Genomic DNA, 57,671 nt, shown 5'->3' on the forward strand with positions numbered 1-57,671 from the left:
AAACGACACAGTTAATAAAATCTGCTTCTCTATTTCCTTGTTGGTTAGAAAAGGGACGATTAACAGCAATCGTAAAGTTGGCTACTGCCACGCCATTTGGTGTATAACGTAAATCAGGATCCCTCGTTAACCTGCCTACTAGTACGACACGATTTAACATCAGAACCACTCCTTATTATTTTTCATCTCGAATTGCAATATGACGAATAATATCATCAGAGAACTTAGCAAGACGGTCAAACTCGTTAACAGCTTCTTCGCCACTGCTGAAGTTAATAAGAACATAATATCCATCACGGTAGTCTTGGATTTCATAAGCAAGACGCTTCTTGCCTTTTTCTTCCACTTTTGCGATCTCCGCGCCATTATCTGTTAAGATCTTGTTGAAACGCTCAACTAAAGCTGTTTGAGCATCCTCTTCAATGTCTGGGCGGATGATGTACATGATTTCGTATTTTCTCATCCGTTACACCTCCTTTTGGTCTTAGCGGCCCCTATCTATCTTAAAACAGTTGTTCAACATAATAGGAGCAAGGAATAATCATAATCTAATTACTCACAATAACGTATTATACCAAATCCTGTTTTGTTTGACAAGTATTCGAGAGATACCTAATTGTACGTTTTTAAATTTTATATTCCTGCTTATACATTAAAGCGGAAGTGAATAACATCGCCATCTTGAACGATATATTCTTTTCCTTCTAATCGAACCTTTCCTTTTTCTCGTGCATGTCCCATCGAACCAGCTTCCACAAGGTCTGTATAGGAAACTGTTTCAGCACGAATAAAACCTCTTTCAAAGTCTGTATGAATAATACCTGCTGCTTGTGGTGCCTTAATCCCTTTGCGGAATGTCCAGGCTCGGACTTCTTGCTCTCCAGCAGTAAAGTAAGTTGCTAATCCTAATAAGCTATAAGAAGCTTTAATCAGCTTGTCTAAACCAGATTCTTCAATTCCTAAATCTTCAAGGAACATACCTTTTTCGTCTTGGTCAAGCTCGGAGATTTCCTCTTCAATTTTTGCACAAATGACAATTACTTCTGCATTTTCGTTTGCAGCATAATCTCTTACCTTTTGTACATTTTCATTTGAATCTGGATCTGCAACCTCATCTTCACTTACATTCGCTACATAGAGGATTGGCTTGCTTGTTAACAAATGCAGCCCTTTTACAATTTTCCATTGTTCATCTGTAAATTCCAATGCTCTTACAGGTCTTTCTGCTTCCAGACCCTCTTTTAGGGTTACAAGGATGTCATGCTCAATAACAGCTTCCTTATCCTTCTGTCTAGCCAGCTTCTCGACACGCTGGAAACGTTTATTTACCGTTTCTAAATCAGCAAGAATTAATTCAAGATTGATGATTTCAATATCATCAATTGGATCTACCTTTCCAGATACGTGTGTAATATTCTCATCAACAAAGCAACGGACGACTTGACAAATTGCATCCACCTGGCGAATGTGAGAGAGAAACTGGTTCCCTAACCCTTCCCCTTTACTCGCACCTTTTACAATCCCGGCAATATCCGTAAACTCAAAGGCAGTTGGGACAGTTTTCTTCGGTTTTACTAATTCTGTTAATTTATTTAAACGTTCGTCAGGTACTTCTACAATTCCCACATTTGGATCGATCGTTGCAAACGGGTAGTTCGCTGCTTCAGCTCCAGCTTGTGTGATTGCATTGAAAAGCGTGGACTTTCCCACGTTCGGAAGACCTACGATTCCTGCTGTTAAAGACATTAAACTTTCACTCCTTAAGGATTCCATTCATAAAACGCGTTTGTACTCCAATTATAGAATAGTGGCTACTAAAAAGACAAGTAAGTAAAAAACAAAAATAGGTACACTAAGTATACCTATTTTTGCACATTTACCCTATTACTTTTGGTTTTTCGTATCTCTTTATAAGAATATAATACTATTTTTAGTAGTGTGTAGTCAATTTTAACTAATTTCAAAAATTAGCTATTTTAGTTATACAATCCCTACTCCATCAAACCCCTAACTCTCCGCTTTTTCCAGTACTCTTTTCAGCTTTTTAACGAATTCCCTTCGCGGAATCATCACACTATGATCGCAGCCAAGGCATTTAATCCGGATGTCCATTCCCATACGAATAATTTTCCAACGGTTTTCTCCACATGGATGGGGCTTTTTCATCTCTACAACATCATTCAAATTAAATTCTTTCTCCATTTTTGGATCTCCTTTTTTACATACATTATATCCAAATTTTAATGGCTCTGCCCTCTATTTTCACGTTTTAAGTCTTCTCTCTCTTCCTTTGAGTATAAAACAACACGTGGTGATGGGAGTTCAATGCCAGATTTATATAATTTATCTTGGAGCTCCTTCCGAATATTTCGCTCACCAGCCCATTGGAAACCTGGTAATGTATCAGCAATAACTCGAATTACAAAATGGGAGACGTCTAAATTTTGTACCCCGATTATTTCTGGTGTTCCGACTAAAAAATCATACTTTTCCGGTAACGTTACAGCAACTTCCTGAATAATCCTTTCCACATCAGCAACATCACTCTCGTATGGAATATTTATATCTACAATCGATAACCCATTATGAACCGAATAATTGGTCACCTGTGTTAAATTTCCGTTCGGGATGATATTCATCTCCCCTGTCCAGCTCAGTACCTTCGTTGTACGAAGACCGATTTCTTCTACCGTGCCTTCTATACCTGCAACGGCTACATAGTCACCGACAGAAAACTGATCTTCAAAGATAATGAAGAACCCTGAAATAATATCTCGCACGAGGTTCTGTGCACCGAAACCAATTGCTAAACCAAGGACACCAGCACCGGCAAGTAGTGGACCAATATCAAACTCAAACACGCCTAAAATCATTACGATGGCCATAAAGTATACTACATATGCTACCACATTTTTAATTAGCTTTTTCAGTGTGTTTTCTCGTCGTTCCGAAATACGGATTGGACCTGTAGTTCGATTGACAAATAACTTATCAACCAGCTTTCTCGTTACCTTAACGATAATCAATGCTAGACAAATAATGATGATAATCTGTAAAGCTGAAGACAACAATATTCTCCATAGTTCTGGACCTGTTATATAATCCCATACATTTGTTACTTGATCGTTAATTTCATCCATAGTAAAACCTCCAAACATTCTATCTAACCTTCTCCATACGTTTCCAAATTGGATATAATAATAGTCTTGTCAATATATACAAATTGAGAATCCCATATAGTGGATAAATCACACGTATTAATGTAGAGAAACCAAAGGTAGTTAGGGGAATCATAATGATTAATGTAAGCATTACAATTAGGAATAACGGTTTTTGGAAATACTGCTGCAGTCGTGTCGCGATTCCAAGCATACCAGCAGCAGCTGTCGTAAAGATCGCAAACCATAGCATAACTGACATAAATACCAGTATCTCCATCGGATAATGCTTTAATATCGCAAATAATGGAATCTCATACAGTAAAATCTCTTCTGCAATTTGAATTAGACTATTATTATAAATAAAGGAAATTACACCTAATATCAAGCCACTGCCTACGCACGCAAAAATAATCTCATTTCTAGACCGCACTTTATTTCCAATTGCTCCAAGCACGGCTACAAGCGGAAGAATATTCAGGGCGGTAAATGGAAAAGCAGCCATCCAATTTCGTTGTTCATGCCAGTGTGAGAATAGCGCTAATTCCTGATCAACCGTAAACATAATCAGAATAGCAAGCATGCCCACAAGCATAATCGGTAAAATAAACTGATTCACTTGCAGCAGCCCATTCACGCCTTTTAAAAATAATAACATGAGTGCAACTACAATAATACCTATACCCCACCAATAGGAGTAATTAAACGCCTGTCCAGTTGCACCACTGCCAGCAATCATAACAATCGTTGTTGTAAATAAGTATAATAAAATCATAACATCAAATACACCCGTTAACCTAGCACCAACTATTTCCTCTAATACAGGCAAATAATGCGATGATTTTAATCGATAGCTAATTTCCATAATCACCATACAGCAAATCGAAAAGAAAACACTAAACAAAACAATCGCCAAACTGCTTTCATGGCCAAAAAACTGCCATAACTCCGCCCCAGATGCATATCCAGCACCAATTGTCGTTCCAATGATTAGAAACATCCATTTCAACCCAGCAAAAATCATCTACTATTCCTCCAATATTTTAAGGCATTTGTATGTATAGAACGGCAAAATAATCCGTATACTATACCAATATGTTTGTGGAGGATAAGCTATGTATTTAAAGAATCGATTTGAGCAGCCAATAGAGACTTTCCGTATGCCTTATACGGATTCCGAGCTTTCCCATTTAATGTGCGAAAAAATACTATCCTGGTTCCCAGATGCCCCGCGGGAATATATCATCTTATGTATTGGAACAGATCGATCGACCGGAGATGCACTTGGTCCATTAACCGGTACATTTCTTAAAGAAACAAAACCAAAGCATTTGCATGTTTATGGGACGGTTCATGATCCTGTGCATGCTGTAAATATGCAAGAAGCGATTACCATTGTAAAAGAGAATCATCGCAACCCTTTTATTATCGCAATAGATGCTTGTCTCGGAAGGAATTCCTCGATTGGTCATATCATTACGGAAAAAGCCCCTTTAAAGCCAGGAGCGGCTTTAAATAAAGCTTTACCTACTATTGGAGATATGAACATTACAGGAGTAGTCAATATTAGTGGATTTATGGAGCATTCTATTTTACAAAACACGAGATTATCCGTTGTTATGGATATGGCAAAAAAAATAACCGGGATTTTAAGCAACATCGATCAGCAGCTTACTTATAATTATTCGCCTACCGTGGTTATTTCAAAGAAACACCCGGTCAAGAAGTGGACCGTATAATTTTCTGCTTATTATTTATGTGCTATATTCACTAGAAAAGTAATAAATCCTACCATGCCCCTTTCAAAACGAAAGGTTACCAAAAAAATACTGGCAAAGGAAGTATGTATGGACACTTCCTTTGCCAGTATTAAATGGATCGATGTATCAATTTATTTTATAAAAGCGAATAGATATAATAAATAATTCCTACCGTCACAATCGCAGGCAATAAATTACCGATGCGAATTTTTGTGATTTTTAATAGATTTAAACCAATTGCTACGATTAATAAACCACCAACAGCTGTAACTTCTACAATCAATCCATTTAAAAATTCTTCAGGTAACAATCTCTCAATTTGTGTTGCAACCAGCGCAATTATACCTTGGTAGAGAACAACCGGTATTACCGATAATATTACACCAAATCCTAATGTTGTTGTTAATACAAGTGCAGTAAAACCATCAATTACCCCTTTTGTAATAAGCACTTCGTGATCGCCTCGTATCCCACTATCCAATGCACCAATAATAGCCATTGCGCCAATACAAAATATCAATGTTGCTGTAATAAAGCCTTGGGCGATGCTTGTATCACTATCTCTATTCGTGAATTTACTGCCTACCCAATAGCCAAGACGATTTAGCCCCTCTTCCAAATGAGTAAATTCACCAATTATTGCCCCAGTAAGAAGACTTAATAGGACAATTATAATTTGGTCGCCTACCAATGCCATTTGCAAACCTATCAATACAACAGCAAGTCCAATACCGTGCATAACCGTTTCTTTGTATCTTTCAGGTATCTTCGTGAAAAACAATCCAAAAATACAACCTATAAGTATGAGTGCTCCATTTACTAATGTACCAAATAAAATCATTTCTATCTCTCCACCATTTTTTTCGTTATATGTAATTTAAGGGCGGTGTATCTTCGAAAATCTAATGCAATATCAACCGGGTATTCCTTATCCGGTTGAAAATAGTACAGGAAAAGGTCTGAGACCGTGGCCCTGGCAAGTATCTCACCGTGAATGTTTCACGTGGAACATCTTCCATTAACCTTCTTTAAATAAAATGAAAGACTGATAGTAGAAACGATCAGTCTTTCTAAATACCCTATTTATTTAAATATTCGATAAGACGATTTAAATCATCATCCGTGTAAAATTCAATTTCGATTTTTCCTTTACGTTTACCTTTTTGGATATTAACCGCCGTACCTAATCGCTCTCTCAATACCGTCTCTTGTTCTTCCAGAAAAACGTCTTTTTTCGGTTTTTCCTTTTTTGCTGGCTGTTTTTCATTCAACTGGATAATTAATTTCTCAACCTGACGGACATTTAGTTTTTCATGACGAATTTTATTTACCAGCGGGAATAACTTATCCTTGTCTTTTAAACCTAAGAGGGCGCGTCCATGCCCCATTGATAACTCTCCGTTATTAATATAGGCAACAACCTGATCTGGCAATGAAAGCAAACGAACCATATTCGCAATATGTGGACGACTCTTTCCTAATCTCCTTGACAGCTCTTCTTGTGTAATTTTTAACTCCGTCATCAAGTTTGCATAGGCATGAGCTTCTTCAATTGGTGTAAGGTCTTCACGCTGTAAGTTTTCTAACAGAGCAATCTCCATCATTTTTTCATCCGTTAGCTCTTTGACAATGACTGGGATTGTTTTTAAACCAGCTTCTTTAGCAGCCCGAAAACGTCTTTCACCTACAACAATTTCATACCCTTTAATACTTTTGCGCGCAACCAAAGGTTGAATAATGCCATACTCTAAGATAGACTCTTTCATTTCCTCGATTGCATCTGCATGAAATGTTTTTCTCGGTTGATAAGGATTTGGCCTACATTCTGTGATAGCAATTTCTTCTATTGAACCAGCTTCTTCTTGCTCGTTTTCATTCAGAAACAAAGCATTAAGTCCTTTACCCAACCCTTTCGCCATTTGCCATCACTTCCCTCGCTAATTCAAGATAAACCTCTGCACCTCGGGATTTTGGATCATAACTGATAATTGGCATTCCATGACTTGGAGCCTCTCCTAATCTTACATTCCTCGGTATAATTGTTTTATAGACTTTATCTTGAAAGTATTTTTTAACCTCTTCAATCACTTGAATACCTAGATTTGTTCTTGCATCAAGCATTGTTAGTAATACACCTTCAATCATCAATTGTTTGTTCAAATGTTTTTGAACAAGACGAATGGTGTTAAGCAATTGACTAAGTCCTTCCAACGCATAATATTCACACTGGACTGGAATCATGACAGAATCAGAGGCAGTCAGTGCATTAATGGTTAATAACCCCAAAGAAGGCGGGCAATCTATAATGATATAATCATAGTTTTCTTTTAAACTTTCAAGTGCCCTTTTTAAACGAATTTCCCTTGAGATAATAGGAACTAATTCAATTTCTGCACCAGCCAATTGAATGGTTGCAGGTATAATATCTAAATTGTCTATATTTGTCGAAACAATTACCTCTTCTGCAGGTAAATCTTCAACAAGCACATTATAAACACAGTTACTAGCGTCTGCTTTATTAACTCCTACCCCACTTGTTGCATTTCCTTGTGGATCTGTATCAACAAGTAATACTTTATTCCCTAAAGAAGCAAGACAAGCACTAAGGTTTACGGACGAAGTTGTCTTTCCAACGCCACCTTTTTGATTTGCGATGGCCAATATTTTTCCCATGTTGACACCTACCTAACTATATACATACTATATTATCACTAAATGAATAGAAGCGACTATCTTTTTTTCTTTTTTTGTGAAATTGTAATGATAAAATGGCAATTTATCAACTAAAAAACGAACTGGTTATGCAAAATACCCACCTTTTCGACAAAGATGGGCTAATGTTAAATAGTATGATAAGTATTATTTCTTTTTAGGTATTTTAATCGTAATTTGATAGTAATCGTCTAACTCTTTTTCATCCGATTCCACTTCTACTCCGGTATCTGACACCATGTTTAAGGATTGTCGAATGGTATTCATTGCTATCCGAATATCCTTATTGACACCTTTTAATTTTGGACGTTTCTTTGTTTGCTCTTTCGGCTCATTCATTTTAGCAATTCGTTCTTCTGTTTGTTTCACATTCAAATCGTTATCCATAATGACCTGCAAAACGTGCAATTGCTGTTCCGGTTCCTTAAGCTTGATTAAAGCTCGTGCATGTCTTTCTGTTATCGTTTTATTTAATAAAGCTGTTTGCACTTCCTCTGGAAGCTTTAAAAGTCTTAGCTTATTTGCAATCGTTGATTGATTTTTACCTAACCGCTGCGCCAATGCCTCTTGAGTCAATGAATGTAGCTCTAATAGCTTCGCATATGCTAATGCTTCTTCTATAACGGTTAATTCCTCCCGTTGTAAGTTTTCAATTAGTGCCACAGAAGCTGTCTCTGCATCAGACATATCCCGAATGATGACAGATACCTTCTCCCAACCTAGGGATTGAACAGCTCTCCACCTTCGTTCACCAGCAATCAGCTCAAATTTTTCTTCATCTAGCTTTCTTACTACAATTGGCTGGATCATTCCATGAGTATGAATGGTTTGAGCCAATTCCTTTATCTTTTCTTCATTAAAAATAGTTCTTGGTTGGAAACGGTTCGCTTGAATTCGATCTACTGGAAGCTGAATCACTTCATCTGGATTAAATTCCTCCGTCTCCTCTAATTCAGGGGTTCCTTTATCCCCTAAACCAAATATCCGATTAAAAGGATGTACCACTTACCTGACACCACCTTCATAATTTAACAAAATAAAATCATCTATGTATAAAAATTGTTTCACGTGAAACAATTGAATGTCTAATTTAAATCAAGTATAGCATAAAGTAAAACTTCATTCAGTGGGGTTCCATACGTCTCCCATTTTCACATTTTTTATCTTTCTCAAGCTGAGAGGGGTTATTATAAACCGTTAATGCGTGATAAAAAGGAATTTACAAGAAAAAACGCGCCAGCATTCTGCTGCTGTGCGAAATATACTTACCTTATATTACATTTATTTTACCACATTTGTCCTCAAAAAAGTAATGAATCTTTCGTGAAAAACGATTTGTTCATTTAAAGAACAAAAGCGCAAGCGCCCGTTTAGCGACGTACGGACTGCGCCCCGAACTTTGGGGTGGTTCGACCTGTCGAACATTCCTACGTAGGAGATAAAGGAAACACGGCGACCGCAGGGAGTCGATGTTGACTTTCACCACAAGGGTATAAGTGCGACTAAGCCTCTGGCACAGCCAGTCGGCAAGTCTTCTTTATCGTACGGAGGTGAGGGAAGTCTCGCTAGTCGCTGGGCGCTGGATCTGGACGTAGCCGTTTAGGTAACTAAGTTATCCACAGCATTCAAATTTTATAGTTTCCTGCAATAAAAAAGGAAATTCGTATAGCAGGTGGTGTCTTTTCTATACGAATTTCAAAATAATAATGCTATTATTCAATTGGTTCTTTGTTTGGAAGACCAGCTTTTCTTGGATATTTTTTTGGTGTCTTTCGTTTTTTGCGAATAACAACAATAGAGCGTTCACTTTCCTCTTGTGGTAGTGCAAAGGTATGAATCGCTTCTACTTCTCCGCCAAGTAGCTCAATAGCTTTCTCTCCTATTTGTAGCTCTTCTTTCGCTTGCGCACCCTTCATCGCAATAAAAGCCCCCGTTTTTTTCACTAATGGCAAACATAACTCACTAAGTACAGACATTCTTGCAACCGCTCTTGCAGTTACGATATCAAAAGATTCTCGAAACGAACTGTTTTTGCCGAAAGTCTCCGCTCGATCATGATAAAAAGCTACATTCGTTAAATTTAACGCTGCTGCCAAATGATTCAAAAATCCAATTCGCTTTTGTAATGAGTCAACTATCGTAACCTTTAAGTGTGGAAAACAGATTTTCAGTGGAATACTTGGAAATCCAGCACCGGCTCCAACATCACAAATATGTAATTCTTCTCTTAAATCATAATGAAATGCAGCTGTAATACAGTCATAGAAATGCTTTAAATAGACACCCTCTTCGTCTGTAATCGCTGTTAAATTTATTTTTTCATTCCATTCTACTAATATTCGAAAGTAAGTTGAAAATTGCTCACGTTGTGCATCTGTTAACTCAATTCCCTGTTCACCTAGTGCAGCTACAAATTGTTCTGGATTCATTAATCAACTAGTCCCTTCTATGTAATGGAAGAATAGCGACGTACCTTATTCATACGTCGCTATCTCCACCTCATTTTAATTTGCAATTCGTGCAATATTTCCCTGTTGAATATATACAAGCAAGATGGATATATCGGCAGGGTTAACACCAGAGATTCGAGAAGCTTGACCTACAGAGAGTGGACGAACTTTTTTCAGTTTCTCTACCGCTTCTGTTGCCAATCCATGGATAGCATCATAGTCAATATCATCTGGAATCTTCTTGTCTTCCATTTTTAACATTCGCTCTACTTGCTCATTTGCTTTTTTAATATAGCCTTCATATTTCACTTGAATTGCTACCTGTTCACGCATTTCAGGACTCAATTCCGTATTCGCTTCTATCATTTGTTCAATATGATCATAGCTTAGCTCTGGGCGCTTTAATAAATCATACGCTTTTACTGGTTCCTTTAATGGAGTAGCTCCCGCACTTTCCATAATCGCATTTACTGCTTCCGTTGGCTTAATTGTAAGTTTTTTAAGTCGCTTTTTCTCCTGTTCTACGAAGCTTTTCTTCTGTTGGAAATTAGCGTAACGTTCTTCTGGGATTAATCCCAGCTCATATCCGATATCTGTCAAACGTAAATCAGCATTATCATGACGGAGCAATAAACGATACTCCGCACGTGACGTTAATAAGCGATACGGCTCATTTGTGCCTTTTGTAACTAAGTCATCAATGAGAACACCGATATATGCTTGAGAACGATCTAAAATAACTGGCTCTTTACCAAGTACTTTCGCTGCCGCGTTAATACCAGCCATAATCCCCTGCCCTGCAGCTTCTTCATAGCCAGAGGTACCATTAATTTGGCCTGCTGTATACAGTCCTGGAATTTTCTTTGTTTCTAATGTTGGCCAAAGCTGGGTAGGTACGACCGCATCGTATTCAATCGCATAGCCAGCACGCATAATAACGGCATTTTCAAGACCTGGTACTGTTTTTAACATCTCTTCCTGAACAGATTCAGGTAATGAAGTAGATAAACCTTGCACATAAACCTCTTCCGTATCTCTGCCTTCTGGCTCTAAGAAGATTTGATGACGCGGTTTATCATTAAAACGAACAATTTTATCCTCAATTGACGGGCAGTAACGTGCACCTGTTCCACGTTTTGCACCGGAATACATCGCGGAGAAACCTAAATTGTCGTTAATTACTTGGTGCGTAAATTCATTGGTATAGGTTAACCAGCATGGAAGCTGATCCGTAATTTGTTCCGTTGTTTCATAGGAGAATGACTGTGGATTGTCATCTCCTGGCTGGATTTCCGTTTTGGAGTAATCAACCGTGTGACTATTAACACGTGGCGGTGTACCTGTTTTAAATCGTGTTAATTCAAAACCAAGCTCCTCTAAGTTTTCAGAAAGCTTCACAGAAACACGTTGATTATTTGGACCACTTTCATATTCCAAATGCCCCATCAATACTTTACCACGCATAAAGGTTCCTGTCGTAACAATGACAGCTTCTGCAGTATACGTTGCCTTTGATTCTGTGACAACGCCTTTACATACACCATCCTCAACAATTAAAGAATCTACCATTCCTTGACGAACAGTCAAATTCTTTTCATTTTCAATAAGTTTTTTCATTTCGCGCATATATATTGGCTTATCAGCTTGTGCACGTAAAGCTTGCACAGCTGGGCCTTTTCCGGTATTTAACATCCGCATTTGGATGTAGCTTTTATCAATCACTTTCCCCATGATTCCACCGAGGGCATCAATTTCTCGAACAACAATCCCTTTAGCAGGTCCACCAATTGATGGATTACATGGCATAAAAGCGATCATATCGATATTCAATGTTAGCATTAACGTTTTGGCACCCATTCTTGCTGCAGCAAAGCCAGCTTCGACCCCTGCATGCCCAGCGCCAATAACAATAACATCATAATGACCAGCATTGTATGTCATCACATTCATCCTTTCTAATTTTTTAATTCCGTATACCTATTCCAATCTATTTTCCTAAACAGAACTGCGAGAATAACTGATCAATTAAACTGTCACTCGCAGTATCTCCAATAATTTCACCTAAAAACTCCCATGTCCGGGTAACATCAATTTGCACGATATCCATTGGCATTCCGAGATCAATACCTTCCATCGCATCTTCTAACGCAAGGCTTGCTTGCTGCAGTAATTGGATATGCCTTGCATTCGAAACATAGGTTAGATCACCTGTCTCAATTTCTCCTGCAAAGAATGTATCAGCAATAGCTTGTTCCAATTCGTCTACCCCTTCTTCTTCAATTAGAGAAGTCGTAACTAGCGGTCTATCTCCTACAAGCTCTTTTACACGGTCCATATCCAGCTTCTGTTCCAGATCTGTTTTATTTATAATGACGATATATTCAAGCCCACTTACTGCTTCAAAGAGCTTGAAATCCTCATCTGTTAAGACATCATTGTTATTTAGTACAAATAAAATTAAATCGGACTCTTTTAATACTTGCCTTGAACGCTCGACACCAATTCGTTCCACAATATCCTCTGTTTCACGAATTCCAGCTGTATCGACCAATCGAAGCGGAACACCACGTACATTGACGTATTCCTCAATTATATCACGAGTTGTACCTGGAACATCTGTAACAATTGCTTTATTTTCCTGTACAAGTGTATTCATTAACGAAGATTTTCCGACATTTGGCCTGCCAATAATTGCTGTAGCAAGACCTTCACGTAAAATCTTCCCTTGTTTTGCGACACTTAATAATTCATCAATCTTCTTATGAACTTCCTTTGTTTTCGTACGCATCATTTCGTGGGACATTTCTTCCACATCATCGTATTCTGGATAATCAATATTTACTTCGACATGTGCAACTGTTTCAATCAATTCCTGACGCAGCTTTCCAATTAACCCGGATAAGCGACCATCCATCTGCTTTAATGCCACAGACATTGCTCGGTCTGTTTTTGCTCGAATGAGATCCATAACAGCCTCTGCCTGCGAAAGGTCAATTCTCCCATTCAAAAATGCACGTTTTGTAAACTCTCCTGGCTCTGCCAAGCGTGCACCAATGCTTAAGATAAGCTCTAGCACCCGGTTTACGGCTACCATACCACCATGACAGTTGATTTCAACAACATCTTCACGAGTAAATGTTTTCGGTGCGCGCATCACAGAAACCATTACTTCCTCAGCAATCTCACTTGTCTTTGGGTCGATAAGCTTCCCATAATGAATCGTATGAGAATCTACCTGGTTTAAATTTTTCCCTTTAAAAATACGTGCTGTCATTGAAACTGCCTCAGGACCGCTCAATCTTACAATCGCTATTGCCCCCTCACCAATCGGGGTTGATATCGCAGTAATTGTATCTGTCTCCATCACGATCACCTCCAACATTTTTTAAAAGCTTTTATCTATATCAATGGACAATAATTTAAATTTACGTCACTAACAAAATAGAATAACATAATTTCATTAAAAAATAAACTTATCCACAATTATTTTTTTCAGTAAGCTTCCAATAAAAAGCGAGAGGTTATCCACATGTGAATAACCTCTCGCTTTTTATTTTATCAAACTACGCTAGCTGTTGATGATATTGATTTTTTAATCTTTATCCAGCTATCAATTCAAATACTCTTTCATAAGCATCATAAATCTTATCTGCCTCTTCTTCTTGATGGAACTCATTCTGATATACATAAACAAACAAATCCATTTCATAAAAGTTAATCAGAATTGCTACAAATGCTTTTGGTAATGCATCCCAGGAGTGAACCTCCTTTAGGCTCGATTCCAGCTCTTGATATATTTTTTCAAATTGTTGCTCATCCAATCCCTTACCACTACGCAATTTTTCAAAAAAATAACCATCTTCATTTATATACCTGACTAATTTTGTAAAAGTCTGGTTCTCTTGAAGTTCTGCTTCTCCTGTTTCTTCCAAGCATTTTTCGATTGCTATTTTTATGTTTTTAGCTGCCTTCAGGATCTGTTCTGATTCTTCACCAGTATAATTAAGCGAAAAGTTATAGAGTTCACCATAAAGCTCAACCATCATTGTAGCTAATTCTTTTGGTATACTACTTACTCCTTTGTATTCCATTTTAAATAAAGTAAGCATTTCAACAACCTTTTCATACGCCTTTTCGTTAAAACCGTCCCCCATTCGAAGATCAACAAGTAAATTTAACGCTGATTCCTCAAAATGATGGATATGCTTATTTATATCACGCACACTTGTCACACTCCTATAAAAGAATCCATCCTTATTCTAGTAATTCAGATGGTCGACCTAATAGCTCAATGGCTGCAGCTGGAATTTCATATTCCACTAATAATTCTTGTGATGCATTGGCATATCTTCTAACCTTCTCCCAAGGTTCACCTTTCGAATTTACGAGATACTTGTCCTGAACTTTTGGATCTGTTAAATCATAATACATATTTGTTACCTTGCTTAAATCAATTTTTACGATTCGAAGATCATGAGCGCTGCCTTTATCCATAATGTTTGATGTTGCGTTTTTTAGTGCTATATCAAAACTTTTCGTTGTTGAAATATATTTTGACCCTTTGAAATTTTTCTTCCCGCCATTATTAACATGTCCAGCAATGGTTATATGCTCGCGTTCTGGAGCCTTTGCAAAAATTCCTTTCGTCGGATCCTCGTCTTCTCGTAATACGCGATAAACGATATTACCATTTGAATCTTCATCAATATCAATATCGTCGATTGTATCTTTTGCTTGATCAATTGTACCATTGACGTCATCTATTGCATCCGTCGCATCATCGTTTCCAGTGAACTCGCCGACAGCATTGTCAACTGTTGTAATTAATTCACTAATATAGCTAACAATGTTATCAAAAACTTCTTTAATATTCTCTAAAGCAGTATCAATCGTTTCTCCTACACCATCAAACCAGTCCGTAACCGTATCCCAATAAGTCTCCTCTATATCTGTTCCGGTCGTTGTGACAGAACTTCCTATGTAGCTATTCTCTAAATTTCCATCCGAATACATAGGAAAACTAAATTCCTCTGCCTTTATCGAGGAGGGCTGAAAAAATTGAAAAGAACATATCGATATAAATATTAAAAGTGCAATAATCCCCGGCAAATGGTATTTTTTCACCTTTTGGTTCCTCCTTAATTCTCTTTTCTTATCCAATAAGAAAATGGCTATGTCATTAGCAACTACTTCTTTATGCCATCTGCTCTTTAATCATGGAGAAATTGTTTTCGCTGTAGTTATATGTTATTTTTTGAATAAACTTACTATTTATCTCGTAGATGTTACATCAAATAAGCTGCTAACTTGATGAAAACCTTTAAATAATAGGATAACAAAATTACTTTATATACTTTTCCACATACTAAAAATACCACAGTGTCCGACACTGTGGTATAGCCGAAAAGAGCTAGTTTAAGTTAATGTTTTAGTAATATTTATGCAGAACCCCGCTAAAGAATGTCTTTAGCGGGGTTGTTTATGGTTTAATGACGATATGCCGATGTGGTTCTACTCCATCTGAATAAGTCGAAACGTCATTAATACCTTGTAATGCACTATGAATGATTTTTCGCTCAAAAGCCGGCATTGGCTCAAGTGCTACTTTTTTATTGAGACGCTTTGCTTTATCCGCCATTTTATGTGCCAAGGACTCGAGCGTTTCTTTTCTTCTGCCGCGATATCCTTCTGCGTCTAATACAACGGTGTAGTAAGCTTTTTTATCCTTATTAATTGCGAGATGCAATAAGTATTGCAATGCGTTTAAGGTTTGTCCACGTTTCCCAATTAAAATTGCAATGTTTGCACCATCCAATTCATAGGTCACCTGGTTGCTCTCAACAGTAGTCTTCACTTCAACCGAAAGATTCATATTGCCTGCTATTTCTTTAATTAATTTCTCAGTTTCTTTTATTGGGTTTTTAGCAATTGTTACTTTGACAACGGCACGTTTCGATCCAAAAATGCCGAGTACACCCTTTTTTCCTTCATCGATTATATCAATCTCTACTTGGTCCTTCGTGGTGTTTAACTGCTCTAATGCCGATTGGACCGCTTCTTCGACTGTTTGTCCACTAGCAGTTATTTCTCTCACTATTTTCTCCTCCATTACTTATTCGTCATCATCGGTTTGTTAATGAGAAGTGTTTGAACAACCATAAAGATGTTACCTGTTACCCAGTATAATGCTAACGCTGCCGGGAAGAAGAATGCCATAACACCAATCATAATTGGCATTACGTAAAGCATAACCTGCATTTGCATTGCCATTTGCGGATTTTGCTTGGATGCAGAATTTGTTGACATCATTAGTTTTTGTTGCAAGAACGTAAATGCCCCCGTTAAAATCGGCAAAATATAATCTGGTGAACCAAGTTCAAACCATAGGAAGTTATGGGTACTAATTTCGGCGGTACGCATAATCGCATGATACATCGCAATCAGGATAGGCATTTGTACAAAAATCGGCAAACAACCAGCAAGTGGATTTACACCGTTTTTCTGGAATAACTGCATCGTCTCTTGCTGCAGCTTTTGCTGTGTAGTCGCATCTTTCGAACTATATTTCTTTTGGAGCTCTTGAAGCTTTGGCTGAATTTCTTGCATTGCTTTAGAGCTTTTTAATTGTTTAATACTTAGTGGTAAAATCAATAAACGAATTAAAATTGTTACAATAACAATCGATAATCCGTAACCTTCATTAAAAATCTCAGCTATTTTAATAATTACCCATGATAATGGATAAACAAAAATCGTATTCCAAATTCCTTCACTTTCGGCCGTAACCGGTTCATTAATCTCCGTACAACCAGAAAGGATTGCCATTAAACCTACAAAGGTTATCAGCAAAAAAATCTTTTTACGCAATTTATTTCCTCCTTCATATGACCCTCATCACGCTCTACCTGTTATTTTATCCTAATTACACGTAAGATTCTATCTTTAAATAGATTTTTCCTATTTATTTAAAAGCCTCTCCTTATACAGTAAATGTGTCAGGCTTTTTTTTACTTCCTCAAGGCCCATATCCTTGGTTGGATTTCTAGCAATAATAACGATATCATAGGAGTTTTCGATATTACCCTCTAGATCCTGGAAGGCTTGTCTTAAGAAGCGTTTAATTCTATTTCGCGTAACCGCGTTCCCGATTTTTTTACCAACAGAAAGACCAATACGAAAATGCTCCTGATCTATCTTCTTTACATAATAGATAACAAGCTGTCGGTTAGCAAAGGATTTCCCATGTTTAAAGAGGTACTGAAATTCTTCATTTTTTTTTATACGAAACGCTTTCTTCATCTTTATCACCTTTATTTATACTCAAACACCATCGCCCGCAATAAATTATGTATAAAAAAAGCAGCTTGAATCACTGCTTTTCCGATCATTCTTCCGCTTCAGTTTACGTTCAAAAAGGAGGATAAAAAGGACCAAGAAGTTCGATGCGTCATTTTTATCGGACTTTTGAACATCCTTTAAAGCAGAAAAAGACCACTGACTTTTCAGTGGCCTATGCAGATAATACTTTTCTTCCTTTACGGCGACGACGAGCTAAAACATTACGTCCATTTTTAGTACTCATACGCGCACGAAAGCCATGTACTTTTTTGCGTTTACGGTTATTTGGTTGAAACGTTCTTTTCATTTATTCTGCACCTCCCCAAGGGATCCCTTTTAAATATCTAAATTAAAAATAATAACTTATCAATAGACAGTCCTTGACATTATACGAAAAACAACCATCATCTGTCAACTTAGATTTAAAAAATCTTTATCCACAGAGCCCGTTTATAATTATTTTAGGTTTTTTTTCTATCCACAACACCTATTTACAAGTTAAGCACAAAATATAGTAGTGTGGATAGTTATTATGCACAAGGTCTTGAATATGTGGATAACTATCCAAAAACCATTGCTTTATTCACTTTTATTTGATATTATATTTATGTTTTAACCTGTGGAAATCAAAAACAGCAATAAAACTTATTCACAATCTGTGGATAATATGTGGATAGTTGTTCACAGGGCATCGAATAACCTTTTCCACATACATGTGGATAACGTTTATAAGCAACTTTCTTCTTTATTATTCATATGGTTTACTATCCACAAGTCTCTCTATCGTAGTTATGCAAAAAAGGAAACTTTTTATTTTCCTGTCTGCCAAAATAGATTTCATATAACTAAATATTTTCTATTCGTATATGTCAAGATATGTTTTAAACATATATATGATATGCCTTTCCATCTTATTCAAGATTGAGAGAGGCTTTTTCTGTCATTTGCAAAAGCGTAAGCACGTGGTTAGCGGCGTACGGACTGCACCCCAACTTTTGGGTGGTTCGACCTGTCGAACATTCGTACAGAGACAATGTTAACTTTCACCACAAGGGTATAAGTGCGACTAATTCTCATGTATTAACAGTCGGCAAGTCTTCTTTAGCGTGTCATGAGGTGATGGAAGTCTCGCTAGTCGCTGGATGCTGGAGCTGGAGGTGGCTGTTTAGGGAACTAAGCTACTTACAAGATTTGAATTTTGTTTCCTAAAATAACATGTGTAAACCAATTTGAAAGGAGTGAGATTGATTTTGGAAAACATCGAAGAATTGTGGGTTGCTACGTTAGAGAAAATTGAAGAAAAAATTAGCAAACCCAGCTTTGATACGTGGTTAAAAAATACAAAGGCTGAAGCTATTGAAAAAAATACATTGATTATATCTGCACCAAATGAATTTGCTAGAGATTGGCTTGAAACACAGTATACAGAACTCATATCCGATATTCTTGGTGAAGTCACTGGTACAAAATTAAATACAAAGTTTATTATTCCTACTTCAAATATGGAAGTAGAAGATACAAAACAAGTGACAAACCAAAAAGCCGAATCCATTACAAATGATATGCCTAAATCTATGTTAAATTCCAAATATACATTTGATACATTCGTAATCGGTGCGGGAAATCGATTTGCTCATGCTGCTTCTTTAGCTGTAGCAGAAGCGCCAGCCAAAGCTTATAACCCACTCTTTATTTATGGTGGTGTTGGTCTTGGTAAGACACATCTTATGCATGCAATTGGACACTATGTTCGTGAGCATAATCCAAAAGCAAAGGTTGTTTATTTAACATCTGAGAAATTTACGAATGAATTCATCAATGCCATTATGGACAACAAATCCAATAGCTTCCGTAATAAATATCGAAATATCGATGTTCTATTAATTGATGATATTCAATTTATTGCTGGAAAAGAATCGACACAGGAAGAATTTTTCCATACATTTAATGCTTTACATGAAGAAAGTAAACAAATTATTATCTCGAGTGATCGTCCACCGAAAGAAATTCCAACATTGGAAGATCGCTTACGATCACGCTTTGAATGGGGACTAATTACCGATATTACACCACCAGATTTGGAAACGAGAATTGCAATTTTAACAAAAAAAGCAAAGGCTGAGGGACTTGATATACCAAATGAGGTCATGCTTTATATTGCAAATCAAATCAATACGAATATCCGCGAATTAGAAGGAGCGCTTATCCGCGTTGTTGCCTACTCCTCACTCGTTAATCAAGATATTGATGCCTCGCTTGCAGCAGATGCATTAAAGGATATTATTCCAAGCAGTAAGCCTAAAGTAATAACCATTGAAGGAATACAGGAAATTATAGCGGAAAGATACAATATTCGTATTGAAGATTTTGCAGCAAAGAAACGTACAAAATCGATTGCCTTTCCTAGACAAATTGCAATGTATCTTTCCAGAGAGCTTACCGATTTCTCTTTACCAAAGATAGGAGAGGAATTTGGTGGACGAGACCATACGACGGTCATTCACGCACACGAAAAAATTTCGAAATTACTCGAAGAAGATTCCGATCTAAATCGTGATATTGAAGATATAAAAGAAACATTAAAAACGATATAAGTCTCTTTTTTTGTTTTTCGACTTAGCTGTCCACATGTGAATAATGTTTATAAGTGTGCAAGCATATAAACAGGTTATACACATGTGGAAAACTTTACTGGTTTTGATGGAAATGCACTTATCCACATAATCACAGCGCCTATTACTATTATTACTGTTTTTTATAAAAATAAATATATATATAAATACATGTTCAAAAAGGAATAAGAAGAGTTAGAAAGTAAATCCGACATTTTTACCTAACTTTTGAACAATCTATAAAAGAACTTCCAAATTAGGAGGATATTTTCATGAAATTTATTATCAAACGTGATCGATTAATTGCAGGTATACAGGATGTCATGAAAGCAATCTCATCGAGGACCGTTATTCCAATTCTTACTGGAATGAAAATTGAAGCAAAACAACACGGAATTACACTAACAGGAAGTGATTCCGATATTTCCATTGAATCTTACATACCAGCAGAAGAAGATGATATGGTATATGTAGAGCAAATTGAGGAAGGATCTATTGTTTTACAAGCAAAATATTTCCCAGATATTATTCGCAAACTACCAGAGAATACAGTTGAAATTGAAGTTGATTCCAATCTGAAAGTTACCATTCGGTCTGGAAAAGCTGAATTTAATCTAAATGGTCAAGATGCAGAGGAATATCCACTATTACCTAAGCTACAAACGGATGATAGCTTTGAAATGCCAATTGATCTGTTGAAAAGTATGATTAAACAAACTGTATTCGCAGTATCCACAATGGAAACTCGACCAATTTTGACAGGCGTTAATTTGAAATTAGTTGACAAAGTTCTATCTTTTACAGCAACAGACAGTCATCGTTTGGCAAAAAGAGAAATCCCTGTAGCAGATGCTAACATTGCATTTCAGCAAGTTGTTGTACCAGGGAAAAGCTTAAACGAATTATATAAAATACTTGATGATACGGAAGAAACGGTTGAAATAAGTGTTACAAACAATCAAATTCTTTTCCGTACAAAGCATTTAAATTTCTTATCTCGTTTGCTTGATGGGAATTATCCAGAAACCTCTCGACTAATTCCAGAGCAAAGTAAAACGAAGATTCAAGTAAAAACAAAAGAATTACTCAATACAATTGATCGTGCATCACTTCTTGCAAAAGAAGAACGTAATAATGTCGTCAGGCTTTTTACACCAAATGATTCTGTCATTGAAATTTCTAGTAACTCACCAGAAGTTGGTAATGTCGTAGAGGAAATCGGCATCCAAGCAATGGAGGGGGAAGAGTTGAAGATATCATTCAGCTCGAAATATATGATTGATGCATTAAAAGCAATTGAATACGATGAGGTGATCATCGAATTCACAGGTGCTATGCGGCCATTTGTTATTCATCCACTGAACGAGGATTCAATATTACAATTAATTTTACCTGTTCGTACCTTCTAAAAAACTTAACACAAAAGCGAAGTGCCCTTCCAGACTACCATCGCAACGTCTTATCGTAGCAGTCTCGCTGGTCATTGGCACTTTGTGAACGTGTCTGTTTCGGCAACTAAGTTATACACAGCACTCAAATTTTAATTGCCTGACTGCGAAAAAAGCTCTAATAAGGGCTTTTTTTCGTTCATAGCAAAATATAAGCCCTTTTGCGCGTTTTTATGACAATTAGAGGTCTTACCTTCCCTTTCACCCAAAACTTTAGTAAAATAGGTATATAAGACAAATAAAAGGATGTTTACAGATGTGGAATCGAAATTTAATTTGTTTCTTTTCTAACATCGTATTTTTATCTCGTATTAAAAAACTGTAATATCCCGCCTCTTAGTCTAAGAACCAAAACCCGTGAAATGAGGATTAACAGTCCGTAACTTCTGATTCTGTTCAAAGGCCTGACTGTCTCCCGAATGATGCATTTCATGGGGGCAAAAGAAAACCTCTGCGGAATGAAGTTTCGCATTATCACATCATCTAAACAGATGTGCTTGTTTTAAAAAATCATAAGAATTTGGTGATGAACATGCAAGAAGAAATTAAAATAAATACAGAATACATCACTTTGGGCCAATTTATTAAGCTGACTAATATTTTGGAGTCCGGTGGAATGGTGAAAGCCTTTCTAGCAGATGTAGGTGTATTAGTAAATGGAGAAATAGAACATCGACGTGGGAGAAAGCTCTATCCAAAAGATGTAGTCGAAATAGAAGATGTTGGCTCGTATATTGTCGTAAGCTGATTGCATCCAACGCTACCCTGTTGATTAGAATTTAATTTTATTGGTCATTCATGCACGTGCAATGTGAATTTTTACCAATAAAACGAAGGAAAAAGAGGATTAATTTGCATGCACATTGAACAGCTTCAATTAACAAATTACCGTAATTACGAAAAATTGGATATCTCTTTTGATGATAAAGTGAACGTCATTATTGGTGAAAATGCACAAGGCAAAACGAACTTGATGGAAGCAATCTATGTAATGGCCTTTACTAAATCACATCGAACCCCACGTGAGAAAGAGCTTATCGGGTGGGACAAAGAATATGCTAAAATAGAAGGTAGAATAACAAAGCGTAATCATTCCATTCCCCTTGAAATCATTATTTCTTCCAAAGGAAAAAAAGCTAAATTAAATCGGCTCGAGCAAAAACGCTTAAGTGATTACATTGGGGCAATGAATGTTGTGATGTTTGCCCCAGAGGATCTAACGCTTGTTAAGGGGCCGCCCCAAATACGCAGACGTTTTATCGATATGGAGCTTGGTCAAATACAGCCGAGATATATTTATCATTTGGGACAGTATCAAAAAATACTGAAACAGCGCAATCATTTATTAAAACAAATGCAGAAAAAACGTACAACTGATTTTACAATGTTAGAGGTATTATCAGAGCAGCTGATTGAACATGCCTCCACATTATTAGAACGACGTTTTGTTTTCATGGATTTATTACGTAAGTGGGCTAAGCCAATCCATCATGGAATAAGCCGAGAGCTGGAAAACCTTGAAATTCGCTACAGTGCTACAATAGAAGTATCAGAAGATGCAAACATGGAAAAAATAGGTACTATCTATCGAGATAAATTTAAAGAAGTACAAGAAAAAGAAGTTGAACGCGGTACAACATTAATTGGACCACATCGAGATGATTTGATTTTTTATGTAAATGGAAAGGATGTTCAGACTTATGGTTCCCAAGGGCAGCAACGGACAACTGCACTATCCATTAAATTAGCTGAAATTGAACTCATTTACGGTGAAATCGGAGAATATCCAATTCTGCTTTTGGATGATGTTTTAAGTGAATTAGATGATTACAGACAATCGCATTTATTAAATACCATTCAAGGGCGTGTTCAAACCTTCGTTTCAACAACAAGTGTGGATGGAGTTCATCATGATACATTAAAACAAGCAGAGCTGTTTCGTGTAATAGACGGAAGTGTGGATAACTAATCTGAAATCAGAGGTGGAGTGTGGTACCGTGTTTATTCATATTGGGGATAGCAATGTAATTCAATCGGAAGATATTGTTGCTATTATTGATTATAATTTGGTGTCATCATCTACGATTATGGATGAGATGATGGCTACAGCACATCAGAAGAAACAGATAATTGGTCCGAAAAAGAACGCTAAATCAGTCATGATTACGAAGAATACAATTTATTACAGTTCTTTATCGGTTTCTACGTTAAAGAAAAGATCGAGCATGATTCGGGCGATAAATAAATTAGACGATTATTCGGATGAAATTGTTCCATAGGCACAAAAAAAGAACCCCCTGTTTTACAATGTATAGAGCAGATGCATATTTTCACTATAAGTATAAATATGCATGTGATTAAGCCTCTTGTGAAGCATGTATCGCTAGTCGCTGCTTCGGTACTTTATTTATCCGCAGCATTCAAATTGTACAGTTTCCTAATAGTAACAACCAACAGTGTATCTAAATTCACTGCTAATTATAGATGATTTTTTACCGTATTACGTGTACTTCAATAGAAATGAGTGTGAGAAAATGTCAATGGAAGACAAAATAACAGATAACCAAGCATATGATGCTGACCAAATACAGGTACTAGAAGGTCTGGAGGCCGTACGCAAACGACCTGGAATGTACATCGGATCTACGAGTGAGAAAGGTTTGCACCATCTTGTATGGGAGATTGTTGATAATAGTATTGATGAAGCACTGGCTGGATATTGTGATCATATTCAGGTCATCGTTGAAAAGGATAATAGTATTACAGTAAAAGATAACGGGCGCGGGATTCCAGTTGATATCCAGAAAAAAACAGGAAGACCAGCATTAGAAGTTATTATGACCGTTTTGCATGCCGGTGGTAAATTTGGTGGCGGAGGCTATAAAGTTTCCGGTGGATTACATGGTGTAGGTGCTTCTGTTGTGAACGCTCTATCTAAAGGTTTAGAGGTGCATGTTCATCGCGATAATAAAATCCACTTTTTAGGCTTTGAAAAAGGTGTCCCAATTGGGGAAATTGAAGTAGTTGGCGAAACCGATATTACTGGTACAATTACGCATTTTACACCAGATCCGGAAATTTTTACTGAAACGACTGAATATAACCTGGAAACATTAGAACAACGTCTCCGCGAGTTGGCATTTTTAAATAAAGGGTTAACGATAACTGTTGAAGACAAGCGAACAGATAGCGAGCCGAAATCGTACTTTTACGAAGGCGGAATCAGCTCTTACGTTGAATTTATTAATAAAAATAAAGAGGTACTTCACGAACCTTTCTATGCTGAAGGAGAAGAAGAAGGAATTGCTATCGAGGTTTCCATTCAGTACAACGATGGGTTTGCGAGCAATTTATATTCCTTTGCGAATAATATTCATACGTATGAAGGCGGGACGCATGAAGTTGGGTTCCGTAGTGGTTTGACTCGTGTGATTAATGATTACGCAAGAAAAAGTAACCTGATAAAAGAAAATGACACAAACCTTTCTGGAGATGATGTCCGTGAAGGGATGACAGCAATTGTTTCTGTAAAACATCCAGACCCTCAATTTGAAGGGCAGACGAAGACAAAGCTAGGAAATAGTGAAGTACGTGCTATTACAGATTCTATATTCAGTGAGTCATTCTCAAAATTCTTATATGAAAACCCGACAATTGCCAAAATAATTGTCGATAAAGGATTAATGGCTTCACGTGCACGTTTAGCAGCAAAAAAGGCGCGTGAATTGACACGAAGAAAAGGTGCTTTGGACGTTTCCAGTTTACCTGGAAAACTAGCAGATTGTTCGTCTAGGGATGCATCAATTAGTGAGCTTTATATTGTTGAGGGAGACTCTGCCGGTGGTTCAGCGAAATCCGGTAGGGATCGTCATTTTCAAGCTATACTTCCATTGCGTGGTAAGATTTTGAATGTCGAGAAAGCTCGACTTGACCGTATTTTATCCAATAATGAAGTACGTGCTATGATTACTGCCCTTGGTACTGGTATCTCCGAAGATTTCGATATTACGAAAGCAAGGTACCATAAAGTAGTCATTATGACAGATGCAGATGTTGACGGAGCACATATACGAACATTATTATTAACGTTTTTCTATCGTTATATGCGTCCATTAATTGAACATGGATATATTTATATTGCACAGCCTCCATTATATCAAGTGAAACAAGGGAAAACACAATACTATGCTTACAATGATAAAGAATTAGACCGTATCTTAGAAGAAATACCAAAGGCACCAAAACCAGGTATTCAGCGGTATAAAGGTCTTGGTGAGATGAATGCAGAGCAACTATGGGATACAACAATGGATCCGGAAAAACGTACACTGCTTCAAGTTGAATTATCCGATGCAATCGACGCAGACCAAGTTTTCGACATGCTTATGGGAGATAAAGTTGAACCAAGAAGGGTCTTTATCGAAGAAAATGCCCAATACGTTAAAAACCTGGATATCTAAACGGAAAGCGAAAGCGACTGTTTAGAAATGAAAGGCTAGCAAGGCCCGAAAAGCACATGGTTTTAGTGCTTGAAGTGTGAATTGCTTATGACCGTAGTTTCCAGGAGCCATAGCTAGACAGCGAAAAGTGAAGCGGGCTTGCCCAGATAATGACAAGCAACGGGACTGGATAAATAAAGTAGAGTAGTTATTTTTCGAAGGTAATCACTATTGATGTTAAATAGTGATAGGAGGTAAAGAAGGAATGGCAGAGGAAAAACGTCCAAATGTTCAAGAGATTAATATTAGTAAGGAAATGCGTACATCTTTTCTTGACTACGCAATGAGTGTTATCGTGTCGCGTGCATTACCAGATGTACGTGATGGAATGAAACCAGTTCATCGGAGAATTTTGTATGCGATGAATGACTTAGGGATGCATTCTGATAAGGCGCATAAGAAATCAGCACGTATTGTTGGTGAAGTTATCGGTAAGTATCATCCACACGGAGACTCAGCAGTTTATGAGACAATGGTTCGGATGGCACAAGATTTCAGCTATCGTTATATGCTTGTAGATGGTCATGGAAACTTTGGATCGGTTGATGGAGACTCAGCAGCTGCAATGCGTTATACTGAAGCGAGAATGTCAAAAATCTCGATGGAGTTATTGCGTGATATCAATAAAGATACAATTGATTATCAGGATAACTACGATGGATCTGAACGGGAGCCTGTTGTATTCCCAGCACGTTTCCCTAATCTACTCGTCAATGGTACATCAGGGATTGCGGTTGGAATGGCAACCAATATTCCGCCACATAACTTGGGAGAAACAATTGATGCTGTACTTGCAGTGAGTAAAGATCCGGATATCACGGTAGATGAATTGATGGAAGACTATATCCATGGTCCAGACTTTCCTACTGCCGGCCAAATATTAGGTCGCAGCGGAATCCGAAAAGCATATGAAACTGGAAAAGGTTCGGTTACAATTCGTGCGAAAGTGAATATCGAAGAAAGTTCAAATGGAAAAGAAACAATTATTGTAACAGAATTACCTTATCAGGTTAATAAAGCAAGACTGATTGAGAAAATTGCAGAACTCGTTCGGGATAAGCGGATTGAAGGAATTACAGATTTACGTGACGAGTCTGACCGAAATGGTATGCGCATTGTGATGGAGCTTCGCCGTGATGCGAATGGCAATGTTGTTTTAAATAATTTGTATAAACATACGTCACTACAGACAACATTTGGAATTAATATGCTTGCATTAGTAGATGGCCAGCCGAAAGTATTAACTATTAAACAGTGCCTAGAGCATTATTTAGAGCATCAAAAAGTAATTATTACACGTCGTACTGCTTTTGAATTAAGAAAAGCAGAAGCGCGTGCACATATTTTAGAAGGTTTACGCATCGCATTAGACCATTTAGACGAAGTAATTTCCTTAATCCGTAACTCTAAAACTGCAGACATTGCAAGAGTTGGTTTAATGGAACGTTTCAAGCTTTCAGAAAAGCAAGCTCAAGCTATTCTTGATATGCGCCTGCAGCGTTTAACAGGTTTAGAGCGTGAGAAGATTGAAGAAGAATACAGTGAATTGCAAAAACTGATTAATGAGTTAAAAGCAATTTTAGCGGATGAAGAAAAAGTACTTGAAATTATTCGCGAAGAGCTTACTGAAATTAAGGAACGTTTTAATGATGATCGTCGTACGGATATTGTAGCTGGTGGAGCTGGATTCTTCGAGGACGAAGACTTAATTCCAGTAGAAAACATTGTTATAACCCTTACACATCAAGGGTATATCAAGCGTTTACCTGCATCTACCTACCGAACACAAAGACGCGGTGGTCGAGGAATTCAAGGAATGGGAACGAATGAGGATGATTTTGTAGAACATCTTGTATCGACATCCACACATGATACGGTGCTTTTCTTTACCAATAAAGGAAAGGTATATCGTGCAAAAGGGTATGAGATTCCAGAGTTCAATCGGACAGCAAAAGGAATTCCAATCATCAATCTGCTTCAGGTTGAAAAAGGGGAATGGGTCAATGCAGTTATCTCTGTAAATAGCTATGAAGAGGATGCGTTCCTATTCTTTACAACGAAACATGGAATTGCTAAACGTACTTCCCTGGCCAAATTTGCAAATATCCGTAAAGGTGGCTTAATTGCAGTTGGACTTCGTGAAGAAGACGAGCTAATCTCCGTTCGATTAACCGATGGCAATAAGGATATGATGATTGCAACGAAAAATGGTTATCTGATCCGATTCGAAGAGACACAAATTCGAGAAATGGGACGAACTGCAGCAGGTGTTAAAGGTATTTCGTTACGAGAAGATGATGAAGTCGTATCCATGGAGATTATTGAGCCTGATTCAAAAATTCTCCATGTCACAAGTAAAGGTTTTGGTAAACAAACACCAGAAGCGGAATATCGTCAAATTAACCGCGGGGGTAAAGGTGTTTTCACATGTAAACTCGATGAGAAGACTGGTCATGTTGTAGCTGTAAAAGATGTGACAGGTGAAGAGGATCTCATGTTGATTACCATAGCAGGCGTATTAATTCGAATTCCAGTAGCAGAGATTTCAACAACTGGACGAAGTACAAAAGGTGTCCATTTAATTCGATTACAGGATGGAGAAGAAGTAGCAACGGTTGCTAAGGTAGATAGGGAAGAAGAGGAAACAGCAGAAGAAGAAGTTGTACAAGATACAACTTCAGAAAAAGAAAGCACAGAGACAGATACGAACGAAGAATAATTGGAATCTATCTATAGATGACTCAGAAAGTAGTGTACATCCTGAGTCATCTTCTTTATACATATGATACGAACTGGAATCCCCTCTATGCTGGGGAAATAAAAAAACTGATTCTTTTAACCTTGTGCTGCTAACAGTCTATGCGAAGGAAGAGAATCTTAATGGAATGAAGTATTACCTTCTATCTGAGAAAATGGGGGAAACCGATATGCGAGTAAAACCTTCAAGTCTAATTCCAGGATGTGTATTACTTAAGGAAGTAAGAGGCAAGACAAATCGTCCAATCATCCTAAAAAACACCATATTAAAAGAAGAACATATTACAATTCTTGAAAAATTCCTTGTTGAGTCGGTAGATGTATCATCTACCTTGTCTAACGGTGATTCATTTTTAGGAAAACCTGTTCAGCCAAAGGAAAAACAGCATATGAAGAAGCAAAATTCAATTGATAACGAAAAAAGTCTTCCATTTGCTGAGAGTTATCTAAATGTGGTGGCTGCATATAAACAACAGTTTCAAAAATGGCAAAATGGGATGCCAATTGATATCTCAGTTGTTCGTAAATTGATCATACCACTATTGGAATGTACAGAAACAATAGAGGCCGAAAAAATATATAGGCTTCATACATATAGTACCCAGGAGGATTATATGTATTTCCATAGTGTTGCAGTTTCCCTTCTTTCAGCATTTATCGGTAGGAAAATGGGGCTTTCGAAAGGTGAATGGCTTCAAAGTGGAATAGCAGGATTACTTAGTAATTGTGGATTGGTAAAAGTGGATGATTCTATCCTGAACAAAAAGGGAACGTTAACAGAAGATGAATGGAAAGCTATTAAAAATCACCCTACGTATTCGTATCGAATGATTGAGCATTTACCAATAATCACAGCGGCGGTAAAATTAGGTGTACTCCAGCATCATGAACGTCTAGATGGAAGTGGTTATCCGCTTGGTATTACGAATGAAAAAATCCATGTATTTGCTAAAATTATCGCAGTAAGTGATACATATTTCGCGATAATAAGTAATCGTATCTATGCAAAGCCACAAAGTTTATTTCATGCAATAAAAACAATCGAAAAGGATAGATATATGAAATTCGATGCGCAGGTAGTAAACGTATTCATCGACAATTTCGTTCATTTTTTGATTGGAAAGAAGATAATCCTCTCGAATGGAAAACATGGGGAAATTGTTTTTATAGAAACGACAAAACCGACAAAGCCAATGATTCGTATCGAACCAGATGAAGCGATTATCTCATTGGATCAAATGCCCGAACTTTATATTGAAGAAATAATAGGGAGCTAGCTATAGCTCCCTATTCGTATATGTAGGCTATGTTAGGCTGTCAAACGTCGTTTTCATTGCTAGCATCTCACTACCAATTTGCCTTGGGATTTTTTGTGCAGTAACTTGTAGAAAATGGTGGATTAAAGGGTAATCCATATCCGCCTTGGATACAAATAAGTCACCCCACCATTCTGACTCGTAGCGACAGAGCATACTAAGATTAAAAAGCAACAAATAATGAATCATTACTTCTGAAATAGGAAGAAAGGAATCCCGATTTGCTGGAAAATAAAGCTGATTATTATCCATATGCTTGAAAAAAGGACCATTCGAAAAATCAACGTAATCTTCAAGTTCTATATCAAGCATTAATTTTCCAGATTTAATCTCCTTAATAGCTGGAAGATAGTTTTGTATGCGTGCTATAAATGCCTTTTCTGTTAAATGATAGTTATCAAATAATTTGGTTGGGAATTGTAGATGAACCGAGTTTGCTGAGCCAATGACAGTTAGTTTCTCCTGCTTCTGTAAAGCGAAAAAATTACTCATTTCGGGTAGTAAGCTAAAAAGCGTTTCCATGCGAATTTTTTCAAAAGGGATTCTTTTAGTGGCGTACAAATGCTCCGAGAAATAAGGGAACATGCCATGCTGTTGTACTTTTACTTCATCATCTGTAAATGTATAGAACTTTTTCTTTCGTTTCCTTGCAGTTACGCCATGAGCGAGCAGCGAGGTTGATTCTGGATAGTCCGGACGTTTCGTTAGAAGATATGCTTTTAATAAATGCACCATACCGTAAAAATATAAAACAGGCTGAACAAGTTCATCGGATTTTTTACCATTTTCATAAAAACGCTGGCTATGATCGAGCAAATACATGAAAGTGCTGTAATTTTGATAGCTTTTTGCTTCTGCATCCTCCATTCCTAAATAGCATTGATATAAAAAGCTTTGGGCATGTTGTTGTGCGTTTAAATACGTATAAAATTCATCGACTGTTATCATAATTATGACCTCTTAACTATTATAAAATTTTGAATCTATTTATTTTTTGTTTCTAATCGAACTTTGTTGAAAAACCAAGCGTATTAGAGTAATGTATATAAAAATAGATATTCGTATATATAAATGTGTGCTCAGAAGAAGGATAAAAAGAACCGAGGTCGGCTAAAGTTGCAACGTCCTGGGGCTGCGATTACTCGCCCCGCCGAAAATCCTTGTCGCAACACCGACATTAGAACGCCCTGGGCGTCGAAGGTCTATCACTCTCGATGTGTCATTTTTACCGGACTTTTGGGACATCCTCTATATAGTTTGAACGATAGATAGTTACACCATACATAAACTTCATAAGGAGGAATTAAAAATGAGAGAAGATAAGTTTGCAAAAGAAGGTTTAACATTTGATGATGTATTATTAATACCAGGAAAATCAGAGGTTTTGCCTAATACCGTTGATCTTAGTACACAGCTTACATCCAATTTGAAGTTAAAATCACCATTTATTAGTGCTGGTATGGATACTGTTACAGAAGCAGAAATGGCAATTGCAATGGCACGCCAAGGAGGATTCGGTGTCATTCATAAAAATATGTCGATGGAGGAACAAGCTGAGCAGGTAGACCGTGTTAAACGTTCTGAAAGTGGTGTTATTACGAACCCATTCTTCCTTACACCTGACCATCAGGTATATGATGCAGAGCACTTAATGGGCAAATACCGCATTTCTGGTGTACCAATTGTGAACAATATTGAAGAACAGAAGCTTGTAGGCATTTTAACAAATCGTGATTTGCGCTTCATTCAGGATTATTCAATTGCTATTTCGGAAGTGATGACAAGTGAAAACCTTGTTACAGCTTCAGTTGGGACAACATTAGAGGAAGCTGAAAAACTTCTCCAAAAATATAAAATTGAAAAGCTCCCACTTGTGGATGAAAACAACATTTTAAAAGGTTTAATCACAATTAAAGATATTGAGAAGGTTATTGAGTTCCCGAATTCAGCTAAAGATGAGCAAGGTCGCTTACTTGTAGCAGCTGCAGTTGGTGTAACGGGAGATGCGATGCTTCGAATTGAAAAGCTTGTCGAAGCAGGTGTCGATGCGATTGTGATTGATACTGCTCATGGACATTCAAAAGGCGTGCTCAATCAATTACAAGCAGTAAGAGCGGCATTTCCTGATTTAGACATTATTGCAGGTAACGTTGCTACTGCTGAAGGAACAAAAGCGTTGATTGAAGCAGGTGCATCTGTTGTAAAAGTGGGAATTGGACCTGGATCAATTTGTACAACTCGAGTTGTAGCTGGTGTCGGAGTACCACAGATTACAGCAGTACATGATTGTGCTGTAGCAGCCGCAGAATACGGTGTTCCAGTCATTGCCGATGGTGGAATTAAATATTCTGGAGATATTGTGAAAGCATTGGCTGCTGGAGCACATGCAGTCATGATTGGCAGTATGTTTGCAGGGACAACGGAAAGCCCTGGAGAAACAGAAATCTATCAAGGCAGAAAATATAAAGTATACCGCGGAATGGGTTCTGTTGGCGCAATGAAAGCAGGCTCGAAGGATCGTTACTTCCAGAGTGATTCAGACAATAAAAAGCTTGTTCCAGAAGGTATTGAAGGAAGAGTTGCTTATAAAGGTGCACTTGCAGATACGTTCCACCAGTTAATAGGCGGATTACGATCTGGTATGGGATATTGTGGAACAGGAACAATTGATGCATTGCGCAATGATGCACAGTTTATACGTATAACAGGTGCTGGATTACGTGAGAGCCATCCGCATGATGTACAAATTACAAAAGAAGCACCAAATTATTCAGTCAATTAAGGCTCTATAATTTGAACTACCTTTTATAATAGTAATGAATAAAAAATAGATGCTTGGTATCTCTAGCATCTATTTTTTTATATTTTTATGTGGTAAAATAACAGATAGCTTATTCAAAAGAGAGAATGGCAAAATTAAAAAGGTTATACCGCAGGTTGGAGGTACAGAAAGTTGAAACACAGCATGAAGAAGATTTTTCCATTAGTACTTGCGATGCTTGTACTAATACAATTGTTTATAACAGAGCCACTTACTGCAAACGCTGCAGAGTCATTGGATATAGGTGCTGAATCGGCAATTCTAGTCGATGCAGAAACAGGAAAGGTTTTATATGCAAAAAACCCTGATGTTGCGCTTCCACCGGCAAGTATGACGAAAATGATGACGGAATATCTCGTATGGGAAGCTGTCGAAAATGGTCAAATCTCGTGGGATACAACTACGCAGATTAGTGATTATGCTTACAGTATTTCTGCCAATACGGTGTTTTCGGGTGTTGGATTGAAACAACAACAGGATTATACAGTTGAAGAATTATATGAAGCAATGGCGATTAATTCAGATAATGCCACAACGATTGCTTTAGCGGAATTAATTTCTGGTTCAGAGGGCGAATTTGTTAAGTTAATGAATCAAAAAGCGGAAGAGTTAGGGCTATCTGAAGCTGAATTTGTAAATTCAACAGGATTGGACAATGAAGACCTAGATGGTAATCACCCAGAAGGAACAGACCCAAATGGGACGAACCTATTGTCAGCACGATCTGCTGCACAGCTTGGTTATCACCTTGTGAATGATTATCCAGGGGCACTCGATGTTGCTAAAATTCCAGTGACTGAATTTGATGGACAAACCATCCGCAACTGGAATTATATGCTTCCACATGAAGGTGAAAATTTAGGACAGTTTTTCTATGAAGGTGTAGATGGCTTAAAAACAGGCTTTACAAATTTGGCAGGCCACAGCTTCACAGGTACTGCAATTCGAGACGGTAATCGATTAATTACGGTTGTTATGAGAACGAGTAGTGATACAGAGCGCTTCGTAGAAACAGCTCAATTACTGGATCATGGCTATTCGAAATTCCAATCTGAGGAGCTTTTTCCTGCTGGTTACCAGTCTGAGGATCAAGGCACAGTTCCTGTAGCAAAAGGAAAACAAGATGAAGTTAACGTTTCATTAAGTGAAGCAGTACGTATTCCAATTCAAGCAGATGAAGCAGAATTGTACAGTATTGAATATCATATTGATGAGGATAAATTAAATGAAGACGGTGAATTAGTAGCACCAATTGAAAAAGGCGAAGTAGTCGGAACAGCAGAGCTTGTTTATGATGGTGATGTTGATTATGGTTATATTTTTGATGATTCAACTAGCCAAATTGACCTTGTAACAGATGAAGCAGTAGAAAAATCAAACTGGTTCATGCTTACACTCGGATCTATCGGTGATTTCTTTGCAAATATATTTACAGCTGCCGTTGATTGGATTAAAGGACTTTTTTAGTTAACAACAAAATCAATTTTACCAGAAAAACTTGCATTTTGAATTAAAATTGCATATGATAGCAATAATTATAATGACAATTAATTAAAATGTATTGATAGGAAGTAGTAATAGCATGTCTTTCTTAAGAGAGCCGATGGCTGGTGAGAATCGGTGTTAGATTGCTGTGAATCCATCCTTGAACAGGTTTACGGAAAGGATTTAGAATCCAAAGTAAGTAAACCCGGTGAAGAGCCGTTATGAACGATGAGCCGGAAGATAGTATCTTCAACAAGGGTGGCAACGCGGGAAACTTACTCTCGTCCCTATATTTAGGGACGGGAGTTTTTTGATTTTTAAAGGATTTAACAATTTATATAATGCTTAAAGGAGGAATCATTATGTTAGACATGAAGTATTTAAGAAATAACTTTGAAGAGGTACAAAAAAGGCTTGCCCATCGTGGAGAGGATTTATCTGATTTAGATAAGTTCGGTTCTTTAGACGAAAAACGTCGCGGATTAATTGCAGAAACAGAGGCTTTAAAGGCAAAGCGCAATGAAGCAACGAAAGAAATATCTGCTTTGAAAAGAGAAAAGAAGGATGCAGATCCTGCGATTAAAGAAATGCGCGAGCTAGGTGATCAAATTGCTTTACTCGATAAAGACTTGAAGGGTATCGAGGAAGAGCTACAGCATATTATGCTATCCATTCCGAATATCCCGCATGAATCTGTTCCAGTTGGAGAAGATGAAGACGATAATGTGGAAGTTCGCGATTGGGGTACTGTTCCGGCATTTGACTTTGAAGTGCAGGCTCATTGGGACATTGCAACGAATCTTGATATTATCGATTTTGAACGCGCAGCTAAAGTAACAGGGAGCCGTTTTGTTTTCTATAAAGGCCTTGGTGCGAGATTAGAACGTGCATTATTAAACTTCATGATGGATCTCCATGCAGATGAGCATGGTTATATAGAGATGCTACCTCCACAAATTGTAAATCGCGCTAGCATGACAGGGACTGGTCAGCTTCCAAAATTTGAAGAGGATGCATTTAAACTGGAGGATTGGGATTATTTCATGATTCCTACTGCAGAAGTGCCCGTAACAAATTACCATCGTGATGAGATTTTATCAGCAGATAATCTACCGAAAAAATATGTTGCATTTAGCACGAATTTCCGTTCTGAAGCAGGATCTGCTGGGCGAGACACACGTGGATTAATTCGTCAGCATCAATTTAACAAAGTTGAGCTTGTTAATTTTGTGAAGCCGGAAGATTCCTATGAAGCATTGGAAACATTAACAGGAAATGCAGAAAAAGTATTGCAGCTATTAAACTTACCATATCGTGTAATGAGCATGTGTACAGCTGACCTAGGATTTACCGCAGCTAAAAAGTACGATATTGAAGTATGGATTCCAAGCCAGGAAACATACCGTGAGATTTCTTCTTGCTCTAACTTCGAAGACTTCCAAGCACGTCGGGCTGGTATACGTTTCCGCAGGGAGGCGAACGGGAAACCAGAATATGTGCATACGTTAAATGGTTCTGGACTTGCAATCGGACGTACAGTAGCAGCTATTTTGGAAAACTACCAGCAAGCAGATGGATCTGTTGTTATCCCAGAAGTATTACGACCGTATATGGGTGGAAAAGAAGTAATGAAGTAATGGGACTTGTGCGGAGGTTATTCATACCTCCGTGTTCTCTTATTTAGCATGGAATGGCCAAAAATTTGACATTCATTTTTGAGCATGATATATTATTTCTTGGCAAATAAGCAAGTATAGAACTTTTTTATTTGTATAAGCAACAAAAGCTTGCATTCCAGTATAAGTTTTTCTTAGAAAGCAAAGAACGCCTTCTAAGAATCCCTTTAAAGAATGCTCAGTTTTCTAATCGTTATGGAGGTATACCCAAGTCTGGCTGAAGGGATCGGTCTTGAAAACCGACAGGCGGGTCAAACCGCGCGGGGGTTCGAATCCCTCTACCTCCTCCATTTGAAATCAAAAGTATAATAATTGGAGATAAAGAAAACCGCTGTTTTTCAGCGGTTTTTTCATATTACTTTTCCCTATCAAGGAAGGATTGTAAGAAGTTTAATGGGAGATGAACCTTATCCTCCTCATTTAATTGTAAAAAATGAATATCTTCATTCTCTGCTGCTTGGCTTTTGATATTGTTCACTTCATTATTTAGTTTCTCCATTTTAGAATCCAGTTTATTTGCTACATTTGCTGCTTCCGTTAATTCCATGATTAACTGCTGGGGAACTTCCCCATTATATTTATAGTAGATTTTATGCTCTAAGCTTGCCCAGAAATCCATGGCAACCGAGCGGATTTGAACTTCGATATAAACCTGTTCGGTTCGATCTGACATAAATACTGGAATCGATAAAATAAGATGGAGGCTTTTATATCCATTCGATTTAGGATGTTTTATATAGTCTTTTACTTCTATAACCGTAATATCCTGTTGGTTTTGAATCATTTCACTTACCTTATAAATATCGGAAATAAAGGAACATACGATACGAATTCCCACAATATCTTTAATATTTTCGCGAATTGCATCCATCGATATATCTAAATTTTTACGATACACTTTTTTGAGAATGCTTTCTGGAGATTTTATTCGTGATTTGATATGTTCAATAGGATTATAAGAATGTATATGTTGAAACTCCTCTTTTAGTATATTCAATTTTGTATTCATTTCATCTAGACCAAATTTATAAGTTATCATGAAGCGTGTAAGTTCATTACGGACCTGTTTTAATTGCTGTAATTGATTCATGCTTTGATTCCTTTCACCTTTATTGATAAACTTATTATATCAAATACGGTGTCATTCAGATAATTTCTTGACAAAATAAAGATAAGAGCTTATAGTCATAGCAATTAAATGATTTGAGACGGAGAATAGGCCAGTAATACAATGACTATCGGAAAGAGAAAGGGATTTATAAGCTGGAAGATCCCTGCGAAATAGCGTGTATGAACCTACCTAGGAGTCGTTAGCGATAAACTAACCGCAGGAAACTGTGTTATCAATTTAGAGATGGGCATGATTGCCAAATTAGGTGGTACCGCGGAAACTGATTCCGTCCTTTGTTAAGGATGCAGAATCAGTTTTTTTAATTTCTTAGGAGGTTGTCACATGGATAAAAGAATTGCATTTTTAGGAGCTGGATCCCTCGCAGAGGCGATCCTATCTGGTATTATTAAATCCGAAGTTGTAGCAAAAGAAAATATATATGTAACCAATAAAAGTAATCGAGAACGACTAATATACATTGAAAATTGCTATCACGTTCAATGCTCTTCAGATAAAGAAAAAGTCTTCAGGAATGCTGATATTATTATTTTGGCTAGTAAGCCAAAGGATGCAGTGGAATCGATTGCGTCGATAAAACCTTATTTGAATGAAAAGCAATTAATTATTTCGACCATTGCTGGTTTATCGACTGAAAAAATGGAGCAACTTCTGGACATACAAATTCCAGTTGTACGTACAATGCCAAACACATCCGCTCTCATTGGACATTCTGCGACAGCACTTTCGGCAGGGAAATATGTCGAAACGGAGCATCTCTTACAAACGGATCAATTATTTCAAACTGTAGGTATGACGAAGCTTGTCGATGAAAAGGATATGCATGCGATTACAGCTGTTTCTGGCAGTGGTCCAGCCTTTATTTATTATTTTGTAGAAGCGATGGAAAAAGCTGCAATGGAATTTGGCCTCGACAGGCAAACTGCTAAGGATCTTATTACCCAAACGGTCATTGGTGCTGGAAACATGCTAAAGCAATCTGGTGAAACACCAGCAGTGCTGCGGAAAAACATTACAAGTCCAGGAGGAACAACAGAGGCTGGTATTGCCGATTTAGATCGTCATAACTTTGAAGAAATGATTTTTTCATGTATCCGACAAGCACGTGATCGGTCAATTCAATTAGGTGAAAAGTAAAGGAAGTGAAATAGATGGAGACACCAGCATGTGCATATTGTAAGAAACAATGGAGTTATTTAACAACATTAAGGAATCTGTTTCGAATTAAAATGAGTTGTCCACATTGTGGAAAAGAAAATTATTATGATTCAGGCGCAAGTAATAGTTTTCTAGCCTTGATGATTGCGCCAGCATTAATTATTATCGGGGCATTTCTAAACCTCCCCTTGGGATGGCTAATCGGAATCTCGCTTATTCTCATTCTGATTCATTTTTTGCTTTACCCTTTCCGGACGAATGTAAGAAAAGCAGATTAAAAAAGGATGCACCGTTATGGTCATCCTTTTTTATTATCTCGCTAATTCTCTTCGTGTATATCGTCTGGAATGCTGAAGTGAGCGTCCAACCTTTTCTAAAATTTGTTCGATTGGGGTTTCTTCCTGCATTAAGTCATAGTCCGAAATGTTAATACGCAAAATTGGACATGCATTAAAGTTATCAATCCAATTCGTATAGCGATTATACATTTCCTCCCAGTAGCTAATTGGCGTACTCTTTTCCATATCCCGACCGCGTTCTTGGATCCTGCTTATAATCTCGTCAAAGGAGCCTTCCAAGTATATGAGTAGGTCTGGATGCGGGAAATATGGTGTCATTACCATTGCATCAAATAAATTGGTATAGGTTTCATAATCAGTTGGTGACATAGTACCTTTATCAAAATGCATTTTGGCAAAAATTCCAGTATCCTCATAAATGGAACGGTCCTGGACAAAGCCGCCGCCATATTCGAAAATTTTCTTTTGCTCTTTAAAGCGTTCTGCCAGGAAGTAGACCTGCAGATGGAAGCTCCATCGTTCGAAGTCATCATAAAATTTTTCTAGATACGGATTTGTGTCCACCTTTTCAAAAGATGTTTTAAATTCTAAAGCCTGTGCTAAGGCTCTTGTCATGGTTGATTTACCAACTCCAACCGTACCTGCAATTGTAATCACACTGTCGTTTGGAATATGGTATTTTTCTCTTAAGTTCATTATTGGTTCCCCTTCATTTTCATTCCACCCGCAAATGCAAATGGTTCGTTACTTTTTCAATAATGCAATCTAAATCCTTTTGATACTGAACAAAATCGGTCGTATCGCCATTTATTCGGATGACGGGAATGTCAGGATGTAATTGTTCAAAAGCATTCATATAGTCCTCGTAATCGTTTCTTAGCTGTGCAAGATAAGAAGCTTTTATATTTTGCTCAATATTTCTGCCGCGCCTTCTGATTCGATCCAAAATTGTATCGAGACTAGCATTTAAATAGATGAGCATATTTGGAGTGGGCATATCGGTTGTTAGGATTTGGTATATTTTTTCATATTTCTCCAATTTATCCTCTTGCAATGTACGTTTTGCAAAAATCATGTTTTTTGATATATGATAATCAGCTATTACAGCTTTGTTTGCTCTAAGATATTTCTTATCGATATCTTCCAATTGCTTGAATCGATTGCATAAAAAAAACATCTCGGTTTGAAAACTCCACTCATCGATATCATCGTAAAATTTGCCAAGAAAAGGATTTTCCTCCACAATTTCTTTTAACAAGTGATAATTAAAGTGATTGGATAGTTTTTTAGCGAGCGATGTTTTACCAATGCCAATCGGTCCTTCAATTGCAATGAAAGGCACTTCAGCCATTATTATTTCCTCCATTCATTGCTTTCATAGACAGAATTTATTTTACCATAGAATATGGCTATCTTCCATGTGAAAATAATGCCGCTTTCCAATTCGACAAAAATTTTGTATAATGTATTTTATCTTGTCCTAAAAATTTTAGGCTCCGTAGCTCAGGGGATAGAGCATCGGTTTCCTAAACCGTGTGTCGCAGGTTCGAATCCTGCCGGGGCCGCCACTGCCAAATATTGCATCTCAAAGTAATTTCTCTTCCGCATTCTGTTCAAACGTCCAGCATACAGTCAAAATAAAAAAATCTAATAACAGAGAGGACATTTATATGAGCTTAACAAAAAAAATTATGATTGCCCTCATATTAGGGGTAATTGTCGGTATCGGTTTAACCTTTGTTCCTGATAAGGCGTTTTCAATGCTAGATACTTATTTATTAGCCCCCGTTGGTCAAATTTTTATTAATTTAATTATGATGCTTGTTGTTCCACTTGTATTTGTTTCTATTACGCTAGGAACAGTTGGGTTAGGTGATCCAGCAAAGTTAGGAAAAATCGGTACGTATACGGTTAGTTTTTTCCTAATTACAACAGCAATGGCCATTTCTATTGGTCTTGGACTTGGATATATCCTCCAACCCGGAAAAGAAGGTGTATTCAATACAGATCAATCATATGAATCAGCTGAAGCACCACCAATTATGGAAACGATTATTAATATCATTCCAGAAAATCCAATCGCATCAATGGCTACTGGTGATATGCTGCAAATCATAGCATTTGCTATTTTCATAGGAGTTGCGTTAGCTTTTCTTGGTGAAAAAACAGCAGGAATTCATCGTTTATTTGAGCAAGCAAATGAAATTTTGAATTGGTTAGTTATGTTGGTTATGAAAGCTGCGCCATATGGAGCATTTGCACTAATTGCCTCTGCGATTGGTGATGCAGGGTTAGATGCAATTGGTTCCATGGCAATGTATATGATTACGGTTGTGCTTGGTTTGTTCATTCATGGAGCGGTTGTCTACAGTCTAGCCATTTGGTGGCTTGGAAAAGCGAATCCGTTTAAATTCTATAAAGGATTCTTCCCAGCGATGTCCGTTGCATTTAGTACATCCAGCTCGAATGCTACGTTACCGATTTCTATGAAAGCTGCGCAAGAAAATCTTGGCGTAAAAAAAGAGATTAGTAGCTTTGTTCAACCATTAGGTGCAACAATCAATATGGATGGAACAGCGATTATGCAAGCTGTAGCTACCGTGTTCATTTCCCAAGTATATGCACTTCCGTTAAGTCCAACAGATTTGCTTCTAGTTGTCCTAACAGCAACATTAGCAAGTATTGGGACAGCAGGTGTACCTGGTGTCGGTATGATTATGCTGGCGATGGTATTAGGTCAAGTAGGTTTACCTGTGGAAGGTATTGCATTGATTATCGGTATTGACCGTATCCTTGATATGTTACGTACGTCTTTAAATATTACAGGGGATGCAGCATGTGCTTTTATTATTTCTGAAAAGGAAAGACGTAAGGAAGAAAAGGCTGCAAAGGCTTAAATTAAAATAAGAATGTTAATGATGATCACGTTGGATTGCTATTAGTTGCAAACAACGTGATTTTCTTTGGGCTTAAAGATATATCCAAATTTAAATAATATTTTGAATAATAGTAATTGAGATGAATTACTTTAAAATCGTCACAAAATGTTCTAAACTATATATTAGTTACCGAATGTTTCAATTATTTTCAATTAATTATTTAAGAAATAATGAAATCGATTACAAAGAAGGATGAGGTGATTGGATGGATATGCAAGTAATACCAGCAAGAAGTGAGAACTATAATTTAAAAGATTATCAAAAAGTAAGAGAAAACTTCAAATGGGATGATGTAAACAAGCATTTTGCCTGGAACGAGACTGGAAAGGTAAATATCGCATATGAAGCATTGGATCGCCATGCAGAGAATCCTGCTAAAAAAGATAAGGTAGCTTTATTATATTCTGCTCCAGACCGTGAGGAGCAGCTTACGTTTTCAGATTTAAGTAAACAGAGTAATAAGTTTGCAAATGTACTAAAGAAGCATCAAGTAAACAAAGGGGACCGTGTATTTCTCTTTATGCCACGAAGTCCAGAATTTTATGCAGCATTCTTTGGGATATTAAAAACTGGCGCGATTGCTGGACCCTTATTCGAGGCATTTATGGAGCAAGCTGTCCGAGATCGCCTGCAGGATAGTGAAGCAAGTGTACTGATTACGACCCCAGAGCTAATTGAGAGAGTTCCACAAGATGAATTACCACAATTAGAAACAGTAATTCTTGTTGGGGAAGCAGGGGTAGCTCATACGTATATTGATTATCATACTGAAATGGCCGGGGCCTCTGAAGCATTTGATATCGAATGGGTTGATTTAGAAGATGGTATGCTGCTCCACTATACATCGGGATCTACTGGAAAGCCTAAGGGCGTTTATCATGTGCACAATGCTATGATTCAGCATTACGCTACAGGTGAATGGGTACTCGATCTGAAAGAAGATGATGTATATTGGTGTACTGCGGACCCAGGCTGGGTAACTGGAACAAGCTACGGTATCTTTGCACCTTGGTTGCATGGTGTGACAAACGTGATTCGTGGTGGACGTTTTACGCCAGATGACTGGTATGAAACCCTGGAGAAAAATAAGGTAACGGTATGGTATACCGCTCCAACAGCATTGCGGATGCTTGTCAGTCACGGTGAAGAGGCATTAAAGAAATATGATCTTTTAGAATTACGTCATATCATGAGTGTTGGGGAGCCATTGAACCCAGAGGTTGTTACATGGGGATTAAAAGCATTTAATCTACGCATCCATGATACATGGTGGATGACCGAAACAGGTGCACAGCTCATTGTAAATCTACCTGCATTGGAAATTCGCCCAGGTTCGATGGGGAAACCAATTCCTGGTATTGTAGCATCGATTGTTGATAATGAAGGAAATGAACTACCTCCAAATCAGATGGGGAATTTAGCAATTAAAGAGGGTTGGCCGTCGATGATGCGGCAAATTTGGAATAATCCTGGTAAATATGAAAGCTATTTTATTAATGGCTGGTATGTCTCTGGTGATAGTGCATATCGTGATGAGGATGGTTATTTCTGGTTCCAAGGACGCCTGGATGATGTCATTAATACATCTGGTGAGCGGGTCGGCCCATTTGAGGTTGAGAGCAAATTAATTGAACACCCAGCTGTTGCTGAAGCGGGAGTCATTGGAAAACCGCATCCAGAACGGGGAGAAATTATTAAAGCATTTATTTCCTTGAATGAAGGATATGAAAAATCGGATGAATTATTAGAAGAAATTCGTCAATTTGTTAAAACAGGTCTTAGTGCACATGCTGCACCAAGAGAAATCGAAATTCGCGATAGCATTCCTAAAACGCGAAGCGGTAAAATTATGCGTCGTCTGTTGAAATCTTGGGAGCTGGGCCTTCCAACAGGAGATACATCGACATTAGAGGAGTAAAATCAAAAAGCTTTGGTTGTCGCTTTAGTGGCGAGGACCAAAGTTTTTCTTTATGCTATACGTTATAGAGAATAGGATAGGGGCGTTTATGATGAGTGATAAGTATGTATCCGACGATCCAGTTCATCTTTATCCCGAAACATCAATCCATATGCTCCCAGGAGATGTGCTTTATTCACATAAGACAGCATTATCTTCCATTGTCGTCGGACATGCTGGGATTATTGGCGAGGATTTTCGAATTTATCATGTAAACAGATGGCCGAGCTATGGGCATGGAGATAGTATGCCTATTTATTTAAGCAGGCATAAAAAGGGCGAGAAGCTGACGATATTACGACATCCGAATAAGGAGGAAGCTAGAAATGCTGCAAGGTGGGCAAAGCAGCATAAAGAACAGGTAAATGCTTATCAGTATACGAGGAATCTTCGAAATCTCCAACAAAACTATTGCTCTAAATTTGTCTGGCAAGCTTTTTACTTTGGAAATGACGGGAAGGTCGATCTTGCAACAACGAAGATAAAGCAATCCACAAATCTTAATCCTAGACGGTATATCATGCCAGCGCAAATTTATCGAGGGCTGCAACGAATTGGAGCATTCGCTAATGTGCTCTATCGTGCGTAGTTTTTTGTGAAAAGGTGCTGCCAAACAAGCGTAGAAAAAAAGACAGCCTGGAACGGCTGTCCTTATAAATGCTATTTACCTGGTGATATCCTCGGACGGTCCAAAGATTTCAAAATGAATATCTGTGTCATTCACTTGATATGCTTTCAAGTGTTGATACATCGCACGCATAAATCCCTTCGGTCCACAGAAATAAAATGCGGCATCGTTTGTTGGAAGTATGGATGATAACCAATCATAATCAATTCTACCTGCTTTATCAAAAGAATCTCCTTCACTAGGGCTGTCATACACGGTATAACTTTTCACATGGTTATTTTGCCCAGCGATTTCTTTGACACGCTCTTTCATTGCATGGAATTTACTTGATTTTGCAGCGTGAATATAAATAACCTCACGTTCAGGCTGCTCCTTAATTGCTGTTTCAAGCATGCTAATCATAGGTGTTAATCCCACTCCGCCACTCATTAGGACGAGTGGTCTAGTGTCTTCTGCATCTAAAAAGAAATCCCCAGCTGGTGCACTGATTGGTAGGATGTCTCCTTCATTAATATGTTCATGTAGGAAACTTGATACAACTCCCTTGGGCTGGTCTTCGAAAGCATCCTCACGCTTTACACTAATTCGGTAAAATTCCCCTCCAGGAGCACAGGATAAGCTATATTGACGTAAATGGTTATAGTTTTCTCCGTCAATGACAGCCTTTACGGTAATATACTGACCGGGTTGATAGGAAGGGAATGCTTCTCCATCTTCTGGCTGCAGATAGAACGATGTAATAACATCACTTTCGACTTCTTTTTTGATTACTTTAAAGTTACGATAGTCTATCCATCCACCAGTTGTTGCTTTTACTTCAGTATACATTTCGGCTTCAACAGAAATAAATACATCTGCAATCACACCATATGCTTTTGCCCAAGCATCGATAATTTCGTCTGTTGCTGCATCTCCTAACACGTCTTTAATTGCTAGTAATAAATTCTCTCCAACAATTGGATAATGCTCTGGCTTAATATTTAAGCTGCGGTGTTTTTGGGCAATTTGCTTTACAACGGGTAAGATAGCTTCTAAATTGTCGATATGGACAGCAGCTGCATAAACCGTATTCGCAAGCGCTTTAGGTTGGTCACCTTTTCGTTGATTTGTTTGGTTAAAAATATTCTTTAATTCTGGGTGGTTTTCAAACATCATTTGATAAAATCGTTTTGTTATTGCAGTCCCGTGTTCCTCTAAAACTGGTACAGTAGCTTTTATTATGTCTCTTGTTTTTTGATCTAATCCAGTAGCTGTTTCTGTTGTCATTTCAAAGCACTCCCTACAGTTTTTTAAAAGATGTATTTCTAATACATGTTTAATTATAGATGTTTTATTTGCACTGTATCAATAGTGAAAACGGGTTTTGTGTTACAATATTGTGAAGAAGTAAACGAGGTGATTCATTCATGCAATTAAAGAAGTATACGGATTACGCATTGCGCGTTTTAATTTATACAGGTACAAAACCGAATGATGAGCTTGCTAGTATTAAGGAAATCTCAGAGGTTTTTAACATCTCGCAGCATCATTTAGGAAAAATTGTCTTTGAATTGAACAAAATGGGCTTACTTGAAACGATTAGAGGGAGAAATGGTGGTATCCGACTGGCAAAGCCTGCATCGGAAATCAACGTAGGTTTACTTGTTCGGAGCCTCGAAAGTGATTTTAATTTACTTGAATGCTTTGATAAGGGAACAAATCATTGTGTGATTACCCCAGCATGTACCTTAAAACACGCATTGAATAAAGCCTTGCATGCTTTTTTTAAGGTGCTTGATGAATATACGGTTCAAGATCTAATTTCGAATGAAGAGGAATTGCGAGCATTAATGGGCATGGATCGGTGATGTTTTATTTTCCTTACAAAGGGAAGACTCTTTATGAATCAAATCATAAGGAGCGGATGAGCAATGGGTAAAAAAATAGCAACCGTCATTACCGATATGTTTGAGGATGTGGAATATACAGAACCAGCAGAGGCTTTTAAAGAAGCTGGGCATGAAGTAATCACGATTGAAAAAGAAAAGGGCAATAAAGTAACAGGGAAAAACAAGGAAACTACGTTAACGATTGACCATGGTATCGAGGATGTAAATGTCGATGATTTTGATGCATTATTCATCCCTGGTGGCTTTTCACCAGATATTTTACGGGCGGATGATCGTTTTGTTAAGTTTGCTAAAGGTTTCATGGATGCGAAAAAACCTGTATTTGCAATTTGTCATGGACCACAGCTGTTAATTACAGCGAAAGCGTTAGAGGGCCGAGATGCAACAGGCTACAAATCGATTCAAGTTGATATGGAGTATGCAGGAGCCAAGGTTGTCGATAAAGAAGTAGTCGTTTGTCAGGATCAGCTTGTGACAAGTCGTCAGCCAGATGATATTCCAGCTTTTAATCGTGAAGCTTTGAATCTGCTCAAGTAAGAATTAAAAGTGGGAGTCTATTGTTAGATAACGGAAAAGGAAACCACAATTAACAATATGTAAAAATAGGAAGACCGTCTCTAATCAAATGGAGACGGTCTTTTCGATCTTCTTGGCGATATTAATATCTAGTACATATTCTATTATAGTTTGGTTATCGTAAATTGATCGTCTAGTAAAAGCCAATTTTGTGGAAAGGCTAGACCTAGCTTCCAATATGCAATACCTAGTAGGTCGAGTTCACGAATCATATCGAATTTTGCCTGAATTGATCTGGCATCTTCAAACCATACCTCGTGTTCATTCCCCTCTGCATCTGTATACGTGAAAAATGGCGCCTGTGCGCTCGTGTCATATTGAATGACAGCATTATTTTCCCTGGCAATTGCAATCGCTTGCTGTGGACTTACGGCACGAGCAGCTTCTCCACCTTCAACAAAGGGTAACGTCCAATCGTATCCATATAAATTTTGGCCTAATAATATTTTATCTGCGGGAATAACTGTTAAGGCGTAATCAACAACATTACGAACTTGATCAATTGGCGAAACAGCCATCGGAGGACCGTAGCTATAGCCCCATTCATAAGTCATTAATACAACAAAATCTGCTATCTCCCCATGAGCAGCGTAATCGTGAGCTTCATACCACTGCCCTGTTTGAGTGGCGCTTGTTTTTGGCGCGAGTGCAGTAGATAAGAGTAAGCCTTCCTGAGAAAATCGCTCCTTTGCTTTACGCAGAAATGCGTTGTATGCTTCCCGATCATCAGATGGCAGAAATTCAAAGTCAAAGTGGATATCGGTAAATCCTTGTGTCTGCGCTGTATTCACAATGTTATCCAATAGCGTATTTTGAACCGCTTGTACGGTTAAAATGATATGACCAAGCTCATCACTAAACCCAGGTCCTTCCAAATTTGTCACAACCATTGCCATTGCTGTATCTGTGTTTGCGGCAATCTCCTGTAGATTCCCGATGGGTGGTGAAGTCAATGAACCATCGCGATTGACTCGATAGCTAAATAATGCAAGGAAAGTTAGATAAGGAGAATTTTTAGCAGCAGCATTTTCCAAGGTTTCAGAAACCGTATCACCAAAGGGTTCAATATAAGCATACGATGTAATCGCGCGCTTAGCACGAGGCGGGATGTAAATCCGCAAGCCAATAGGAAGTGTCATCTCTGGTGAAATATTATTAATCGTTGCTAGTTCCTGATAGGTTATCCCAAATCGGTTGGCAATGGAATAAAGGCTATCACCTTGTTGAACAAAGTAAAACTGACCAAAAATGGGGATGACCAGTGCTTGCCCGATGACGAGATCATTTGGAGCATCTAGTTCATTGGCATTCGTAATGGCGACAGCAGTTGTATTATATGTATTAGCGATTGAAGTTAATGTTTCCCCTTCTGTAACAACATGAATTTGCAAGAGAACTTCCTCCTTCAAAACAGTTTCTCATTTCAACTTATGTGAAGGAGGTCAGCTATATGACTTAAAGTGGGTCGATATTTGCCTTCATTACAGAACGGATTAAATATAATGCATAATCATTGTTCTCCTTTGCTTCGGATGCCATGCAATTTGCAGGAACGTGCATTCCAAATTGGTACATATACGCATCCTTGGCAGTAAAAAGAATGCAAATGTCTCCGGCAATACCAGCCATTAGGAGATGGCTTCGTTTTAAATCTGTAAGCAAAGATTGCAGTGGCGTCTGGAAAAAGGCAGAATGCTGTGGTTTAATAAGAAAGTAATCATCTTCCTCTGGTGCGAGTGCCTCAATAATTTCCTTGCTTCTATCATTTTTACAGTTTTCAATAATTTTATGAAAGTCTGCTTGCCATAATCCGTAATGGTCATTAACATAAATAGTAGGTAGATTTTTTTCTTTGGCGAATTTCTTCAGCTTAATGAGGTTCGGGAGGATTGCTTTCGTATTTCGATATAAATCATCACCGCCATCAAAGTCAAAATCGTTGATAATATCGACAAATAGTACAGCAGTGTTATTTAATGATGTATCCATTTATGAGTCTCCTTTATTCGGTATGACTACTTAACAGTATTTCCTCTTTTGGATTGATTCAAACTTTAAAACAAAGTGTTGTGATAATATGAGTGATGTAAAATTTATGGAAGCGGCAATTGAAGAAGCCCAAAAAGCTTTAACATTAAATGAGGTTCCAATTGGTGCGGTTATCGTATATAACGATGAAATCATTGCAAGGGGCTATAACTTGCGAGAATCCTCGCAAACGACGCTTTCCCATGCTGAGCTTGTTGCCATTCAAGAGGCAAATGAAAAGATTGGAAGCTGGCGACTAGAGGATTGTACGCTCTACGTTACATTGGAGCCATGTCCGATGTGTGCAGGTGCTATTGTCCAATCGCGAATTAAACGTGTTGTATATGGAGCAACTGATCCGAAGGCAGGATGTGCGGGCACATTAATGAATTTATTGAATGAACCTCGCTTTAATCATCAGGTTGAATTAACGGCAGGTGTTTTACAAACAGAGTGTGCTGCATTACTAACGGATTTCTTTCGAGCACTTCGAAAAAGAAAAAAATAGTCGTAAACCGGGCGTATCCGCTTTTGATGTTGCATTTTGTCGATAATTTCGCTATAATGGTAAATACCGTGCTAGGTGGGGAGGTAGCGGTGCCCTGTACTCGCAATCCGCTATAGCGAGGCTGAATTCCCACTCTAGGTGTGGCGATTTTATGGTCTGCCTTAAGGGAGTGGTGTTGACGCCCGGGTCCTACGCAACAGGAACCCATGAACCCTGTCAGGTCCGGAAGGAAGCAGCAGTAAGTGGAATTTTCTGTGTGCCGTGGGGAAGCCTAGGCCGAGCCATGAACTTAAGTAACGCATAGGGTCGTCACATCGAAAGTGGGTGCACGGCTACATAATGCAATCAAACACTCTTTTAAACGCTATAAAGCATTTGAAAGAGTGTTTTTAAATTCACCTAGAAAAAATCTTTCTAAGCTGCATGCCATATGGATAAGAGTTGGATGTTGGGATTTTTTTCGTGTGAATTATTTTACTTTTATGAAAAAATGGAATAAGATAGAAATAGAATATAAAAAATCCACTAGGGGTGCCATTTGGCTGAGATAAGATTCATTTCTTGATCCCTTTGAACCTGAACTGGCTAGTACCAGCGTAGGGAAGTGGAGCTGGTGACGTATACATAATTCTGTAACTGTATATAAAACCACTCCATTTCGGGGTGGTTTTTTTGTTCTTCATTCTAAATTTATAGAAAGGAGATGTTTTGATGGATGTTATTGCAAAAATAAGAGAAGACTAGCCGTTTATTTTTAATATTACCAATGAAGCTGTAGTAGAAGTAGGCTATTAAACAAAATTAGGGGAGGAATTTTCTATGCGTTTTTCAGAGTTATTGCGAGAGGCTACGAAAGAGAGTTGGAAATTAAGTCTAAATCATCCGTTTGTACAGGGTATTGTAAGTGGTGATTTGCCACTGGAAACATTCAAAAATTATATTCTGCAGGATATCTATTATTTGAAGCATTACGGCAAGGTGCATGCTTTTGCGGCTGCACATTCAGATGATTTTCATGTTGCTGCTAAGCTGGCAGAAAAAGCAAAGAAAACAGCAGAAGCAGAGCTAACAGTGCATAAGGAGCATGCAGGGATTTTAAAGATTACCAATGCAGAAATTGAGAATTTTAAACCTGCACCAACTGCCTATGCTTATACATCGCATTTGTACCGTGCATCGTTGTCCGGAAGTTTAGCTCAAATTGTAGCTGCAATGCTACCATGTTACTGGTTATATGCTGATATTGGTTTGACTTACAAGGACGCAAAACCGAAAGAAGAAATTTACCAAAATTGGCTGAACACGTATGGTAGTGAGTGGTTCCAAGAGTCCACACAGGAAATGATTGACCTGCTCGATGGATTAGCGGAAAAGGCAAGTGAAACAGAAAAAGAGAAAATCAAAGAGCAGTTTATTCTTGCGAAAGAATATGAGCTCGCATTTTGGGAGATGTCCTATACATTTGAAACATGGCTTTCGGAAAAAGCAACGAATCCGGCATCTGTTTAAAATTATAAAAACCAGGGTGGCTGATGATATGCCATCCTGGTTTCTTAGTCCCATAGAACAAACAAATCTTCTCCACCTATAACGAAATGTGATAGTAACTCCAGATGAATGTTACAAAAAATATATTTAACCCTGTTTTGGTTCACATTCACCCCTAAAATCGGGTATAATTAGAAATAGATCATAGAGGGGAATCTGTATTATGAGCTATCAAGCTTTATATCGCGTTTGGCGTCCAAGAACTTTTGAGGATGTCGTAGGACAAACACATATTACGAGAACACTGCAGAATGCGATTGTACAAGATAAATTTTCGCATGCTTATTTATTCTCTGGGCCAAGAGGAACAGGGAAAACAAGTGCTGCCAAGATTTTTGCCCAAACAATTAACTGTGAGCATGCACCAGTCAAAGAACCATGTAATGAATGTGATGCATGTCGTGGCATTTTGGATGGCTCGATTTCAGATGTTATTGAAATTGATGCTGCATCCAATACGAGTGTCGATGATATTCGTGAAATCCGAGACAAGGTAAAGTATGCTTCAAGCGCAGTACCATATAAAGTGTACATCATTGATGAGGTACACATGATTTCAATTAATGCATTCAACGCATTACTAAAAACGTTAGAAGAACCACCAAAACATGTCGTCTTTATTTTGGCAACGACCGAGCCACATAAAATTCCATTAACGATCATTTCTAGGTGTCAGCGATTCGATTTTAAACCGATATCCAATCAGGCAATTGTAGATCGTATGCAAACGATTATGGAAGCAGAGAATATTTCTGTTTCGAAAGAGGCATTGGATACTGTTGCATTAGCAGCAGAAGGTGGAATGCGTGATGCGTTAAGTATTCTGGATCAAGCAATTTCCTATAGTGAGGACCAGGTAGAACTCGATGATGTGTTGGCTGTTACTGGTGGTGTTTCCCAGAAAGTGCTCACCGATATCGTAAAGGCCATGCATGAAAAAGATGTGGAACAGGCGTTACAGCTATTGGATGATTTGATCCAACGGGGGAAAGATCCTGGACGATTTGTATATGATCTGATTTATTTTATGCGTGATCTATTGCTTTTCAAAAGTGCTCCATCGCTAGAAGGATTGTTGGAGAGAGCAAGAGTGGATGATAACTTCCTTGCGCTTTCTGATTCTGTATCAACCTCATGGATTCAGGATGCAATTATCCAACTGAATCAGTGCCAACAAGAGATCAAGTGGACGAATAGTCCAAAGGTATTTATCGAAATAGCGGTACTCACGATTACCAATCGTTATCATGCCCGGGAGCAGGCGACAGCTGATGTTGATTCAGAAGCAGTAACAAAACTGATGAGCAAAATGTCACAATTGGAAAAAGAGCTTACCAATCTGAAGCAGCAGCCTGCACAGCCTGTTCAAGCACCAGCTGCATCTGAGAAGAGAAGGCAGCCTGCGAGAGGATCGAAAAATAGCTATAAAATCCCGTTTGAGCGAATTCGTGATGTGCTTGGAAAAGCAGAAAAGCCTGCATTAAAGCAAGTACAATCACAATGGGCCAACTTTTTAAGTAAGCTAAAGCAAGTGAATGCACCTGCACATGCAACGATACAGGATAGTAAACCTGCAGCTGCATCCGCAGATTCACTCGTTGTCGCATTTAAATATGAAATCCACTGCTCCTTATTTTTGGATAATCGGGAGACAGTTGAATCCGTACTTACGAGTGTGATGGATAAGCAATTAACGATTATCCCAATTCCAGATAATGATTGGACACAGCTCCGTACGGAATATATAAGCAAACAAGATAAGCCTAAAGATGAAGAACAAGGAGACCCACTAGTGGATGAAGCTAGGAAGCTCTTTGGAGATGAATTACTGGAAATACATGATTAGGAAACAAAAGCGCAAGCGCCCGGTTAGCGACGTACGGACTGATCCGTAGGAGATAAAGGAAACATGCCCCTTTAGGGGTATGCCGATGTTAGGCGTAGCCTGATTTTAATCGGCCATCCTTTTACCTAGAGTCGATGTTGACTTCACCACAAGGGTATAAATGCGACTAAGCCTCTGGCGCAGCCAATCGGCAAGTCTTGCTAGTCGTTGGGCGCTGGAGCTGGACTTGGCTGCTCCAGTATAAGGAAAAAAATAATAATGAATAATCTAAAGGAGGTATTTTCCATGAAGGGAAATATGAACAATATGATGAAGCAAATGCAAAAAATGCAAAAGAAAATGATGCAGGCACAGGACGAATTGCATGAAATGTCTTTTGAAGCATCAGCTGGTGGTGGAATGGTTACCATTACAGCAAATGGGAAAAAGGAAATTACAGATATTGCAATTAAAGAAGAAGTTGTAGATCCAGATGATATCGAAATGCTACAAGATCTTATCATTGCTGCAACAAATGATGTATTGAAGCAAATTGATGATAAAACGAACCAACAAATGGGACAGTTCACAAAAGGCTTAAACATGCCTGGTATGTTTTAATTAAAGGAAAAAATGGCAGGGGATTACAATCCCCTATGCCAAGTATAAGCACCCGGTTTAAAGCGGGTGCTTATGTTTTCGTGTAGGAGGCAGGCTTGATGTATTATCCAGAACCAATATCGAAGTTAATTGACAGTTTTACAAAATTGCCTGGCATTGGACCGAAAACAGCTGTCCGTCTGGCATTTTTTGTTTTGAATATGAAAGATGATGATGTGCTTAATTTTGCCAATGCATTAGTGAATGCCAAAAGAGAGCTCTCCCATTGCAGTATTTGTGGACACATCACCGATCAGGATCCATGCGCGATATGTTCCGATACGTCACGAGATAATTCGATTATTTGCGTCGTGCAAGATCCAAAAGATGTCATTGCAATGGAAAAGATGAAAGAATTCCACGGAAAATACCATGTTCTTCATGGCGCAATTTCACCAATGGATGGAATTGGACCAGAAGATATTAATGTCCCTGATCTAATCAATCGTCTGAAGGATGAGGAAGTAAAAGAAATCATCCTAGCAACTAACCCAAACATCGAAGGGGAAGCAACCGCAATGTATATTTCGCGCCTTGTTAAACCATCAGGTATCCGCACGACTCGAATTGCACATGGCTTACCTGTTGGCGGCGATTTGGAATATGCAGATGAAGTAACATTATCAAAAGCTTTAGAGGGTAGAAGAGATTTGTAGAAGTTAGGTGAAGTGCATGGGGAAAAAACGAAAGACAAAAGATGTCAATCATGAGCTGCTTGATACAATCATTCAAGCAGAACAAGAGTGGAAACAAATTAGGTCTATTGTAGAACAAAGTATGGAGCCTTCAATCAATGGAATGCAGCAAGAAGCAATTGCTCGGGCTAAATATTTATTTCTTCTGCGTGAGGCAAGACTGCGTAATATTAGTGCAGTGCGAGTATACTAGAATTATAGATTAAGGGAGACAAGGTTTGTGAGTATAGATGGCCTTGTCTTTTTTTATTGAGAAACCACAGTTTGAAAAATGTGTAGAAAAAATAAATGAAGAATTGAGGGAGAAACAGGAAATGTTGACGGTTCAGTTTTAGAATGGGAAAAAGGGGCGGTTCTTTTACTGAACGTTTGGCAACATCTCCTAACGACTTTTAATAAAAGGCTGTTAAATCAAGCTTTATATAAAATCACCTACTTTCTTACAAAGATTCATGATCATGTTTTTTCACAGAGAGATTCTTTTCTTTCCCCGCTTCCTTGGTTCTTTTTTACGAAATACAAGCATAAATTTACTAAAAAAGAGGTTGAGGAAGAGGGTTGATTTCAGTTGAGTTCTGCAATTGTTATTTCGGTCATTGTTGGACTAATTATTATTTTATTATTCGTTGGTGCCCCTGTTAAGCCAATGAAATTCATTGGACAGGCTACAGTAAAGCTTGGAATTGGTATTCTGTTTTTATTTTTCTTTAATGTATTCGGTGGGATGTTTGGGCTGCACATTCCAATTAATTTATTTACAGCTGTCGTATCTGGTTTTTTAGGGTTATTTGGATTGGCATCCTTGGTGGCGATTCATCTGTTTATTATTTAGCTAGACCATTTTATTCCAAACTTAAAAGTTTCAAAGTTTCCCCGTATAGTTTTCCTTAGATTGGGAGATACTAGTTTCTAACGGAGGTGGGGAAGGTGGAACAAGCTAATTCATTAGGACTTTCACAATGCGGCATCTGTGAGGAACAAAAGGAGAAGGGAATTCATTTATATACGATGTTCATTTGTACGGAATGCGAGTATAATATGATTCATACGGAGCCAAGAGAAGAAAAGTATAACTATTACTTACGAAAATTAAAGAATATCAATCAACCGAAATTATATTCATAGCTATCCAGGGAGTCTTTGCTTGCAAAGGCTTCTTTTGTTGGTCTGAGAATGATAAAATTGCCATGAAATGCAAAAGCGAGGTAGGATAAACCTTATACCATCCACATCCATGCTATATCTAAGAAAATCTCATGTGGCAATGATACGATGCTCGTAAGGGAGGCATCGTCATTACGTCGTTCGTTAATTTACGATTATTATAATCGAAAGAAACTAAAGGAGGGACAATGATGAATCAGAATCACAATCGAATGCCGATCTTTGAAAGATTGCAGCAATTTACATACAAAGACCCGATATCCTTTCATGTCCCAGGTCATAAAAATGGTGAAATATTCCCGAAACATGCAAGGTCTTATTTTGATTCCATCTTAAAGTTAGATATGACAGAGCTACATGGATTAGACGATCTTCATGCGCCAACGGAAATGATTGCAGAAGCAGAAGGATTAGCTGCGGATTTTTTTGGCTCAGACCATACGTTTTTTCTTGTTGGCGGGAGTACGGCAGGGAATTTAGCAATGGTGTTAGCAGCCTGTTCACCAGGTGGAAAAATTATTGTTCAACGTAATTGCCATAAATCCGTTATGAATGGCTTGGAACTTAGTGGTGCAAAGCCAGTATTTATCGCCCCAAATTATGATGAAGCAGTCGATCGCTATACGAGTCCAAGTTTGTCTACATTAGAAGAAGCGTTACAAAAGCACTCAGACGCAAAAGCGATTGTACTCACCTATCCTGATTATTTTGGAAGAACGTATCCAATTAAAGCCATGATAGATTTGGCACATTCGTATAACATTCCAGTTCTCGTCGATGAAGCACATGGAGTTCACTTTGCTTTAGGGAAACCTTTTCCAGCATCTGCTTTAAGGTTGGGAGCAGATGCTGTTGTGCAATCAGCTCATAAAATGGCCCCGGCAATGACAATGGCTTCTTATCTACATATAAAATCCAAACTTATTTCCAAAGAGCGAATTGCCCACTATTTACAAATCATTCAATCGAGCAGTCCATCCTATCCATTAATGGCTTCATTAGATATTGCACGTTTCTTTTTAGCCAAATTGGAAAGCAATGATATAGAACGTATTTTACGAAGTGTGAACGAAGTGCGGACGATACTTGATAAGTGCGAGGCATGGAATGTCCTGCCAATTGAAGTACAGGATGATCCACTTAAAATAACGTTACACGTGAAACAATCGTATTCAGTTCAAGATGTGGCACGGCTTTTTGAAGAAGAAAATTTATATCCAGAGCTTACAACACATAATCAGCTATTGCTTATTCATGGGCTTGAGCCGTTTAATAAGCAGACCCAGCTTCAAAAAATAGTAAAAAGAGTAGGGGAACAATTAAAAATTGAACTAAATCATGATACAATAGAAATAGCAAAGTTATTTCCAGAAGCCATTCAGGAATTGGCTTTGTCGTATCAAGAAATGCAGGCAAGATCTTACAGACGTGTACCTTTTGGTGAAGGTATCGAACATATAGCAGCAGAGGCAGTCATAGCCTATCCGCCGGGAATTCCGATCATTCTTAAGGGTGAACGTATTACAACAGCACACCTTGCTACCACCCGACAGCTTCGTAATCAAGGTGTTCGAATTCAGCAACGGGAATCAGGCATCAAGATCTACAGGAAATGATGAAGGAGATATAACATGAGGGCTTTTTTTATAACATTTGAAGGTGGCGAAGGTGCTGGAAAAACAACCATCCTTCAAGCGATCGCATCAAGGCTAACGGATTTGGGGTATGACGTGATAACGACCCGTGAACCAGGCGGTATCAACATTTCTGAGAAAATCCGTGACATTATTCATGACCCGGATCATACAGAAATGGAAGAACGTACGGAAGCACTTCTCTATGCAGCAGCACGCAGGCAGCACCTTGTAGAAAAAGTACTTCCAGCACTGGAACAAGGGAAGGTTGTTCTCTGTGATCGTTTTATTGACAGTAGTTTAGCATATCAAGGGTATGCCCGTGGATTAGGAATTGATGAGGTCTTTTCCATCAATCAATTTGTCATTGGGGATTGTATGCCAGATTTAACTTTATTTTTTGATATTACGCCAAAAAAGGGATTAGAGCGTATTGCAGCGAATAAAGATAGAGAGAGGAATCGACTTGATCTTGAAAACCTTAAGTTTCATGAAATGGTTTATGAAGGTTATCAGATTCTTAAAGACAAATTCCCCAACCGAATTCAAACGATTGATGCAGATCAATCCATAGACATAGTTGAACAGGCTGTGCTCGACCGTATTATCAGTTTTATAAAATAAAGGGGGCTTATGCACATGAAACTAATCATGGCAGTTATCCAAGACAAGGATTCCAATCGTTTAGTAAATGCTTTGGGAGAAAAGGATTTTAAGACAACAAAGCTTGCTTCAACTGGTGGTTTTCTGAAGGAGGGTAATACCACCCTGATGATTGGATGTGAAGACCAAGAAGTAGATAATGCCTTAGACATTATTAAGGATAATTGTTCGCATCGTGAACAGATGGTCGCACCAATCTCCCCAATGGGAGGAAATGCAGATTCCTATATTCCGAAGCCAGTTAAAGTTGAGGTTGGTGGAGCAACGGTATTTGTACTTCCAGTCGAATCATTTTTACAGTTTTAATAAATAAGTGTATTACCTCTAAGAAAGGGGCTG

56 protein-coding genes, 2 tRNA genes, 1 other RNA gene, 1 riboswitch and 1 other annotated feature (1 of these 61 running past the window's edge) are annotated in these 57,671 nt (G+C 38.0%); of the genes, 33 read left to right on the forward strand and 26 right to left on the reverse strand.

The genetic code is table 11. The features are described from left to right. From ssb to MHH64_RS02455, 6 genes are all read right to left on the reverse strand, one after another. A protein-coding gene (ssb, locus tag MHH64_RS02430) for a single-stranded DNA-binding protein (RefSeq protein WP_095314023.1) crosses the window boundary here: on the reverse strand, nt 1-160 show its beginning. Its footprint begins 353 nt before the window's first position; 160 of the gene's 513 nt are visible here — the first part of the coding sequence; it begins with the start codon at nt 158-160; its stop codon lies beyond the left edge, outside the window. Between the two features lie 15 nt (nt 161-175). Further along, on the reverse strand, nt 176-463 hold the full coding sequence (gene rpsF, locus MHH64_RS02435) for a 30S ribosomal protein S6 (RefSeq protein WP_095314021.1): 288 nt from the start codon (nt 461-463) through the stop codon (nt 176-178). 182 nt (nt 464-645) lie between these two features. Then, nucleotides 646-1,746 (reverse strand): redox-regulated ATPase YchF, encoded by a 1,101-nt coding sequence (ychF, locus tag MHH64_RS02440; RefSeq protein WP_095314020.1) that lies wholly within the window; start codon nt 1,744-1,746, stop codon nt 646-648. Nucleotides 1,747-2,007: 261 nt separating this feature from the next. Continuing rightward, nucleotides 2,008-2,202, reverse strand: coding sequence for a DUF951 domain-containing protein (locus tag MHH64_RS02445; protein WP_095314018.1), 195 nt, complete (start codon nt 2,200-2,202; stop codon nt 2,008-2,010). Between the two features lie 38 nt (nt 2,203-2,240). After that, complete coding sequence (locus MHH64_RS02450) at nt 2,241-3,140, reverse strand: mechanosensitive ion channel family protein (RefSeq protein WP_340002641.1); 900 nt, start codon at nt 3,138-3,140, stop codon at nt 2,241-2,243. 19 nt (nt 3,141-3,159) lie between these two features. After that, nucleotides 3,160-4,182, reverse strand: coding sequence for a hypothetical protein (locus MHH64_RS02455; protein ID WP_095314014.1), 1,023 nt, complete (start codon nt 4,180-4,182; stop codon nt 3,160-3,162). 91 nt (nt 4,183-4,273) lie between these two features. On the opposite strand from MHH64_RS02455, the gene yyaC reads away from it, so the two are divergent. Beyond that, entirely contained in the window at nt 4,274-4,897 is a 624-nt protein-coding gene (gene yyaC, locus MHH64_RS02460; protein ID WP_095314012.1) for a spore protease YyaC, read from the forward strand. 157 nt (nt 4,898-5,054) lie between these two features. On the opposite strand, the gene MHH64_RS02465 is transcribed toward yyaC, so the two are convergent. The 13 genes from MHH64_RS02465 to rpmH form a co-directional block, all read right to left on the reverse strand. After that, a complete protein-coding gene (locus MHH64_RS02465) occupies nt 5,055-5,759 on the reverse strand; it encodes a DUF554 domain-containing protein (RefSeq protein WP_118889309.1) in 705 nt (234 codons plus the stop codon). A 238-nt stretch (nt 5,760-5,997) separates the two neighbouring features. Further along, nucleotides 5,998-6,837: a ParB/RepB/Spo0J family partition protein gene (locus MHH64_RS02470; RefSeq protein ID WP_118889308.1), complete on the reverse strand. Its 840-nt coding sequence runs from the start codon at nt 6,835-6,837 to the stop codon at nt 5,998-6,000. Next, nucleotides 6,818-7,591 (reverse strand): AAA family ATPase, encoded by a 774-nt coding sequence (locus MHH64_RS02475; RefSeq protein ID WP_118889307.1) that lies wholly within the window; start codon nt 7,589-7,591, stop codon nt 6,818-6,820. Before MHH64_RS02475 ends, MHH64_RS02470 begins: the two co-directional genes overlap by 20 nt. Nucleotides 7,592-7,777: 186 nt before the next feature. Then, nucleotides 7,778-8,635 carry a nucleoid occlusion protein gene (gene noc / locus MHH64_RS02480; protein ID WP_118889306.1) on the reverse strand — a complete coding sequence of 286 codons (858 nt, stop codon included), beginning with the start codon at nt 8,633-8,635 and terminating at the stop codon, nt 7,778-7,780. Between the two features lie 707 nt (nt 8,636-9,342). Next, entirely contained in the window at nt 9,343-10,059 is a 717-nt protein-coding gene (gene rsmG, locus MHH64_RS02485; protein WP_095314004.1) for a 16S rRNA (guanine(527)-N(7))-methyltransferase RsmG, read from the reverse strand. A gap of 75 nt (nt 10,060-10,134) precedes the next feature. Continuing rightward, nucleotides 10,135-12,021 (reverse strand): tRNA uridine-5-carboxymethylaminomethyl(34) synthesis enzyme MnmG, encoded by a 1,887-nt coding sequence (gene mnmG / locus MHH64_RS02490; protein WP_340002642.1) that lies wholly within the window; start codon nt 12,019-12,021, stop codon nt 10,135-10,137. Nucleotides 12,022-12,067: 46 nt separating this feature from the next. Continuing rightward, nucleotides 12,068-13,444, reverse strand: a complete 1,377-nt coding sequence (mnmE, locus tag MHH64_RS02495; protein ID WP_095314000.1) for a tRNA uridine-5-carboxymethylaminomethyl(34) synthesis GTPase MnmE — start codon at nt 13,442-13,444, stop codon at nt 12,068-12,070. 235 nt (nt 13,445-13,679) lie between these two features. Next, nucleotides 13,680-14,303, reverse strand: coding sequence for a hypothetical protein (locus MHH64_RS02500; protein ID WP_340002643.1), 624 nt, complete (start codon nt 14,301-14,303; stop codon nt 13,680-13,682). Between the two features lie 31 nt (nt 14,304-14,334). After that, a complete protein-coding gene (locus MHH64_RS02505; RefSeq protein ID WP_340002644.1) occupies nt 14,335-15,204 on the reverse strand; it encodes a hypothetical protein in 870 nt (289 codons plus the stop codon). Between the two features lie 355 nt (nt 15,205-15,559). After that, nucleotides 15,560-16,174: an RNA-binding cell elongation regulator Jag/EloR gene (jag, locus tag MHH64_RS02510; protein WP_095313995.1), complete on the reverse strand. Its 615-nt coding sequence runs from the start codon at nt 16,172-16,174 to the stop codon at nt 15,560-15,562. Between the two features lie 14 nt (nt 16,175-16,188). Beyond that, nucleotides 16,189-16,947 carry a YidC family membrane integrase SpoIIIJ gene (gene spoIIIJ, locus MHH64_RS02515; protein ID WP_095313993.1) on the reverse strand — a complete coding sequence of 253 codons (759 nt, stop codon included), beginning with the start codon at nt 16,945-16,947 and terminating at the stop codon, nt 16,189-16,191. A gap of 90 nt (nt 16,948-17,037) precedes the next feature. Continuing rightward, nucleotides 17,038-17,379 carry a ribonuclease P protein component gene (gene rnpA / locus MHH64_RS02520; protein ID WP_251659714.1) on the reverse strand — a complete coding sequence of 114 codons (342 nt, stop codon included), beginning with the start codon at nt 17,377-17,379 and terminating at the stop codon, nt 17,038-17,040. Between the two features lie 211 nt (nt 17,380-17,590). Further along, the gene (gene rpmH, locus MHH64_RS02525; RefSeq protein ID WP_011067894.1) at nt 17,591-17,725 is read right to left on the reverse strand and encodes a 50S ribosomal protein L34; all 135 of its coding nucleotides are present in this window, start codon (nt 17,723-17,725) and stop codon (nt 17,591-17,593) included. 943 nt (nt 17,726-18,668) lie between these two features. Here rpmH and dnaA point away from each other — a divergent pair. From dnaA to MHH64_RS02565, 8 genes are all read left to right on the forward strand, one after another. Next, nucleotides 18,669-20,012 (forward strand): chromosomal replication initiator protein DnaA, encoded by a 1,344-nt coding sequence (gene dnaA / locus MHH64_RS02530; protein WP_095313991.1) that lies wholly within the window; start codon nt 18,669-18,671, stop codon nt 20,010-20,012. A 290-nt stretch (nt 20,013-20,302) separates the two neighbouring features. Further along, nucleotides 20,303-21,439 carry a DNA polymerase III subunit beta gene (gene dnaN / locus MHH64_RS02535; protein ID WP_251659713.1) on the forward strand — a complete coding sequence of 379 codons (1,137 nt, stop codon included), beginning with the start codon at nt 20,303-20,305 and terminating at the stop codon, nt 21,437-21,439. Between the two features lie 571 nt (nt 21,440-22,010). Then, nucleotides 22,011-22,226, forward strand: a complete 216-nt coding sequence (gene yaaA, locus MHH64_RS02540) for a S4 domain-containing protein YaaA (protein ID WP_095313987.1) — start codon at nt 22,011-22,013, stop codon at nt 22,224-22,226. Nucleotides 22,227-22,334: 108 nt separating this feature from the next. Further along, nucleotides 22,335-23,447 carry a DNA replication/repair protein RecF gene (gene recF / locus MHH64_RS02545; RefSeq protein ID WP_340002646.1) on the forward strand — a complete coding sequence of 371 codons (1,113 nt, stop codon included), beginning with the start codon at nt 22,335-22,337 and terminating at the stop codon, nt 23,445-23,447. 28 nt (nt 23,448-23,475) lie between these two features. Continuing rightward, nucleotides 23,476-23,757, forward strand: coding sequence for an extracellular matrix/biofilm biosynthesis regulator RemA family protein (locus tag MHH64_RS02550; RefSeq protein WP_095313983.1), 282 nt, complete (start codon nt 23,476-23,478; stop codon nt 23,755-23,757). A 255-nt stretch (nt 23,758-24,012) separates the two neighbouring features. Beyond that, nucleotides 24,013-25,938 carry a DNA topoisomerase (ATP-hydrolyzing) subunit B gene (gene gyrB, locus MHH64_RS02555; protein WP_095313981.1) on the forward strand — a complete coding sequence of 642 codons (1,926 nt, stop codon included), beginning with the start codon at nt 24,013-24,015 and terminating at the stop codon, nt 25,936-25,938. Between the two features lie 244 nt (nt 25,939-26,182). After that, the gene (gene gyrA / locus MHH64_RS02560) at nt 26,183-28,696 is read left to right on the forward strand and encodes a DNA gyrase subunit A (protein WP_340002647.1); all 2,514 of its coding nucleotides are present in this window, start codon (nt 26,183-26,185) and stop codon (nt 28,694-28,696) included. Between the two features lie 208 nt (nt 28,697-28,904). Next, on the forward strand, nt 28,905-30,011 hold the full coding sequence (locus tag MHH64_RS02565) for an HD-GYP domain-containing protein (RefSeq protein WP_340002648.1): 1,107 nt from the start codon (nt 28,905-28,907) through the stop codon (nt 30,009-30,011). Nucleotides 30,012-30,038: 27 nt separating this feature from the next. On the opposite strand, the gene MHH64_RS02570 is transcribed toward MHH64_RS02565, so the two are convergent. Beyond that, the gene (locus MHH64_RS02570) at nt 30,039-30,998 is read right to left on the reverse strand and encodes a YaaC family protein (protein ID WP_095313977.1); all 960 of its coding nucleotides are present in this window, start codon (nt 30,996-30,998) and stop codon (nt 30,039-30,041) included. Nucleotides 30,999-31,359: 361 nt separating this feature from the next. Between MHH64_RS02570 and guaB the strand changes: the two genes are divergently transcribed. The 4 genes from guaB to MHH64_RS02590 all read left to right on the forward strand — a co-directional run bounded on the left by guaB (nt 31,360) and on the right by MHH64_RS02590 (nt 36,322). Next, on the forward strand, nt 31,360-32,832 hold the full coding sequence (gene guaB / locus MHH64_RS02575; RefSeq protein ID WP_340002649.1) for an IMP dehydrogenase: 1,473 nt from the start codon (nt 31,360-31,362) through the stop codon (nt 32,830-32,832). Between the two features lie 171 nt (nt 32,833-33,003). Further along, a complete protein-coding gene (locus tag MHH64_RS02580) occupies nt 33,004-34,338 on the forward strand; it encodes a serine hydrolase (RefSeq protein ID WP_118889305.1) in 1,335 nt (444 codons plus the stop codon). A gap of 85 nt (nt 34,339-34,423) precedes the next feature. Further along, nucleotides 34,424-34,648 (forward strand) — a binding site (T-box leader). 70 nt (nt 34,649-34,718) lie between these two features. Continuing rightward, a complete protein-coding gene (gene serS, locus MHH64_RS02585; RefSeq protein WP_095313972.1) occupies nt 34,719-35,993 on the forward strand; it encodes a serine--tRNA ligase in 1,275 nt (424 codons plus the stop codon). Between the two features lie 236 nt (nt 35,994-36,229). Further along, a tRNA-Ser gene (locus tag MHH64_RS02590) sits at nt 36,230-36,322 on the forward strand. 65 nt (nt 36,323-36,387) lie between these two features. Here the strand turns inward: MHH64_RS02590 and MHH64_RS02595 are convergent. Further along, a complete protein-coding gene (locus MHH64_RS02595; protein ID WP_340002650.1) occupies nt 36,388-37,122 on the reverse strand; it encodes a GTP pyrophosphokinase family protein in 735 nt (244 codons plus the stop codon). 363 nt (nt 37,123-37,485) lie between these two features. Here MHH64_RS02595 and proC point away from each other — a divergent pair, with 363 nt between their 5' ends. Both proC and MHH64_RS02605 read left to right on the forward strand, forming a co-directional pair. Then, nucleotides 37,486-38,298, forward strand: coding sequence for a pyrroline-5-carboxylate reductase (gene proC, locus MHH64_RS02600; RefSeq protein ID WP_095313969.1), 813 nt, complete (start codon nt 37,486-37,488; stop codon nt 38,296-38,298). A 14-nt stretch (nt 38,299-38,312) separates the two neighbouring features. Then, entirely contained in the window at nt 38,313-38,597 is a 285-nt protein-coding gene (locus MHH64_RS02605; RefSeq protein WP_118889303.1) for a TIGR04104 family putative zinc finger protein, read from the forward strand. A 33-nt stretch (nt 38,598-38,630) separates the two neighbouring features. On the opposite strand, the gene MHH64_RS02610 is transcribed toward MHH64_RS02605, so the two are convergent. Together MHH64_RS02610 and MHH64_RS02615 are read right to left on the reverse strand one after the other, a co-directional pair. Further along, complete coding sequence (locus MHH64_RS02610; RefSeq protein WP_095313965.1) at nt 38,631-39,314, reverse strand: deoxynucleoside kinase; 684 nt, start codon at nt 39,312-39,314, stop codon at nt 38,631-38,633. A 19-nt stretch (nt 39,315-39,333) separates the two neighbouring features. Next, nucleotides 39,334-39,969 carry a deoxynucleoside kinase gene (locus MHH64_RS02615; RefSeq protein WP_095313963.1) on the reverse strand — a complete coding sequence of 212 codons (636 nt, stop codon included), beginning with the start codon at nt 39,967-39,969 and terminating at the stop codon, nt 39,334-39,336. Nucleotides 39,970-40,110: 141 nt separating this feature from the next. On the opposite strand from MHH64_RS02615, the gene MHH64_RS02620 reads away from it, so the two are divergent. From MHH64_RS02620 to MHH64_RS02635, 4 genes are all read left to right on the forward strand, one after another. After that, nucleotides 40,111-40,186 (forward strand) — tRNA-Arg (locus MHH64_RS02620). A gap of 102 nt (nt 40,187-40,288) precedes the next feature. Continuing rightward, nucleotides 40,289-41,515, forward strand: coding sequence for a dicarboxylate/amino acid:cation symporter (locus tag MHH64_RS02625; protein ID WP_340002651.1), 1,227 nt, complete (start codon nt 40,289-40,291; stop codon nt 41,513-41,515). Between the two features lie 247 nt (nt 41,516-41,762). Beyond that, nucleotides 41,763-43,475, forward strand: a complete 1,713-nt coding sequence (gene acsA / locus MHH64_RS02630; RefSeq protein WP_340002652.1) for an acetate--CoA ligase — start codon at nt 41,763-41,765, stop codon at nt 43,473-43,475. Between the two features lie 91 nt (nt 43,476-43,566). Next, nucleotides 43,567-44,103 (forward strand): hypothetical protein, encoded by a 537-nt coding sequence (locus MHH64_RS02635; protein ID WP_118889302.1) that lies wholly within the window; start codon nt 43,567-43,569, stop codon nt 44,101-44,103. A 75-nt stretch (nt 44,104-44,178) separates the two neighbouring features. Here the strand turns inward: MHH64_RS02635 and hmpA are convergent, their stop codons facing one another. Next, nucleotides 44,179-45,408, reverse strand: coding sequence for an NO-inducible flavohemoprotein (gene hmpA, locus MHH64_RS02640; protein ID WP_095313957.1), 1,230 nt, complete (start codon nt 45,406-45,408; stop codon nt 44,179-44,181). A gap of 140 nt (nt 45,409-45,548) precedes the next feature. On the opposite strand from hmpA, the gene MHH64_RS02645 reads away from it, so the two are divergent. Both MHH64_RS02645 and MHH64_RS02650 read left to right on the forward strand, forming a co-directional pair. Next, nucleotides 45,549-45,989, forward strand: a complete 441-nt coding sequence (locus tag MHH64_RS02645; protein WP_095313955.1) for an Rrf2 family transcriptional regulator — start codon at nt 45,549-45,551, stop codon at nt 45,987-45,989. Between the two features lie 63 nt (nt 45,990-46,052). Next, nucleotides 46,053-46,568 carry a type 1 glutamine amidotransferase domain-containing protein gene (locus MHH64_RS02650; RefSeq protein WP_095313953.1) on the forward strand — a complete coding sequence of 172 codons (516 nt, stop codon included), beginning with the start codon at nt 46,053-46,055 and terminating at the stop codon, nt 46,566-46,568. 143 nt (nt 46,569-46,711) lie between these two features. On the opposite strand, the gene MHH64_RS02655 is transcribed toward MHH64_RS02650, so the two are convergent. Further along, the gene (locus tag MHH64_RS02655; protein ID WP_340002653.1) at nt 46,712-47,998 is read right to left on the reverse strand and encodes a glycoside hydrolase family 18 protein; all 1,287 of its coding nucleotides are present in this window, start codon (nt 47,996-47,998) and stop codon (nt 46,712-46,714) included. Nucleotides 47,999-48,062: 64 nt separating this feature from the next. Next, nucleotides 48,063-48,596 (reverse strand): isochorismatase family cysteine hydrolase, encoded by a 534-nt coding sequence (locus MHH64_RS02660; protein WP_095313949.1) that lies wholly within the window; start codon nt 48,594-48,596, stop codon nt 48,063-48,065. Between the two features lie 88 nt (nt 48,597-48,684). On the opposite strand from MHH64_RS02660, the gene tadA reads away from it, so the two are divergent. From tadA to MHH64_RS02720, 12 genes are all read left to right on the forward strand, one after another. Further along, complete coding sequence (tadA, locus tag MHH64_RS02665) at nt 48,685-49,143, forward strand: tRNA adenosine(34) deaminase TadA (protein WP_303450009.1); 459 nt, start codon at nt 48,685-48,687, stop codon at nt 49,141-49,143. A gap of 66 nt (nt 49,144-49,209) precedes the next feature. Further along, an RNA gene (gene ffs, locus MHH64_RS02670) (signal recognition particle sRNA large type) lies at nt 49,210-49,475 on the forward strand. A 185-nt stretch (nt 49,476-49,660) separates the two neighbouring features. After that, a riboswitch (TPP riboswitch) is annotated at nt 49,661-49,763 on the forward strand. Between the two features lie 199 nt (nt 49,764-49,962). Then, nucleotides 49,963-50,652, forward strand: coding sequence for a thiaminase II (gene tenA / locus MHH64_RS02675; protein ID WP_095313946.1), 690 nt, complete (start codon nt 49,963-49,965; stop codon nt 50,650-50,652). Nucleotides 50,653-50,854: 202 nt separating this feature from the next. Next, complete coding sequence (gene dnaX / locus MHH64_RS02680; RefSeq protein ID WP_340002654.1) at nt 50,855-52,537, forward strand: DNA polymerase III subunit gamma/tau; 1,683 nt, start codon at nt 50,855-50,857, stop codon at nt 52,535-52,537. A gap of 285 nt (nt 52,538-52,822) precedes the next feature. Then, on the forward strand, nt 52,823-53,137 hold the full coding sequence (locus MHH64_RS02685) for a YbaB/EbfC family nucleoid-associated protein (RefSeq protein ID WP_095313943.1): 315 nt from the start codon (nt 52,823-52,825) through the stop codon (nt 53,135-53,137). Nucleotides 53,138-53,235: 98 nt separating this feature from the next. Further along, entirely contained in the window at nt 53,236-53,832 is a 597-nt protein-coding gene (recR, locus tag MHH64_RS02690) for a recombination mediator RecR (protein WP_095313941.1), read from the forward strand. Nucleotides 53,833-53,848: 16 nt separating this feature from the next. Then, the gene (locus MHH64_RS02695) at nt 53,849-54,064 is read left to right on the forward strand and encodes a YaaL family protein (RefSeq protein WP_095313940.1); all 216 of its coding nucleotides are present in this window, start codon (nt 53,849-53,851) and stop codon (nt 54,062-54,064) included. A 375-nt stretch (nt 54,065-54,439) separates the two neighbouring features. Beyond that, the gene (locus tag MHH64_RS02700; RefSeq protein WP_095313938.1) at nt 54,440-54,703 is read left to right on the forward strand and encodes a pro-sigmaK processing inhibitor BofA family protein; all 264 of its coding nucleotides are present in this window, start codon (nt 54,440-54,442) and stop codon (nt 54,701-54,703) included. Between the two features lie 95 nt (nt 54,704-54,798). Further along, nucleotides 54,799-54,996 (forward strand): sigma factor G inhibitor Gin, encoded by a 198-nt coding sequence (locus MHH64_RS02705; protein ID WP_095313936.1) that lies wholly within the window; start codon nt 54,799-54,801, stop codon nt 54,994-54,996. A 230-nt stretch (nt 54,997-55,226) separates the two neighbouring features. Then, nucleotides 55,227-56,651 (forward strand): aminotransferase class I/II-fold pyridoxal phosphate-dependent enzyme, encoded by a 1,425-nt coding sequence (locus MHH64_RS02710; RefSeq protein ID WP_303450026.1) that lies wholly within the window; start codon nt 55,227-55,229, stop codon nt 56,649-56,651. Between the two features lie 15 nt (nt 56,652-56,666). Beyond that, complete coding sequence (tmk, locus tag MHH64_RS02715; RefSeq protein ID WP_118889298.1) at nt 56,667-57,293, forward strand: dTMP kinase; 627 nt, start codon at nt 56,667-56,669, stop codon at nt 57,291-57,293. A gap of 15 nt (nt 57,294-57,308) precedes the next feature. After that, the gene (locus tag MHH64_RS02720; protein ID WP_095313931.1) at nt 57,309-57,638 is read left to right on the forward strand and encodes a cyclic-di-AMP receptor; all 330 of its coding nucleotides are present in this window, start codon (nt 57,309-57,311) and stop codon (nt 57,636-57,638) included. Nucleotides 57,639-57,671 lie beyond the last annotated feature (33 nt).

This window comes from Oceanobacillus sp. FSL K6-0127 (genome assembly GCF_037983385.1).
Taxonomy (GTDB): Bacteria; Bacillota; Bacilli; order Bacillales; family Amphibacillaceae; genus Oceanobacillus; species Oceanobacillus profundus.

Coding starts and splice junctions, on each gene's coding strand:
- MHH64_RS02650 (WP_095313953.1), top strand. CDS start 46,053: ATGGGTAAAAAAATAGCAACCGTCATTACCGATATGTTTGAGGATGTG.
- MHH64_RS02455 (WP_095314014.1), bottom strand. CDS start 4,182: ATGATTTTTGCTGGGTTGAAATGGATGTTTCTAATCATTGGAACGACA.
- MHH64_RS02445 (WP_095314018.1), bottom strand. CDS start 2,202: ATGGAGAAAGAATTTAATTTGAATGATGTTGTAGAGATGAAAAAGCCC.
- MHH64_RS02565 (WP_340002648.1), top strand. CDS start 28,905: ATGCGAGTAAAACCTTCAAGTCTAATTCCAGGATGTGTATTACTTAAG.
- MHH64_RS02595 (WP_340002650.1), bottom strand. CDS start 37,122: ATGAATCAATTACAGCAATTAAAACAGGTCCGTAATGAACTTACACGC.
- MHH64_RS02470 (WP_118889308.1), bottom strand. CDS start 6,837: ATGGCGAAAGGGTTGGGTAAAGGACTTAATGCTTTGTTTCTGAATGAA.
- gyrA (WP_340002647.1), top strand. CDS start 26,183: ATGGCAGAGGAAAAACGTCCAAATGTTCAAGAGATTAATATTAGTAAG.
- acsA (WP_340002652.1), top strand. CDS start 41,763: ATGGATATGCAAGTAATACCAGCAAGAAGTGAGAACTATAATTTAAAA.
- MHH64_RS02685 (WP_095313943.1), top strand. CDS start 52,823: ATGAAGGGAAATATGAACAATATGATGAAGCAAATGCAAAAAATGCAA.
- ychF (WP_095314020.1), bottom strand. CDS start 1,746: ATGTCTTTAACAGCAGGAATCGTAGGTCTTCCGAACGTGGGAAAGTCC.
- MHH64_RS02695 (WP_095313940.1), top strand. CDS start 53,849: ATGGGGAAAAAACGAAAGACAAAAGATGTCAATCATGAGCTGCTTGAT.
- gyrB (WP_095313981.1), top strand. CDS start 24,013: ATGTCAATGGAAGACAAAATAACAGATAACCAAGCATATGATGCTGAC.
- MHH64_RS02635 (WP_118889302.1), top strand. CDS start 43,567: ATGAGTGATAAGTATGTATCCGACGATCCAGTTCATCTTTATCCCGAA.
- dnaN (WP_251659713.1), top strand. CDS start 20,303: ATGAAATTTATTATCAAACGTGATCGATTAATTGCAGGTATACAGGAT.
- MHH64_RS02605 (WP_118889303.1), top strand. CDS start 38,313: ATGGAGACACCAGCATGTGCATATTGTAAGAAACAATGGAGTTATTTA.
- tenA (WP_095313946.1), top strand. CDS start 49,963: ATGCGTTTTTCAGAGTTATTGCGAGAGGCTACGAAAGAGAGTTGGAAA.
- recF (WP_340002646.1), top strand. CDS start 22,335: ATGCACATTGAACAGCTTCAATTAACAAATTACCGTAATTACGAAAAA.
- rsmG (WP_095314004.1), bottom strand. CDS start 10,059: ATGAATCCAGAACAATTTGTAGCTGCACTAGGTGAACAGGGAATTGAG.
- yaaA (WP_095313987.1), top strand. CDS start 22,011: ATGCAAGAAGAAATTAAAATAAATACAGAATACATCACTTTGGGCCAA.
- MHH64_RS02720 (WP_095313931.1), top strand. CDS start 57,309: ATGAAACTAATCATGGCAGTTATCCAAGACAAGGATTCCAATCGTTTA.
- MHH64_RS02465 (WP_118889309.1), bottom strand. CDS start 5,759: ATGATTTTATTTGGTACATTAGTAAATGGAGCACTCATACTTATAGGT.
- hmpA (WP_095313957.1), bottom strand. CDS start 45,408: ATGACAACAGAAACAGCTACTGGATTAGATCAAAAAACAAGAGACATA.
- rpsF (WP_095314021.1), bottom strand. CDS start 463: ATGAGAAAATACGAAATCATGTACATCATCCGCCCAGACATTGAAGAG.
- serS (WP_095313972.1), top strand. CDS start 34,719: ATGTTAGACATGAAGTATTTAAGAAATAACTTTGAAGAGGTACAAAAA.
- dnaX (WP_340002654.1), top strand. CDS start 50,855: ATGAGCTATCAAGCTTTATATCGCGTTTGGCGTCCAAGAACTTTTGAG.
- tadA (WP_303450009.1), top strand. CDS start 48,685: ATGAGTGATGTAAAATTTATGGAAGCGGCAATTGAAGAAGCCCAAAAA.
- recR (WP_095313941.1), top strand. CDS start 53,236: ATGTATTATCCAGAACCAATATCGAAGTTAATTGACAGTTTTACAAAA.
- yyaC (WP_095314012.1), top strand. CDS start 4,274: ATGTATTTAAAGAATCGATTTGAGCAGCCAATAGAGACTTTCCGTATG.
- tmk (WP_118889298.1), top strand. CDS start 56,667: ATGAGGGCTTTTTTTATAACATTTGAAGGTGGCGAAGGTGCTGGAAAA.
- mnmG (WP_340002642.1), bottom strand. CDS start 12,021: ATGACATACAATGCTGGTCATTATGATGTTATTGTTATTGGCGCTGGG.
- rpmH (WP_011067894.1), bottom strand. CDS start 17,725: ATGAAAAGAACGTTTCAACCAAATAACCGTAAACGCAAAAAAGTACAT.
- MHH64_RS02615 (WP_095313963.1), bottom strand. CDS start 39,969: ATGGCTGAAGTGCCTTTCATTGCAATTGAAGGACCGATTGGCATTGGT.
- MHH64_RS02625 (WP_340002651.1), top strand. CDS start 40,289: ATGAGCTTAACAAAAAAAATTATGATTGCCCTCATATTAGGGGTAATT.
- MHH64_RS02450 (WP_340002641.1), bottom strand. CDS start 3,140: ATGGATGAAATTAACGATCAAGTAACAAATGTATGGGATTATATAACA.
- MHH64_RS02610 (WP_095313965.1), bottom strand. CDS start 39,314: ATGAACTTAAGAGAAAAATACCATATTCCAAACGACAGTGTGATTACA.
- MHH64_RS02710 (WP_303450026.1), top strand. CDS start 55,227: ATGAATCAGAATCACAATCGAATGCCGATCTTTGAAAGATTGCAGCAA.
- MHH64_RS02660 (WP_095313949.1), bottom strand. CDS start 48,596: ATGGATACATCATTAAATAACACTGCTGTACTATTTGTCGATATTATC.
- mnmE (WP_095314000.1), bottom strand. CDS start 13,444: ATGGAGACAGATACAATTACTGCGATATCAACCCCGATTGGTGAGGGG.
- proC (WP_095313969.1), top strand. CDS start 37,486: ATGGATAAAAGAATTGCATTTTTAGGAGCTGGATCCCTCGCAGAGGCG.
- MHH64_RS02475 (WP_118889307.1), bottom strand. CDS start 7,591: ATGGGAAAAATATTGGCCATCGCAAATCAAAAAGGTGGCGTTGGAAAG.
- rnpA (WP_251659714.1), bottom strand. CDS start 17,379: ATGAAGAAAGCGTTTCGTATAAAAAAAAATGAAGAATTTCAGTACCTC.
- guaB (WP_340002649.1), top strand. CDS start 31,360: ATGAGAGAAGATAAGTTTGCAAAAGAAGGTTTAACATTTGATGATGTA.
- MHH64_RS02645 (WP_095313955.1), top strand. CDS start 45,549: ATGCAATTAAAGAAGTATACGGATTACGCATTGCGCGTTTTAATTTAT.
- MHH64_RS02570 (WP_095313977.1), bottom strand. CDS start 30,998: ATGATAACAGTCGATGAATTTTATACGTATTTAAACGCACAACAACAT.